The sequence below is a fragment of the Fulvimarina manganoxydans genome (assembly GCF_900176465.1).
GTDB lineage: Bacteria > Pseudomonadota > Alphaproteobacteria > Rhizobiales > Rhizobiaceae > Fulvimarina > Fulvimarina manganoxydans.
In genome coordinates this window covers 57210-111125 of the sequence record NZ_FWXR01000002.1, presented here as the reverse complement: position 1 = coordinate 111125, position 53916 = coordinate 57210, and the positions used below count along the sequence as shown (strand labels likewise).

The window sequence follows — 53916 nt, the reverse complement described above, 5'->3', positions numbered from 1 at the left end:
ATACCGCGCTGATATTCAGCTCGGCTCGTCTTCCAGTCTCCGGGCTCGGCTGAACTCTCGCTGGAAAGCTTCCGGTATTCGTCAGCCCATTCGCTTAGGGTGAGCGTTGGAGGCGGCGTCATCCGGCTCATCAAAAGAGCCGTCAGCGCCTTCTTCACCATCGCCCTCTGCCTCGTCCGCGAATGCAAATGCGGGGCCGCTGATTTCATTCAACGCCTCGTGGATCGCGTCGTCCACGATCTCTTTCGCTGTTGTGGCGTCCGTCTCCATCGCGAGGATCGGCGCAATCTTCGAACTGATGCCAAGCAAGCGAGCCCGGCAGGATTCCAATCCCTTGCCGACGACGCCCATGATGGTCGCGATCTCGGCAATCTCCCCGCGCTCCTTATCCAGCACGATTTCCGCCATGGCGGCCTCAGCGGCAAGCTTCCGCCTTTTCGCCTCGTCCATGTCCATTGCGGAGAGATCGCCAGAAGCTGCGAGAGCCGCCTGTTGCTCGCGCCAGCGGACGACATCCGCCACGAGGTATTCCGAAGGCTGGCCTCGTTTCCGTGACTTGACCTCCACCGGGCAGCCCTGCCGCTCCCATGCCCGGACAGTCTTCGGCGTGACGTCCAAAAGCTCTGCCAAGGCAATCTGACTGACGGTGCTTGGCATAGGGAGGGAAGCTCATTTCGAAAATTGAGAAACTAGCGATATCTCGGGCTGCCGCGCACCCGTCCGCCTTGCCCCCATAGGACGGTCCCTAAACCGAGGGTAGCATATCGCCATGGCATTTCGGATACGATCTAGCTGACCACGCCTTGAGTGATCTGCCTTAGCTCATGCTCGACGCGCTCACGAAGCTTCGGTCCATACTCGGTGAAGGCTGCGGCCGTCGCGCCTTGCACCATCTCTTTGGGGATGGAGGGGCCGTAGAGCTTTTCAATCGGCAAAGAGTTCTTCGACGTGCGTTTGAAGACGTGGCCGTCTGCGATTGCATTGCCGCTATCCCACCGGCCTGCGTAGATGAAAGCAGACGGAAATTGTTGCGAGCGCCCCCATGGCTTTGCACGAACGCCGTAGGAGAACTGCTTCGCGCTGAACTCCTTCAAAGGGATCGGGCTGCCGGACGTGCTGATCTTGTATTCGAGCGCCGAGTAGTTGGCTCGGGTCACGCGAAAACCGCCGAGTTCGACGAGCTTCTTTTGCGTGAGCCCCACCTGGGCAGCCAGCTCTCGCTTTACGCGGGTTCGGGCTTGATCGCCGATCTTGTTGATCGCCCTGCGATATGCCTTGTGGGCCACCGTCTCGTTGCCAAGCTCATCAAGAGCACGGTTCAGCTTCGGCAGCCCATCGCCTGTGATCTTGAGGATCAGCATCACTCAAACCTCTCCGTCCGCTCATCGTATGGGAGGATTTCGGAGGCGGCGGGGTTGGGGTCGGGCATCACAGCCCGCGCTTGAGCATTGCCCGGATGATCATCCTGGCGAACAAACGGTTCAGAAGCTTCATGATCTTGCTCCACGAAGCGGCTCTGCTTCGCGGTGAGCGCCATGACCGATCTCGTGATGTTTGGGAGAAACAAAAAAGGCCCCGCATCGGCGAGGCCATAAACATCCATCCATACCGCCAAGCTCAACGCTGGGGCTGGGTCCGAGCACTGACATGCATTCACGCAATGGCCGGGGTCGTCCTGAGCCCATCCATCTCACGCCGCCTCAAGCCAGTCAAGCCTCACCTCGACGCCATCCACCGCGCCGCCGAACAACGAGAGGCAAAGACGAGCCAATCCGCCTGTGATCTCAACCACCGGCACCGATAGCCCCTCGAACGGGCCATCCATAACGCGGACCACATCGCCCACGGAGAACTCGTGATGGGTCCGCATGAATTTCTGAGCCTCCGGCGCATTGATGCCAGTCGCCGTCTTTCTGACGAGCCGGGTCATGTCCTTCCTGACGATCGGCATGGGCCGCCCATCAATGCCGACCACGCCAGAGATGCATGGCAGCGAGAACAGATCGAACCAGAGAGGCCGCCCAGGGGTGAAGCCGGCAAACAGGTAGCGTGGTGCGAGTGGAAAGCAGAATTCCTGCTTCGGCTGCCGGGTTCGCTTCGCCTTCGCGCTGGCGTGCCGATATTCGCGGCGCAAGGGGACGAACGTGCGGAGCCCATATCGCCGCAGGATCTTCTGAGCGACGAACTCCTTCTGCGCCGGAACGGTCAAGGCGTACCAGTGCAAACGTGCCGCGATGTCGAGAATGTCGTGATCGACTTGCGTGTCGCTCATTCGCTCACGGAGCGATGGCGAACGGTCCTGTGACGTCGAAGCAGTCTCGGCTTTCTTCATGTCGGGCTTCCTCGGGGTGGCGGTGAGGGAGCCCGTGGCAGGCGTGGTGAGCAATTCGGATGATGGCAGAAACGAAGCCGGACGGGAAGATCGGCGGGTGTGGATAACGCCCCTTCGTCCTCCCTCTCGCCGGGGCGCTCCGAGGCGCCCGGCGGAACCCTTTAGGGTATAGCCAGACTTCCGCAGACCTCCGCAAATGATTTCAATGACTTACACATACAACCTCCGCACTTCCGCAACAAACTTCCGCATTGAAATAATTGGCTTTTTTCTTGGACCTCCGCAGACTTCCGCAAGCCACGAATGCTACCTTAAATCCATTCCCGAACACGAAGGCCGCGCTTCTTGGAATGGAAATCGACCATGTCGACGACGATGATTTCGCCATCGATCCACCCCTCCAGAAGCTTTTGAACCTTGCCCTGCGGGAGCTTGAACGTGGTCGCCAGATAGCGCGCCGCGTACCGCCCAGAGTGCTTGCTCTGGGGCGCCGTCGAGAGCGGATTGTTCGACGTCCAGCCGGCGTCGATCTCCTTCAGCATGGCCCGACACACTTCGATCGGCGGCGCGTCCTCGCCGCCCGTCGTCACCTTCTCGATGGGTTCGATGACGCATGTGGTGACGTTGTCTCCGTCCTGATCGATGCCGAGGAACACCGACTTGAGGCCGAAGACGAACTCCTCGCCGCCCTCGTAGTCGCGCTGCTTCGTGACCTTGGCGACCCGGTTTTCGAAATCGTCGACCGAGAGCTCGATCTCGGTGTCGGTTGCCGCGCGAAGCGACGAGTGGCCGCGCGCGCCCTTCGCCGCGTCCTTGCCGGTGTGGTGGACGATCATGATGTGCGCGCCGGTCTTCTGGCGGATCACGTCGATGTTCTTGATGAAGGCGGTCATGTCGGAAGCCGCGTTCTCATCGCCCCCGGCGATCACGCGCGACAGGGTGTCGATCACGATCACAGCCAACGGTTCGCGCCGCGCCACCTCCTCGGCGAGCGTGATGACGTAGTTCAGATCAGCCGTGGGCTTCAGGAGATCGAGGCCCGCACGTCTGAGCGCCAGGGGCACGTCGACAGAGCCGAAGACGCTCCGCAGGCCTGCAATGCGATTGGCGATGCCGTTTCCACCCTCTGCGGCAAGGTAGAGAACCGACCCGCCGTGAACGCGCCTGTCCCGCCACTGATTGCCGATCGCGATGTTGAAAACGAGATCGAGCGCGAAAAACGTCTTGCCGCTGTTCGATGGTCCGTAAACCACCGACATGGACCCATGATCGAGAAGCCCCTTCACGATGTACGGAACCTCGACCACCGGCCGAACGTCATCGAACCATTCGAGGTCCGATCTCGCCGCGACTCGCCGTTGACGCTCGACCTCCGCAACCTCTTCCGGCGCCGCATTACCGTCCTCGTCGAAGACGTTGCCGTCGTCGTCCTCGACATAGTGCCTGATCTGTCCGGCCCGCGGCGCCTTGATCGTCCGCGCGACCTGGCGCCCGTGCTCCACCATCGCCTTCCATTCGGGGTCCTCCGGCATGTGAGCGATGCGAATGGCTGACAGGTCCGCGCCATGCTGGCGGGCAAGCTCGGCGAGAGTTGCCCCGGTGATGCCGGTCGATCGGAACGATCCCCACTTCTTCGCCACCTCTCCCGGCTTGTATTTCGATCCCCGCCGGCTCCAGTTGTCGGCGATCTCGAGGCCGTCAGACGATCCACCCGTCGCCGCATGGACGGCCATGAGGGTCGAAACCCACTCCTCATAGGGGCTGTCCGGCGGCACGAAACTCAACAGGTGGTCGATCTCGCCAAGGCCTGTCGGCGAGTTGGCCGTGTATTCGCCGAGCCGGAAGGGCACGACGTCGCGCGCGTGCTCCGCACTGCCGATCAATTCGGCGGCCCTGGCCAGAAACTCGCCGATCTGATCCTCACTGACCGGCTGCAAATCCTCCGCTGGCCAATCCTCGAGCGGACGCTCCCAGCAAAGATCGGCGCCCGATGGATGCTTGCCATAGGCGACGAACTGCTGCCCCTTGCCCAGCACCTCGACCTTTCCAAGTGCGCCCTTAATCGATCGCTTGCCCGGTTCCCCATGGGCAGCGCGGTAGACCAGAAGCCGGCGGCCGCTGTTCTCGCGGAACCGCATGGGCGCTTGGCCGAGAAGAGAAAGAGAAAGCCGCATCAGTTGATCTGATACGGCTCCATCATCCACGTCGAGATCGACGACCCGATATCCATTGGCCATGACGCCGGTGTTCAGGGCGTCCCCGTCCGGTGGCCGCGCGACGCATCCTGGCGGGTCCAAGAGCGCTTCGCGCTGCCACGCGAACCCCTTCGGCTGCTTCCCGGGCGAATTGACCCGCGCGTCGATATTGTAGACCGGGACCGGGCGGTAGCCGGACTTCCACAGCGCCTCGCGCTGGGTTGCGATTGCCTCTGCCGCGCCCATCAGAACGGCGCCTCGTTCTTGAGCCGGCCCTTCATGGCCTCGTGATATTCGGCGAAGACGCTTTCCATCGCGCCCTCGAACTCGTCCTGGGTAAAATCGCGGAAATCGGTCTTGCCGATCCGGTCGCAATAGCGCTCTAGCGCATGGCCGGCGTCCTGGTGCGCCATCCGCTCGATCCGGTTGAAGTCGTCCTGGGGCATGGAATAGCTGTCCTTGGCGATCTGGATGCAATCTGGGTCGTCGCAGAGCCAGAGCGGGCGGAAGGGTTGCCTGGGCTCGGAATATCCGAGGCCGGTCCCGCGCCGCCCACAGACGGCACAGGTCGAGTGATCGGAGCTACGCGGCATTGGTGGTCTCCCGCCGGCGCTGAATGCCGTTCAGGATGGTGGTGTGATCCTTGCGGAACATGCGGCCGATGCGGGGAAGGCTCCACCCCTTCTTTTGCAGAAAGGCGTAGCAGTCAGCGCGCGCCTCAACGATGGCCCGCTTGCGGGATGGCCCGAACAGCTCATCCGACGTGATGCCGCGTCGCCGCATGATGGCGTCGAGCTCCGCGATCGTTCTCTCGAATGGCGTCACGACACCCTCCGATCGCCCCGCGATGATATCGGCGACCCTTTCGATATGGCTTCTGATGTCCTGCTGGCGCTCGGCAATCAGCGCCTCCCAAGCCGCGATAGCTTCCTGCTCCAGATGCCACTCTTCGATCCATTTCGGATCGATCACGCGCACCCTGACGCCGATCGCGTTCGGCATCCATTTTCTCGGCGCCGTCGCGAGAAGCTCTTTCGGAATGCCGGCGACTGAGCGCCGGTTTGGTGGCGGAGGGTTCATTATGCCGCCCTCCCCTGCGCGGCCGCAAAGGACCGGCCCACGATGTCGAAATAGCGAGGATTGTGCTTGGCCGGTCGAACGGTGATGGTGGCGGGCAAGGTGGCCTCGCCTCGCCGCTCCAATGCCTCGTCCGCATCTCTTGGCGGCGGCATGTCGCCCCCGTGCTCCGACCACCAGTTCGCCGCCTTCTCGCCGGCACGGCCGCCATGCTCGGGGCATACCCATTCGATATAGGTGTTGAGCCCGGCGACATAGGTGATGCGGACGCTGTCCGGCGACCCCTCCTTCTTCCACCGCTTCCAATCCCAGCGCAGGACCGGGATGGACTGCGGCGGCACCTTTTCTGACGACAGAATGCCCGTCGTCGCATCCGCCTCGGCCTCATGGCTGGGCTTCACCTCGATCTGCCACTCGTGGCCGCAGACCTTGCAGGTTCTCGCGTTCAGCGCCGCCAGGCTTTCGCAGTCCGGGCATTCCTTGGCCCGAACATCGTTGACCGTCACCTTCTCGGTCTCGCCCTTCGCACCTTTCTTTTTCGGCAGGACCGATACGGCGTCGACCGGCCCATGCATTCGGATCACGGACGCGAAGTCGAGGATCAACGCGTTCTCCTTGCCAGGCGCGCGGCGGAAGCCCCGGCCGACCTGCTGGACATACATGCCGGTCGATTTCGTGCCGCGCATCAGCGCCACCAGATCGACATGCGGGACGTTGAAGCCGATCGACAGGACGTTGACCGATGTCAGGCATCGGATCTCGCCTCGGCGGAACCGCTCGATGACCCCGTTGCGTTCGCCCTGCTTCATCGCACCATGGACGGTCTCAGCGGCAATGCCGTGAGCGCGGATCGCATCGCGAACGGCCGTCGCATGATCGACGCCGGAACAGAAGGCGAGCCATGCCCGCCGGTCCTGGCCATAGGCCACGAGCTCGGCAACGGCCCGTTCGACCAGACCGTCGGCCATAGCCGCGCGCTCCATGTCCGACGAAATGAAGTCGCCCGCCCTGGTGCCGATACCGTTGAGATCGATCTGAGCGGCCGACGCCTTGGAGATCAGCGGCGAGAGATATTCACCTTCGATCAGATCGCCGACATTGGCCTCATAGACGATTCGATCGAACATCGCGCCCGGCCCCTCGGCGAGAAGGCCGCTGTCCATTCGATAGGGTGTCGCCGTTAGTCCGCAGACGCGCATGTCGGCGGTGATTTCGGCCATGTTCGCGAAGAACTTGCCGTACATGGTCGAGCTGTCACGCGGGATAAGGTGAGCCTCATCCACGATGATCAGATCGCGCGGCCCGATCAGGTCCACCTTGTTGTAGACCGACTGGACGCCGCAGAAGAGGATGCGGGAATGCGTCTCTCGGCGGCCGACGCTGGCGCTATAAATGCCGGCGGGCGCCGCCGGCCACAGGCCGATCAGCTCCCGATAATTCTGAACGATCAGCTCCTTGGAATGGGTGACGATCGCCACCCGAAGATCAGGGAACTGCGCCAAGAGCTCTTCCACCATTTTGGCGATGACGAGCGACTTGCCGGCGCCGGTCGGAAGCACGATGAGAGGCGAACCGCGCTCGGTCTCCCAATAGCCATAGAGAGCATCAAGACTTTTGCGCTGGTATGGACGGAGGGTTAGGGTCATTGTGCCGTCTCCAGAACATGAGCGGCTTCCATCACGTAGATGCTCCGAGACCATCGAATGTAGGTTCCAGGCAGACCCGCGTTGATCGCTGGGCGGCTATCGATGATCGCTTGAAGCCTTTCGATTTCGGCTTTCGCCAAGGCGACATCATCCAGAAGGCAATCAACCATCGGGTCGCCCTCGTGGGGCGTGTGATCCCAAGCTGAAAGGCGATCGAGAACGCTTTGAGTGCTCATGCCGACACCTCGTCCGTTTCGAGGATGGCCGGCACCGGACGATCAGCTTGGTTCTGGTATTTTCCGTCGTAGCCCTCCGTCACGCGATCGACCCAATGGAACAGGATCTGCGCGATCGGCATTCCGGCTTCGATCTGCAACGGGCCATCGCCGTGATTGGTCAGCTCGAGGGTCAGGAAGCCTTGCCAGCCGCATTCAATCACGGTGTTCTGGCAAGCGAGCCCGCGCCTTGCCCACGTGCTTTTGTCGTGAACGATGCCGATCACATCGAGCGGCATGACGAAGCGCTCAATGGTCGATGCGAGGGCGAATCCGCCTCGCTCGAGCGTGATCGTTTCGCGGATCCTGATGTCATAGCCGGCGACCGAAAGACCTGCCGTCATGCCAGCCACCTTGAAGCTTTCAAGGAAGGGTTCGATCGGACGAACGTCGCGGATGGATTGTGCGGATAAGATCGTCATGCCCGGCCCTCCCTGATCAAGAGGATGGCGCCGGCCAGATAGTTGATCGCCCCAAGCAATTCAGCCTCGGCCGCCTTATCTTGGCCGCGACGGATCATGCCGAGCGCTTCCTGGGATTTCTTCATCGCTTGGAAGGCGGGCCCTCCGGCCCCGGTCATGCGACCGATCTCCATCATCGGCTGATCTGTGAAGGGCAAGCCATTGCCATGGCGATCCGATCCCTTGCCGTTGGCGGCTTGTTCCAGCGCGCTCATCAGCACGGAACGCAGGCCTGCATATGGTGGGGTGTCGCTCATGATTGGATCTCCCACTCTGGGTTCTTGAAGGCGTCGAGGTCTTTCCAGGATGCGACGGCGCCCTCTCGCGCCTGTCGCTTCTCCTTGATTCCGCGCGGCGTCTGTTCGCCCGTGCGGACGGCGACCTCGCGCCGGCATTGCGTGATGAGGGTGAAGTGCCGATCCGCATTGGTGCGGTGGCAATAGCCGGGCGCGGTCATTCGGCGGCCTCGATTACATCGAAGGCGTCAATCTGCCCGCCTTGGATGGCGCGACTTCCGCTGACGGCGTTTTCGAGATTTCGAACAGCCTGTCGGTAGTAGCTGGTTTTCAGCTCCGCCCCGATCCCGCGACGCCCCTTGGTGACAGCCGAATAGACCTCCGATCCGACGCCCATGAAGGGCGTCAGAACGGTCTCGCCGGGATTGCTGCGCATCTGGACGACGCGATCGATGACGTCGAGTTGGAGCGGATGGACGTGCTTTTCGTCATCCGCCTCCCTGCTTTCCTCATAGGGCAGGACGTTGCCCATGCGGATGTCGTCCCAAATCGAAGAGGCGTACCGTCGCCAGATCCAGTGCGAGAACTTGTTCTGCTTCTGATCTCCATCGAAGCCGCGTAGCCGCCGAACGTCGTTCGGCATTTTGCTGTCGTCGCCGGCATATTCGAGGAATCCGATGGGGTTCGCGACCGGGACCCGGTTCTCACCTCGCTTGCGAAAGATCAGAAGGTAGTCGGCCGAGGCCACACCGCATTGAACGCTGTCGTCCACGGCTGTCTTGTGGGCGAGGTTCTTTTGCATGGTCCGATTGCGGACCCACAGCGGCTCTTTCCAGATCGCGTGCCGCGCGATGAAGTGGAAACCCATCTTCTGGTGAAGCCGGATTATGTCACCGGGGAAATCGATATAGGCATCAGACCCGGTGTTGCCGGTCGGGACATCCATGCAATGGACGGCCGAGCAACGCCCCGGCAGCGTGACACGGGCAATCTGCTCGATCACGAACCGATAGTGGTCGAAAAACTGATCGTAGTCTCGACAGTTCGAAAGGTCTCGCTCGTCGGACGAGTAATTATAGAGGCCGCCGAACGGTGGGCTGTAGACCGAAAGATGCACCGACTTGTCGGGCAGTCCGGCCATAACCTCGATGCAATCGCCGTTGTAGATGGCGTAGTTGTCGCTAATGACCTGATCGATGACGTTTACCATGCTGGCACCTCCATTGGGCGATCGAATGCCTTCGCCGTCGAGACGGTCATGGCGTTGTTCATTTCAGAGATGAGATTGCCGAACATCACTTCGGCGGCGTCGGCTTTGCGGCGAAGGTTTTCCATCACCTTCCGCTCGCCTTCGGTCATGACGATATCGACCGTCACAGGGCGCTTTTGACCGAACCTCCAGCATCGCCGAACCGCTTGGTAGTACTGCTCGAAGGAGTGCGAGGGGGAATAGACGACGTGGGCGCAGTGCTGGAAATTGAGCCCGAGAGCGCCGATCTTCGGCTTCGTCACAAGGACACGTATGTCCCCATTGATGAAGTCCATGAACCGAGCTTCCTTCAACTCGTCCTTCTGCGATCCCGACACCTGCTTCGCGCCAGGGATGATGCTCTCGAGAAGGTCGGCCTCCTCGTTGAACTGGCACCACACTATGGCCGGCTCGCCGTGATCGACCAGTTGAGCGGCGCGCTCACACCGCTCCTTGATTGTTCGCTTCTTCTCGTCTCGCTGCTCGGGGAGCGTCGCGGCCGGAAGAGCAAAAAGCATTCCGTTTGCGAGGCTCTTGGCTTCGACCAGATGCGAGTTCTCGATCAGCGGCGGAAGCCGAAATGCGCCATCGTCAAAGCCGAGATCGGACGGCTTGCGCATCGCTCGTGACCACGAGCACACCCACTGCCAGAACGGCAGTTCGGCATGTCCCTTGAAGCGCCATTTCGTCGCCTCGCCGTACATGCGCCTGGTTGCGCTGTTGTTCTGGTCGTTTTTGAAGAACCGGTTCAGCATGTCCATGTAACCCATGTATCCAAGGGCTTCGGACGATGTGCCGAGTTCGATGTAGTCGTTGGGCGCGGCCGTCGCGGTCGCAAGAAGCCGGTACGGCACCTTGCGCATGAAATCCGTGATTTCAGCTTTGCGCGAGCCGTCGAAGCTTTTCAGGATTGAGCTCTCGTCGCAGACGACACCCGCGAAATCGGCCGGGTTGAACGCGCCGAGGCGTTCGTAATTGGTGACGACGATCTTCGTAGGGATTGACCCATCGGACGAACGAGACGCTTCAATGCCGAACTTTTCGGCTTCGCGGATCGTCTGCCCGGCCACCGCCAGCGGCGTGAGAATGAGAACCGGTCGATTGGTGAAACGAACGACGTTTTCCGCCCAGGCGAGAAACTGAAGCGTCTTTCCGAGCCCGCAGTCTTCGAAGACCGCAGCGCGCCCCTTCTCGACGGCGTAGCCGATCATCGCTTCCTGAAAATCGAAGGCGCTTTCTGGCATGAAGATTGGTTCGAAACCATGCTTCGCGCCTTCGTGCGTCTTGGCTTTGAGAAACTGCCCGTAATCTTGAACACCCATCACGCCGCCTCCATCATGGAAGGCACGCCGCGATTGACGGCTTGCATGGTCGCGGCGCCGAGGCGGTACGGCATGACGACCACCAGACGGCTGTCGTCACCGGGATCGATCAGGACGCCGGGCGAACTTCCGTCGCGAAGCTTGATCTCCACCTCGTCGCAATCGAGGCTTTGGAGCGAGAGCAAGATCACGTCCGATTTGAAGCCGATGAGCATGTCGGCGTCGCCGTCGACCTCCATCTCGTCTTCAGCCTCGCCCGTCGCGGCCGAAGCCGCGACAAGCCGAAGCGTGTCGGGCGTGACGATGAAGGCGATCTCACGCTCGCCGCCGCCGGCAAACGTCTCGACACGACGGATCGAAGCGATCAGCGCCTCTCGATCTGCCCTGACAACGAGCGGCTGGTCAGTCGGAACGACCCGCCGGAAGTCGGGATAGGTCGCATCCACTAGACGAGAAGTCAGCGAATAGCCGTCCGTGGCGAACTCGGCGAAGCTCTCGCCGATCGTCACGTCCACAGTCTGCGACTTCGTGAAGGGCGCGAGTGCGACGATCAGGGCATCCGGGAGAATGGACGGCGGCAGGTCGTGCGTGCCCTCCGGCATTGACTGACTGACCAGGGCGAGTTTGTACCCGTCCGTCGCCACTGCCGTCAGTTTGTCTCCCTCGCTCGTCAGATAAACGCCCTTGAGGTGAAAGCGGATTTCGCTCTTCTCCATCGCGAAGGCGCAGGCAGAGACGATCCGCTCGATGTCGGGGCCAGCCATTCGCATGACGCTTCCGCCGATCGCCTCTTTGCGAATGTCGGGGAAATCGACAGCCGGCAGCGTCGGCATCTTGATCTTGGACCGGCCGCACTTGAGCAGCGCCTCGCGATCGTCGACCGTGAACATCACGCTGTCGGCGCTGACGCGCTTGAGGGTTGTCGCCAGATGGACGGTCGAGACGCAGACAGCGCCGTGGCCGGTTTGGATCTCGGCTCGCGTCGTGGCAACGCCCTTGCGTTGCAAGTCGGTGGCGGTGATTGTCAGCGTGCCGTCCTCGCCAAGGGCGATCAGGCAATGAGACAGGATCGGCACCGTGGCCTTTGGTGGCGAGAGCTTTTCGATGCGCTCGACGGCAGCCAGGAAATCGGCGCGTGGGATGGTGAAATCGAACATCAGGCAAGGCTCCGCTGATGCTGCCGGTCGGCGACCAGGCGCTTGATGGTGGATGGGTAGAGGGTGTCCGGCGCGATCTCGCGCAGGAGGTCGAGCGCTTCGTCGGTCGCGCCCTCGGCAATCAGTTCGGCGAGGCGGTCAGCATTGCGCGGCTCAATCGCCGCCATGGCGCCAAACCGCGCCTCGTACTCATCGCGGATGACTTCGTCTTCGAACTCGTCGAGGCTCAACTCGACCGTGACCTGTTGTTCGATGAGCCGTCTTGGTCGCTTCGCCATCACGCAGCCCCTCCATTCAGGAGGGCGTCCAGCTTAGCTTCGATACGTGCGAGCCGGTCGTCTTCGCCGTTCAGCGCTGCCGCCACGATCGCAGAAACCTCTGCGTTCATTGATCGGCCATTCGCATCTGCACGAGCTTTCACTGCTTCGTGCATCCATGTTGGAAAGCGGAACTTGATCTGCGGGTCGCCTTGTTGCGCTGTAATTCGTTCCATCGGCGCGGCCTCCGGCTCGCTTATGGATTCGCCAAAGCTCGCCAGAAGGCGGGCCACGATCTCGCTGTTCATGCTGCGGTGGTTGGCTGCGGCTGCGTCCTTGAGACGGTCACGGAGGCCGTCAGGAAAGCGCAATTGATATTGGTCGGGTTTCGACTGGTTATCGCCCATCACGCAGCCTCCTGCGCAATGCCGTCCACCCACGTCGTGCCGTCCGGCATCTCGTAGGTGACGGACGAGCCGTCAGGCGCGACGTCAATTTGGCTGCCCGGGACCAGTTCAGGGATGAACAAATGCTCGCCGCAGCCAGCTTCCTGATCTTCGACGGTCAAAATCGTGCCGTGCTTTTCGCACCGCCATTCGGCGTCGCCGCCGAGGGCCGGAGTGCTATGCAGACATGATCGACAGGTCCGAGGCGCGAACGCCTCGCCGCCACAGACCGCTTTCGCTTTACAGAACCGACAGGCGAACGCGCTGCGGTCTTGTGAGATGGGCTCTGGCGGCCGGATGGCGTCCAGTACGCGCTTGGCCTTGACCATCAGTTTGATCGCCGCGACCTCGTCGTAGCGAATGCGGACATCGGCGCCGGAATAAAGCTCGTCGGTGTCCTTGTTGACGGCATAGTAGAAGAACCGATGGATGCCGGAGCAGTGCATTTCGCTCTGCGCCTGGGCGACGTGCTCGGGCTTCGAGACCGCGATGCCGACCTTCTTCAATTCCTTGAAGTTCTTGTCGTTCATCGTCTTGATGCCGACGATGTGCTCGGTCTTCGGCGCCTCGACGAAGCCGGTTCCTCGCCCATCGATCTTGACGACGAAGTGGCCGTCCAGTTCGGTGAAGGTCCATTGCTCGCCCGTCTCCGGGTCGATGTCGGACGCCTTTACGCCGATCAGGGCGAGTTCGCGAAAGACCCGCGGCTCGCGAAGATGGCCGGTCTCGAACAGCCGCAGCATCTGGCCGGAGAAGCGCTCCGGCTCATAGGCCCAGCGGAACTGAAACCAGATGGCCCGTTCGCACTCCTTGCCGATCATGGAGCCGGACAGCCGGCGCTGAAAGCGCGGCCGCTGGCGATCTGCCAGGGCGGCGTCAATTGCGGTGATGGTTTGCGAGATGAGATTGGGGGCGAGAGCGACCATTATGCCGCCTCCGCCTGAACGGTGGCAGCCGTCGCGAAGCTATCGGTCACGCCGACGACATCGAAGCGGTATCCGGGGTTTTCAGCCGCCAGCTTCTCCGCCTGGACGGCAGCATCCTCACGGCTCGCATATTCGAACGGCCACCATGATGGGCGGATGCGACGGGTGTCGTTGCCACGGCGGAAGACAAACCAGCCGCCACCGATCGTTTCGCCCTTGCGAGCGACCTTTGGGTTCTTGAGCCAGCCGGTTCGGCGAGGTCTCTTGCCCTTTTCAGGGCACACGTTTCCTGTCATCGCTGAAACTCCTTCGAGCGACGTTCAAATCGTTGGTTCGATGGGGTGCCGGGCGGGCTAGGACGCCAATCTCACGACCCGCCCGGCCGCTGACCTATCCAGCCCGGCGAGCCCAGCCGCCAGCGGCGGGAGGCGTCGACTGGCGAGCCTGCGGCGGCGGAGACGACTGTTGGCGCGGAGCGGCGTTGCCGTTCTGGCTCCAGGGCTTCACGCCCTTGATCTCGTTGCGCAGGGCGTACTTCTCGCCGGTCTCCGGGTTGACGTTCTGCTTCTGGAAGCCGACCGAGATTTCGCACGGGATGTTGTGGAGCTCGTCGGTGTTGTTCGGCGCGAGCCGGCCAACGGCGTGGCAGATCGAAGAGAGTTGACGAGCCGCGATCTCGCGCGTCTTGTCGCCCTTCTCGCCCTGCACATTGTAGCGATGGAGGATATCCTGAAAGACAATCCGCCCCTCGGCAGAGCCGGACAAAATCTTCCACTGAAGGGTCAGCTTCAAACCCTTTGATCCGCCTTGTCCGATGTCACGCTCTTCTGAGTTGACGATCTCGGCGTGGTATTTGCCTTCGGGCAAGACTTCATATTCCTGCGTTGGCTCGTAGTCGTTGGCGTTGAAGCCTGAAATATCAACCATGATTGGCGCTCCTTAAGCGGCGTTCTTGATGGGGGAGGCGTCGGCTGGCGCCGGCAGATACTGAGCCAGGGCGTCGTAGCCTCGGCCGCGCTCGAAGATGACGCTCTCGGGGATGCCGTAGCGGTTCTTCGCGACGAAGGCCGGCTTGCCGACGGCGTGGATCTTAATCGTCGAGGCGGCGCCCTCGGCGCGGGCGCGTTTCTGGTTGAAGCCCTTCCCGTCCTCGACCTTCATGTTGACCGGCTTCTTGAGAAGCAGGATCGCGTCGAGGTCGCGGGTGATCTGGCCGTTGAGTTGCTTGTGCAGGTCGATCTCATAGCGATCGTAAGCCTGCGTTTCGGGATCGTTGAACGTCGTCACGATCGAGTGGGCAATCAGAACCACGGCCATGCCTCGATCGCGGCGCAGTGCGTCGCAGCCGTCCTGAAACTCACGAAGAACAGGCTTGGAATTGGCGTAGCCCTTGCCGTAGCCGAAATCTTCAATCCGCGCTTTGGGGTTGCCGTGTTCGTCGCCGCGCCGGCAGACCTCGGCGAAGATCATCGCCTGCAGAGCCGTCACGCTGTCGAGAACGAGCGTCTGGAAGTCGTGCTCGCCATCGTAGAGCGCAGTCATGGCCTCCATGACGGCGTTGAAGTCGGGCAGGAAGCCGAACGACTGCAACTCGAGTTCGCCTGGCGTCCCCTCCTCGCATTGGAGGAAGACCGGGTTCGGAAACTCGCTGGCAAGCGTCGTCTTGCCGACGCCCTCGTTGCCGTAGATCAGAATGCGCGGAGGCCGATCGGCCCGGACGGTTCGAAGATCATTCAGCGAAATCGCCATGATCATCTCCTTCTGGTGATTGTGGTGCGGTGATGATCCACGCGCCGCTCGCACCATTCTGCGAGGCGTGAAAAGTGGCCGTCAGGTTCTGAACCGGCCAAATCTGAACGTGCGCCGCGCCGTTCGTCGGTGGCAGCTTGGAATAGAGGCCTCCAGGGATCAGGCTGTCGTCTTCGATGATCCCGATGCCGTGGCGCTTGCCGAGAAGGTCTTCCATGAGCTTGATGCGGTTCGACGCATCGGCGCGGTCGATGTCGATCTCGAAGGCCATGTTGACGATCACGCGCCCTGCGACCGGCTGGACGCCTTGCCGGCGGATCGCGGCAGCCGCGATCAAACGCCAGTCCTCGTAGGCTTTCGTCTTCGCCCGGCCGCGCTTCGTGTTCTTGAAAGCCGCGTTGACGCTTGGCGGCACGGGGCATGTGAAGGTGATCGGGGAGGGCCGGGAGGTGGAGCCCTCCCCGATCTGCTCACCACGGCCCGCCACGGACGCGGTGTGTTCGAATGAGGCTTGGACGTTCATGGGCGGCCGTCCTTATCGTCCCGCTCGGCGAAGCGCGGCCTTGCGCGCTTCCACAAGCTTCGCAACCAACGCCTCAGCCTCACGCTCAAGGTCTGCAAAATCATCGCCGGCACCTTTCGCGCGTTCCATTTCGAGTTCGTGCCGCAAGCACTCGATCTGCCTCTCGCACTCTTTGAGGTATGCCGACCGAACCATGGCGGCGAAGTCGTCTTTGATCGTCTTTGCTCTCGTTCGAGCATGTTCGAGCGACCAGAACGGGATCTGATGGCGACGTGCGAGGCGTTCGACTGCGTTCTTCTGATCGCCCCAGCCGGCACTCTCCCACGCGACCATGCGGTCAATGTATGTCTTGGTGGCGCTCGTCATTTCGCGCACCAGATGCTGAGTTTTTCCGCACCACATGCTGTCAGTTCTCCGCCATGTACTTGGACATGGAAGCGAACACGAAACAGGAGATGCGGATTGCCATCACAGACAGGCCCACCACGAACAAAGCTGACGGGCCGAGGCAGATCGGCGAGATCGTTGGAGCGATCATCGACGAAATCAGAAAGCGGAGAGCGGGAGGCGAAAGCCGACCCGCCTCGCCGCATGTCGCGAATTGCGAAGGCCGCGCAGATGGCGGCCGCGCATAATGGGAGGGCAGCGATCATGCGGCTGCCTCGTCGAGAACAATGAAGTCGCCCGGTTCGACATTAATCCCGCTGCGCCTCGCTTCGGCGATGAGCTTCGGAATATGCCAATGAGGGATAGCGCCTCCGGTGCCGCCCTTCGCCTTTGGCATACGCCAACGCATGACGGCGTTCGGCGTGGCCTCAACGACCTTGGCGACAGCGCTAAGGCCGCCGAACTTCTGGATCAGGGAATTTGCCGGTTCGCATCTCATAAAAGCAACTATGAGATTATCGCACAGTCTCTGTCAAGCACGAATATGCGATTTAATCACAGGACGCGGGCGCATAGACCGTGCAAAAAACGCACATGCGCGACGACCCCTACATCAAGTGGCTTGTGGACAACCTCGCAAAACCGGGGAAAAGTCAGTCTGGCCTTGCCCGGCACCTTGGGGTCGATCCTTCAAGCATTAACAAAGTCGTGAAGCGCAAACGGCTGCTAAAGTCCCATGAGGTGGTGGGAGCAGCCGAATATTTCGGCGAGGACGCGCCTTCTATCGAAGCGATGCCGAGCGCCACAGGTGGAACAGTCATCGCGTTTAGAGCTGGCGTTGTTGAGGCCGGCGCCTTCCGTGAAGTGGATGAATTCGCTGACAATCCGTTCGACGAGACCCGCCAAATTAGCGTCCCTCGAGATCCGCAATTTCCGAACGCTCGCGTGCTGTCATTCGACGTTGCCGGCGATTCCATGAACGACCTTAAGCCTCGCCCTATCCTCCCCGGAGATCAGGTGGTTGGCGTCGCATTTGAAGATGTCGCGGATCAAATCCGCATGCGCGACGGCATGGTGGTCGTCGTGGAGCGCGCCCGCGACGGCGGGCAGACGCGCGAATGGTCGGTCAAGCAAGTTGAGCTTTACGAGGATCGAACGGAATTTCATCCGCGATCGACGAACAAGCGCCACAGGCCGATCGTTATCGAGCGCGACATGCAGGCTGACGACGGAACGGCCGTCCAGGTCATTGCGGTTGTCCGGCGCATCATCAACGATATTCCTCTGTCTTAAGCTGCGTTCTGCTTGATCCCAACGATGGTGGCGATCGAGCTGTCGCATTGAGTGCACGCGAAGCGCTGGCCGGCTAGGTAGGCACTATCAAGTAGCTCGTCGATGTCGCTGGGCGCATCGTCTGCCTGAGGCACTTCAAGGCAGCGCTTAGTGTCGCGCAGACAATTTGCGCACCGAACGAATAGGGTGAAGCGAGCGGCGATGATGCGAGTGTCGTCGGACATCTAGTTCTCCTTTTGTTCTATAAGATTCCCGAACCAAAAGCTTTTGTCGAGTCGGGTGAGCGAACAGCTCGCCGAGACAATTTATGCGATTTTCTCACAGTTAGCGCTTGACAGAATATATGCGATAATCTCATAGTCTGCCCATCGAACAGCGCAACGCGCCAAACCGATGGAGACACCCCATGCCACAAACCAACCGCCATCCAGTCGACGAACTAGTCGACGTGAAGGCCCGCATTGCCGAGCTGACGAAGCGCGAAAAGGCGTTGAAGGAACAGGTCATCGAGATGATCGGCGATCGCGATGCGGTCGGAGGCGACGAGAATATTGCCACGGTCGCTCTGCAGAGCCGCAAGTCGCTCGACCGCAAAGGTCTCGAGAAGCGCTTCGGCAAGGACGTGATCGCCGGCTTCGATCGCGAGAGCGTGCCTTTCTACGTCGTCCGCACGACGCCCCGCGTCGCCGACGCTGCGTGAAGGTGGTTACCATGCCCAACGCACGCCCCACCATCTCCGACCTCATCATGGCCCTCGACTATGCCGACGGCCTGATCGACGAGCTTCATCGCGACAACGAGGCCTTCGCGGCCGCAGTCGATGCCAGCGACATTCCGGGCGTCGACCATCTCACCGATCTTCTGTCCGGCCTGCGCCGGATGGAGGGCGGCGCTCCTGCGTCCGATCAGATCGCAGCGTGAGGGAGGGGGAGATGGACACCGAGAAGGGCGCCAAGCTCACCCTGACCCTAAAAGCCGACAGCGGATACGAGAGCGTCGAGACGCACCGCATTTCGCCGGGACAGTGGGAGGCCATTGTCCGAGCGGCGAACGGAACGCCTGACCCCTGCGTCTCAGAGCTTGAGAGCGAGGTGGAGAGGCTGAGGCGAGAGCTGGAAGAAACCTCAGCAATTTCTGACGGGAATGCAGACGCTGGTTTTGCCTTCAAAGAGCGCGCCGAGGCCGCCGAGGCGGCGGTGGAGAGGCTGAGGGAGGCGCTGACTGAGATCAGCGAGCGGCACATTCCAGATCAGCCAGCGGCCTATGGCGGAGATGAACTGAGCTGGGCTCAGAGGCAGCACGGCGGTCTTCGCCAGATCGCCCGCTCCGCTCTCTCCCCCGATGCGAAGGGGGAGGCGTCATGAGCGAGACCCCTATCGTCAAGGAACTCAAGGGCAACGGGTTCGGGCGGCTCACCACAGCCGCAGATGTCGTCGCCTTTCTTCGTCGCCGGGCTGAGAGTGCCAACCGAGACGCTCAACAACTACTTGAAGAGTGGAAGAGGTTTCGGGCTGACCCGACCGCCAAGCCAAAGAAGGGGCGCAGTCCGTTCGAATGGCGAACTCGTCTCTTGAGAAGGGCTCACTTCTACCTCGAAGCCGCTGACGCAATCGAGGTTCGGATGGGCGATGGCAAAACCTCCAAAGCCGAGGGTCTGTCATGACCCGCGCCCTCATCACCCTCCCAATCCTCCTAGCCCTCTACGCCATCGGCCACGTCGCTGATGCTGCGATCGAGAGGCAGGACACCATCAACCAGGAAGCATTTTCCGCCGTGAGATCGGCGCATCTGGAGCAGGCACGATGAGAAAGACGATTGAGGTCACGATCCCCGAGGGCTGGGAAGACATCAAGGCGGCGCCAAAGGATGGAACGCGCATTTCGGTCGCGCACATTGCTGACCCATCCTCGTTTCGGCGGGGCTCGTCATTTCACGAGACGACGGCGAGATTTGTCGGCGATGCATGGTCGCCAAGCGCATATTTCGTCTGTGCGGACGGGATGGTTCGCTCTCAGCCGACGCACTGGTTCCCCGCCCGCCAGCCCAATGAGGCAGCGTCATGAGCGGGCGCCACACGAACACCGCCGGGCACATTGCCTCGATCGGCGTCATGATCACCAAGCGCGGCCGCGAGCTCGCCAATATGTCGCCGACGCCAAATCCGGCGGCCGACATGGAGATCACCAAACTTGTCGATGAGCTCAACGCGCTCCTCGAGCGCGGCCGGGCTGAGGGCCGGAGGGATGCAGCGTGAAGCAATATCTCGACCTCCTCAAGACAGTCCTTGAGACCGGCGTTGATCGCGGCGACCGGACCGGAACCGGGACGCGCTCGATCTTCGGTCATCAGATGCGCTTCGATCTGTCGGACGGGTTCCCTCTCCTGACGACCAAGAAGCTACATATCCGTTCGATCGTCCATGAACTGCTCTGGTTTCTGAAGGGTGAGACCAATATTGCCTATCTGAAGGCCAACGGCGTCAGGATTTGGGACGAGTGGGCCGACGAGCACGGTGATCTCGGCCCGGTCTACGGGGCGCAGTGGCGATCCTGGCCGGACTACGACGGCGGTCATGTGGACCAGATCGCGAAGGTGGTCGAAGCGATCCGCAAGACGCCGAATTCCCGCCGGCTGATCGTCTCGGCCTGGAACCCCGCGCTTGTCGACGAGATGGCGCTGCCGCCCTGCCACTGTCTGTTTCAGTTCTACGTTGCCGAGGGCCGGCTGTCCTGCCAGCTCTACCAGCGCTCGGGCGATATGTTCCTGGGCGTGCCCTTCAATATTGCGTCCTATGCCCTGCTGACGGCGATGGTCGCCCAGGTGACAGGGTTCAAGCCGGGCGTCTTCGTCCACACGTTGGGCGACGCGCATCTCTATCGCGATCACTTCGAGCAGGCTCAGCTACAGCTGACACGTACGCCAGGCCCTTTGCCGATGCTCAAGCTTGGTCCCGAGATCGACGATCTCTTCGCGTTCCGCTTCGAGGACATTGCGATCGAGAATTACGAGGCGGCGCCTCACATCCCAGCGAGGGTTTCCCGATGACCACCCCCAACCCAGGCCGCCCGACCGAGCAGACGAGAGTGCGCGTTGTGCCGCTTGAGCCAACGGACATCATGGTTGAAGCCGGAGTCGATTTCATGTCCGACGATATCGAAAACTGCGGCAGCAACGAGGAAGTAGTCACGGCCATCTATAGCCGCATGGTTGCCAACGCTCCTGCCCCCACGCCTGCCGAGGCGCCGGAGCCCACCCCCGCAAAGGCAGAGGCGGTGGACACGAAAAACGCAACGCCGGAAGTCAAGTTCCTCTGCGATCTGCATGAGCGATTCCTTCGGGAGTACGCCAATGCCGGGTGGTTGTCGCCTGACTATGCAAAAGGTGAAACTTGGGGATCGCTCGCATTTGATATTCTCAAGGTGGCGATACGCTTGGAGAAACTGGAGCGCGTTACACAGGCCGCCGAAAAGGCAGAGCCGGGAGAGGCGGTGAGCGACCTGGAAGACGTAGTCGATTGGGTGGCACGATACGGCGGCGACTGCCGAGATTGCGCCGATGAAAACGGTAAATGCCCAAACGATGGCTTGCCGTGCGATGACCGGGGAAAGCCTATCCGGTTTGTAGTCGAAGCCCTCAGATATGGGATCGCCAACGGCTACGTGAAGCCATTTTACGCCCGCCCCTCCGCCGACCTAGACCGGCTGCGGCAGGAGCGAGACGCCGCCCGCAAGGAGGCTGCGCACTGGAAGGCCAATTATGACGAGATGGTGCGGAGAAACGCCGTCTTGCGAGACAGGCCTGACCTTCCCGTCGATCGACTGCCAGCCTTGGCACGGCTGCGGGAGGAGAACGAGACTTGGCGCAGTCATGCCGCCACCTTGCTCGCCAATCTCGACTATCTCACGGAGGCAACGGGAGAAGGCCCGGAAGACGAAGACCGCGTCATGGTCGAGCACATCAGATCGGAGCTTGCCGCCCGCGCAGCCCGCACAGAGGGAGGCGAGTGATGCGATCGAACCATCCCGAATTCCCCGGTCTCTATCGCGCCTATCTCCTCATCGCCTTGGACAACGGCGGCATCAATAGGTGCCGCTCCGTCGAGGATCAGCGTCGCGACTTCGACCGCTGGGCTGATAAGCAACCGCTTCAAACTCTCTCTTCGTCGGACGCATGGCTTTCGAGTCTCAGCCAAGAACGATTGGAGCTTGTCGCTTCCGGTGGTCAGGATGAGCCCGACACGATCGCTGCCAAAGAAGGCGCGCCGGACGATCTCGACGACCTCCTGAACTCGTATTTCGACGAGGTATGCTGATGGCCGTCTATGTCGATGATATGCGCGCCCGGTATGGCCGTCTTGTGATGTGTCACATGCTGGCAGACACGACCGACGAATTGATCGCGATGGCCGATCGGATCGGCGTTGCGCGCAAGTGGCTCCAAAATGCCGGAACCGCTCACGAGCATTTCGACATTGCGCTCTCGAAGCGCGCTCTGGCTGTTGCAGCCGGCGCGCAGGAGATCACTTGGCGCGAGGCTGGCAAAATGATTCGGGAACGACGTATCGGCGATCGCACGAAAGGGTCCGACAATGGATAATCGCACAGAGACCGTCCGCAGGCTGGCCGCAGAGTGCGCGCGCCAAATCGGCACCGAATTAGCGACCGGGGGAATAGACCAGCGCAGCGCCGTGGAAAACATCATCGCCCGCGCAATCCAGTCCGGCAGAGACGCAGACCGGGCAGCGCGTGAGGCTGGGCTGGTGGAGGAGCTTGTCGCGAGGCTGACCGACTTCGTTGAGCGCGACGAAGAGATGATCCGATCGTATCCTGATGTGAAGCCATCGGATCGCTTCGCGCGTCTGGTGAAGGAAGGCCGCGCGCTTCTCGATCGCGCCGCCCTCTCCGCCCACGCCCCAGCCTCTGAGGACGTTGCCTCTCACGAAGCCCTGATCGGTGACACTCAAACCGGCTTGCCTGTAACGGGTGAGAGTCAAGATGGGTGGCATCCGATCGAGACCGCGCCGAAAGACGGAACGTGGATCGAAGCCTATAGGCCGCCCCTGGCAAAGGGACGCTGGCAAACCTTGGTGATCTGCCGTTGGTATGAGTGGCCCGATGGCGATCCTGATCCTGGCTGGTACTTCCCCGACGAACCGGAGCACGACTTCACGACCGCCGAAGGTATCAGGGTGGCGGAACATGTCATGTTCGGCGGCGATGCTGGATACAATCGTTCGAACCACTTCACCCACTGGCGCCATCTCCCCACCCCGCCATCACCGGCCAAGCGTGAGGAGGGATGAGGATGGGTGCGCGCAGTTCAACGCCGTCAAATTGGATGTTTGGCGTGATGTTCATCCTCCAGTGCATCGCTCACTTCCGCCCGGTCATAATGACCGCTGGTCGCCGGGATGAACTCCTTGGGTACGAGGATTACTGCAAGCGGAAGATCGCTGACATGGAGGCAGAGGCCGCAGCAAGAGACGACACGATCATCGTGCGCCGAACCTCTTCCCGCACGGAGGGCTCCGCCCATGACTGACACGTCCAAGCTCGTCGAAATGGTCGCTGAGGTGAACAAGAAGGCATGGGAGGATTTCCCTGGAGCCATCGACGCCAAGAACGTCCATGAGGCTCGCCTGTTTGCGGCTCGTCGGGTGATCGAAGCCCTCTCATCCGCCCAGGCAGACGCAGACCAGCGCGTTAAGGCGGCGGTGGAGGCGGAAAGGGAGAGGTGTGCTCTCGTCGTAGATGATTTTGGAAAGACTTGGGGTCTCGCTTACCGGAGCGGCACGAACGAGATCGCCGCAGCCATCCGCGCAGGGAAGGAGGACAGCCATGCGGCTGACTGATGCGGTCGAGGTCACGACACGCACGCCGTCCCGTCTACGAAGAGCGTGGTGCGAATTGACCGGAGGCCATGACAACGCGGTTCGGGTGGCTCGCAAGCAAGGCGCACCATGGGCGGTCTCTTTCAAATGCCGGCGCTGCGGGAAGACGACAGAATGGTACGATTTACGGGCGGAGACAGGCGATGTCGAACACCATTCTTGATCGCGCGATCTCGCCTGATGAAGCCGTGGCCCGATTCGCCGAGCGCGGCATTGATATTTCAAAACGGACGCTGATCGAGCGTGGTAAAAAGCTCGGGGCATTTCGGAAAATTGGTCAGGCGGTATTCTTTACGCCGGACGACCTCGAACGCATTGCGGAACCTGCCCCATGCTCAAACTCGTCAAACGCCCGAAAAGCCCGTTCTACTATGCGCGCGGCACGATCAACGGACAGCGCGTCGAAGAGAGCACCGGAACCGACAATCTCCGAGAGGCCCGGCGAAAGCTTCAAGACATCGAACGACGCATCCTTTCAGCCGATCCCGTTTCGGAGGAAGCCGAACTGACCTTTGCCGCCGCCCTGGCGATCTATCGCGAGACGAAGCCGAAAGCGCGGTTTCTGGATCCACTGCTGTCGCATTTCGGCGCCAGGGCGGTGTCCGAGATCAACAATGCGGCCATGCGCGAAGCGGCGAAGAAGCTCTATCCCGATGCATCCGATGAGACGATCCGCCGGCAACTTTACACCCCCGTCAAAGCGATCCTGAACCATGCGGCCGACGAAGAGCTTTGCGCCCCTCCCCGGCTCAAGATCAAGGTGCAAGCGAATCGCCGAACCGTGTTCTTCAAGCCAGAGGAAGTCGACGCGGTTCTTCTAAGCCTGAACGCGAACCCGAACGCTTATCTCGGCCCGCTGGTGACGTTCCTGATCGGCCAGGGCAGCCGAATGAAGGAGACGCTGACGCTTGATGGGCGGGACGTTCACCTCGACGACCGATTGGCGATCCTGCGGCTGACGAAGAATGGCGAGGAGCGGCGCGTGTCGCTGATTCCCCGTGTCGTCGCGGCGATGTCCAATCTGCCGACGATCGGCGAGCCAGGGCCGGTGTTCCGCCGGCTGGACGGCCACCCATTTAAGACGGACGAAGCTGCTGGCGGCCAGATCAAGAGCGCGTTCCGAACAGCTGTGAAAAGCGCTCATCTCGATGAGCGGCGATACACCCCGCACGTTTGCCGCCACACCTGGGCGACATGGTTCTATGCGCAAACAAACGATGTGCGCCGGCTGCAGGTGGAGGGCGGCTGGCTATCGAACGAATGGCAGCGCTACACCAAGATCGGCACGCCCGATCTCGGCCGCCGCGTGAAGCGTTTTGGTTGGGACTTCAGCCAGAAGCTGGGGGAAAACCTGGGGGAACGGAAAGCCGACGTTATATAAAACAATGACTTGCAATCAAAAATGCTCCCTTGGTAAGGGAGAGGTCGCGAGTTCAATCCTCGCCAGCAGCACCATTTGCTCGACGAGATGTGCCGTCAGCGCTTTTGCCGCATTCTCCAAGACATTTATTCAAAGCACGCTTCTGGCCCATTTGACTTTATGGGCTTGGATGACCGTGCGATACGCCGTGACGAGGGCTTTCAGGCATCAGCGACGATGCCCGAACCTGCATGGCTTCGGCTCGAATACGCTCCAAAGGAGTGGCCTGCCCATTCGGTCAGTTTCCGTGCTCATAGAAGCGCCGTCGGTCCGAACGGATGCTGTCGATCCTTAAATCTCCAGCATCAGCCCGAAAATCAATTCCGATACTCGGGCTGATGCCCTCATCACAAGCCGAATCAGCGCTGGACGACAACTCGCGTATTGCCCATGCCGACGCGCCGAACCAGATCATAGAAGGTCTTCGCATTGGCTGTATGCAGCCGCACGCAGCCATGGGATGCGGGACGGCCCAGGCGCGAGACCGCGCCGGTTCCATGGATCGCATATCCCCCATGATAGAAGACCGAATAGGGCATGGGCGACATATCATATTTCCGGGAGTACCACATGCGATGAACACGCTTGGGGCGCCACGTGCCGGTCGGGGTGACATAACCGCGTCTGGCCGTCGAAACCGGCCAGCGATAACGGACCTTGCCGTCCTGAATCACCGTCATGGTTTGGCTCGAAAGATCAACCTTCGCGACGAGACGCGCCTGTGCGCCCGTGAGCCCGAAGCCGAACACAGCAAAGAGGACGGTTAGAACCGCCAAATAGGATTTCATGGGAACACTCCAGCCTAGTTATTGCCTTATTTTCACCCAATGAAAGCCTAAATCTGGCGGATGTCCAGGGCAATTCTGCAGCCGACACCAAGGTGAACGGCCCGCCGAAAGGTGACTTCGCCGCAACCTGTTAAGATCACCTACTCGTGAAACCAAGAGCGATGACCAATTTTTGGCCTCTCGCTAGGGAATGTCCGCCGGTGAACATTTCAAACGATGACGGGAGCAGTCGATCAATTTCGGCTGATCGCGTTTGATTTTACGCCGTTGCTCGGCTGCCCTGCCAGAGCGAGCAATGTGCCATTCCCCTCGCCTGCGCTGCGCGATTGCTTTTCCGTGGAACGCGCATCCGGCGAATTCGGCCCATCCCGGAATGGGGTCGCCCCCTCCTTGGTAGGCTCGGGCCCAAACGGGTTGCGCCGTTTCACACCGTCAATGCGCTTTGTGTAGGATGCCGACTGGCGCCATCGCCAAAGACGTGCAGTGTTTCTTAACCTTGGCTTGCTAAGTCCTTTGATAGACAGGGGTGGACGCGAACTGTGCTCAAAGCGCTACGACAACATTGGGCCGTCATGGGAGGTGGGCTTGCGATCGCAGGCTTCGTCGTCGCAAGCGCCCTTCTTGTCGGCAACAAGGCCATCGGCGATATTGTGGAAACCGAGCTTCGCGGTCGCAGCGACAGCTTCGCAGATGTTCTTCTCACCGAGCCCGATGCGATCGACTCGCTTTTGACAGGCATCAGCCGAGAGGCCGAGACCGAAGCGAAGATCCGCCAAGTCTCCAACCTCGCCGGCATCGAGAGCTTCTCGATCTTCGATCGGAACGGCCAGGAAATCTACAAATCTCGTTCGGATCGCTATCAATGGATGATCCGAGACCGTCCGGGCGGCATTTCCACGGGTGACTCCTTATCTCCGCAGATGCTCGATCATACGGGGCAGTGGCAGATGGTGCTAGACGACGGCAACTCGCCGGTCTCCGTGCTTCAGCCTCTCTATCGCGATGGGGAGCGCATTGGCTTTCTGTCGGTGGTTGCCGACGTGACGGCCGATCGCAGCGCCTATAGCAACACGTTGGTTAAGGCTTCGGCGATTATTGCCGCCGTCCTACTGCTTGCCACTGGGGTTCCCTTCCTCTTGTTCTTGCGCCGCCGGAGGATCCTGGAAGAGGCCGACGCGCGCATCGAATTCCTCGCCAATCACGATAATCTCACCCGGCTCCTCAATCGCCGCCGCATGCAGGAGGAGACCGATCGCCACCTGCAGACAGCACGCGCGACGCGTGAGCGCATGGCCTATTTCTTCATCGATATCGACGAATTGGCCGAGATTAACGATCGGCTGGGCCAAGCCAATGGCGACGAGTTGCTCAGAGGGGTCGCGCGCCGTCTGCGCGCCGTCTGCGGGCCGGACGATCTCGCAGCACGGGTCGGACCGGACGATTTCACGATCCTGCGCCGCAGGATCATCTCGCCCGACGACGCCCACGCCTTTGCCAGACGTCTGACCTCGGTCGTCTGCGCGCCCCTCGAAATTGCTGGCGAGCCCATCGCGCCGCGGATTTCGGTCGGCTGCGCCCTGGCCCCGCTCGATGGCCGCAACCATACCGAGCTCGTCAAACATGCCGAGATCGCCCATCTGAGACATAAATCTTCGAAGCAGGACGATCTCGTTCTGTTCGAAGCCTGGATGGATGAAGAGGCCCATCGTCGCCGCCAGATCGAGGGCGTCGTTCGCCAGGCGGTCGAGAACAAGGGTTTCGAGCTCTTCTATCAGCCGCTCATCGACGGGCGCAGCCATCGCACGATCGGCTTCGAAGCCCTGCTTCGCCTTCGTGATGCCGATGGAAACTATATCTCGCCGACCGAATTCGTGCCCGTCGCGGAGGCGCGCGGCTATATCAAGCGGATCGGCACCTGGGTCATCCGGGAGGCCACCCGCCAGGTTGCGGAGTGGCCGGATCCGATCTTCGTCTCGGTCAATCTGAGCGCCGTGCAATTTGCCGATGGCGATCTGATCAAGATCGTGCAGACGGCGCTCGACAACGCCGGCGTCAGCGGCGAACGCCTGGAACTCGAAGTGGTCGAATCGCTCGTTCTCGACCGCTCGGACGACATTCTCGACCAGCTCCGCCGGCTGAAAGCCCTCGGCGCATCCCTGGCCATGGACGACTTCGGGACCGGCTATTCGTCGCTCAGCTATCTCTGGCGCTTCCCCTTCAACAAGCTGAAGATCGATCAGAGCTTCATGTTCGCTCTGGCGCGCGGTGAAAAGAGGGTCGAGCAGCTCGTCGGAACGATCATCTCCATGGCTCATCACATGGACATGAAGGTGACCACCGAGGGCGTCGAACTTCGCGAACAGGTCGAGATGCTCGATCGTTTTGGCTGCGACATCATTCAAGGTTTCTATTTCGGAAAGCCGATGTGCGCAGCCGATGCCAGTCAGCGCCTTCTCTCCGAAATGGGGCAGGGGCGCATCAAAGAGCAGACGCCGCAAAGGCCGCGCCGCCAGCGCTCTGTTTCGGCCGCCTGATCGCGCGCTCGGACGGTCAGCGAAGACCGGTCTCCCGGCATTTTGCGAGAAAGCCGAGAAAGGCGGCCGTAGCCTCGTCCAGAGCGCCGCCATTGTCGATTCGCCGAAGCGCTTCGAGACCGTCCGGCACAACGATAGACGCCTCGCGGGCAGCCCGCGCCTTTGCCTCGGGCCGCGTCTCCCGGCCGCGCGCGACGATCCGTTCGATCAGGACCGCCCGCGGCGCCGTGATCTCGGCGATGGCAAGGCGCGGAAAGGCCAGGGCGGCCGGACCGATCGCACGGCGCGACAGATTGGCAACGACAAGCCGGCCTCGTTCGATATGGGCGAGCAAATCCCGCTCGAGCCCGTAGCGCAGCCCATGCGCGCCCCAGGCGAGGCAGAAACGGCCGGCCGCCTCCCGCGCTTCGAAGGCCATAAGGTCAAGGCTTGCATGATCCTCGGCCTCAGGATCGGCTTCCCGCGTGACGATGCGACGAGCGAAGACGACGCCCGGATCGCCGCCGAGAGCCGCTGCGGCGCGTCGGATGAGCGTATCCTTTCCCGCCCCGCTTGGACCGACGACGGCAACGAATAGGCCGACGCCGCGTCCCGCGCCTCTCGGTCCGTCGGCCATGGCGGGCGAAAACGGTTCAGGCGACACGCCTCCCCTCCCGCATGACACTCCGCACAATGGGTGGGCGCCCCTTCATGCTCGCATCCACTCGAACGAGGTCGGCTCGCTTGTCGATCGCGATCTCCCCGCGATCGTCCAACCCCGCCGCTTGCGCCGGATGGGTGGCGACGAGGCGGACCGCCGCGGGCAAGTCCGCATCCTCGGTGTCAGTCAGGTGGAACGCCGCCTGAAGAAGCGAAAAGGGCACGTAATCGGAGGACAGAATGTCGAGATCGCCGGCCTTGAGGAGATCGAGCGCGGCGACATTGCCCGAATGGGATCCGCCGCGAACGATGTTCGGCGCGCCCATGAGGACGGACAGGCCGGCCTTGCGGGAGGCGCTGGCCGCGATGCTCGTCGTCGGAAATTCGGCGATCCGGGTTCCGAGCACGACGGCTTCCTCCACATGGGATTCGAATGCATCGTCATGGGAGGCGACGACGATCCCCTTCTCTCGGCAGAGATCGGCGATGCCCTTTCGCGAGCGGGCGCTGTTTTCGTCCGATTCGGCCCGCCGCCGCGCCATGAAGCGCTCGAACTCGTTGTCGGAAAGCCCGCGCTTCTTCTGATGATAGGCGCGATAGGTGTCGATATCGACGAATTGGCGCTGGCCCGGCGCGTGATCCATCAGCGAAGCGAGCCTGACACGCGGATTTCCCGAAAGCTGCGAGAAGCCCTCGACGGCGTCTGCGACCGAGACCTCGCAGCGCAGATGAATGAAGTGCTCGGCGCGAAGGCGGCCCGTCGCCTGTGCTTCGGCGATGGCGTCGGCCAGTTGCGCGGCGGTCTCGTGGTTGAGGGCGATCCCCTCCTCCGTGCCGACGCGGATCGCGTCGAAGACGGTGGTGATGCCGGAGCCGGCGATCTGGGCATCATGGGCCTGGAGCGCGGCATACGGGTTCCACACGACCTTCGGGCGCGGCAGATAATGGCCCTCGATATGGTCGGTGTGAAGCTCCACGAGGCCGGGAATGAGAAGATCGCCGCCTTGATCCTCGCCGCGCGCGGACCCGCTGCCGATCTCCGCGATCCGTCCGTCGCGCAGGACCAGATGGCCGTCGATCACCGTGTCCTTGAGAACGATGCGGGCGTTGGTGAGAACGGTTTCCTGCAACATGTCAGCCTTTCCGAGCGGCTTGCCCGAAGGGATGGATCGATCGAATGGTGAAATCGGCGCCCGCCGCAGGCTCGACGAAGAGCGCGAGCGCGTCGAGGCGATAAGGTCGATCGATAAACTCGGCGAAATGAGCCCGCGCCTTGTCCGAGACATCCCGGCGGACGATAGGCTCCAGGCTTTCGGTCAGCGTCATGTGGAAGCGAAAATCTTTCAGCACGTAAGGATAACCCCATTGCTCCAGATAATGGCGCTGGCGATCCGTTAGCTTTTGCGGGTTTCGCCGCGCGATCTCCGCCTCGCTGAGAGGGGCGCGGAAAGGCTCGGCGAGTTCGAGAATCTGCCTTTGAAGGAGTGCAAGCGCCTCGGGCTGCGGTTCGGCGACGAGCGCAAGAAACTGGCCGAGTTCGGCCAGTGCGAGACGCTCGAAAACGATCGGTGCGGCCTTCGCACAGAGATCCGACAGACGCTCTTCGAGCGCGCCGAGATCACATCCCTCGGCGAGCCGGAAGGGCGCCCGGATCGTCGCATGGAACCCATATCGGCGTGCCGATGCCGTCAATTCCGGCGCAATGGGCGAAACCTTCGGCGCACCGGTGAAGGCGCAGCGTCCGAGCCAATCGGCCGCCGCCTTGGTCAGCGGATGTTCGTAGGGCGGCGTGTGATAGATCGCAACGCGCATGATGCCGCCTCCTCGGTCAGAGAATCGGCCCTTGTCTATCCCCCTTGTGAGCGCCCTGCCAGAGCATCGCTTGCAAAGTTTTCATGAATCTATCGAGACGCCGCGAGAAGCCAAGCGGGTCACGATTTCAACCACGAGCCGCAGCGGTCGAGAACCCATCCCGCTCGTCGCCTTCGGCACGACCCTCTTCCAGGAAATCGCCGAAGAAACTGGAATCCTCAGCAATCCGGTTCGTTTCAATCTCCGCAAGCGAAAAGACTTGGCGGCGCAGCCAAGCCGTGAGCGCGACGGCGTCCTGGAAGGTCGCGACCGTCTCGAACGGAATCGACCGCCCGAGGGTCATGTCGATTGTCCCGCCGATCATGCGGGCCGCCTCATGAAAGAGCAGCGCATAGCGGAAGGATTGCGACACATGACTTGCAAGCTGGAATAGACGCGAATTCTGCCCACCCACATAGAGCGGTAGAACGGCAGCGCCGGAGCGCATGATCAGCCTTGCGCTCAGGGGTCCCCAGGGAAGCTCTTCGGCGGCCCGCGCCCAAGGGCGCGGCGTCGTCATCACGGCGCCAGCCGGGAAGACCACGAGACAGCCGCCGGATTTCAGATGGGCGAGCGCGGCCGTGCGGCTCTTGATGTTGCCCCGCTCGGCCTCCCGTGTGCCGCTGAAATCGATCGGAAACAGGCGCTCGGCGAGCTCCGGCACACGGGTGAGCGCCGAATGGGCGATGACCATCACATCGGGTCGTACGCGACCGAGGAGGCATCCGACGGCAATCCCGTCCATCGCGCCGAACGGATGATTGGCAACGACCGCGAGCGAGCCGGTCGCGGGTATGGCACCCTCCCCCCGCAGGCGGATCTCGACACCCATCCGCTCGATCGCCTCGATGAAGAAATCCTCGCCATGGGGCTCGGCGCAATAGCGCTCGTAAAGCCGTTCGAGCTTCGGCCGGCCGGTCAGCGCCTCGAGCGCCAGGCACAAGCGGCGCATCAACTTGTGCTCGATGGTCGCGGCATAGGACAGGCGAACGGCATCTTTGGCGAGACCAGTTCGAAGACCATGGTCAGGAGCGGCGGAGGAGGAGAGAGGATCGGTCGCGGACACGGAATCAATCGGTCTTTCGAAGACGGTGCCTCGGCCGCAGTCCCCGCTCACGCCGGAACGATGGACCGGCCGGGATCGGGCAACATCGGCCATTTCTTTGGGCCACTAACGATATCCCGCCCTTTTATCCGCAAAGGATGACGGTATCGTCTCGCCTTGATGACGGCTCCATGACGTCAATTTGCCTTACGACGCCTAGCCCTTGCATGCGCTTTCCCTCGGCCCGGCATGGCATTGAGCGGCCAGTAGCCCGAACGATGAAGCTTTCGTCGATGACGCCCTCCCTCCCCAACATCGGGTCTCGGAGCGGCATGTCATTCGGCCAAGGGTTTTTGCACCGCAAGCGCCTCGGCCGCGCGCGAGATGCCGCCCGCGAGAGGGAACAGTTCGGCCTGAAGCGCATGATAGATATCGGGCTTGCCGGCAAATTGGTCCATCGCTGGTCGGTCGTTCTCGCCAAGTTCCGGAAACCAGCCGCCTGTCTCATGGTCGATGAGGCACTGATCGGCAAAGCGCCAGAGCTTTCGGTACCAGACTTCGTCGCTCTCCTTGCGGTCGAGCTTGATCAGCGCTGCAACGACGCCGATTGCCTCCGTCACCGGCCACCAATAGCGGGCGTTGCGGGCAATGGTGCCATCGACGTTCAGCGTATAGGCGAAGCCGCCCCTCCTCTCGTCCCAGGCAAGAAGCGCCGTCTCGGCCAGACGCCGCGCCTTGGCGACACTGTCGTCGTCGGGCCGGCCGGCCAGATCCCAGGCCTGAAGGTGAAGCCGCGCCATCTCGAAGGAATGGCCCGGGGTCGTTCCGGCCGGACGGAACATCGGATTGCCCTCATAGGCGCGATCGATCCGCCAATCGTCCGTATAGTGTTCGGCGATCCGCCAGCCTTCCTGCGGCGCAATCCGATCGATGAAGAAGGCGAGAATTCGCCGGGCGCGCGTCAGAAAGATCGGCTCGCCGGTCGCCTCGAAGGCCGCGAGCAGGGCCTCGACGCCGTGCATATTGGCGTTCATGCCGCGATAGGTGGAAAAGGGCTGCCAATCGCGGGTGAACTCGTCGCGAAAAAGACCTACCGCCTCGTCCCAATAATGGCGGTCGAGAACGGCCACGATGTCGTCGAAAAGCCGATCGGCGTCAGGATGGCCGAGCTGCTTGGCGGTCGACGCCGCCAGAAGCACGAAGACATGGCCGTAGCCAAGCTTGATGCCGTCGACGACCTCTTCGCCATCCACCGCGTGAAGATAGCCGCCATGCTCCTTGTCGCGATGGCGCGTCCAAAGATCGTCCATGCCGCGATCGACAATGCCCGCCGCATCTGGACGCCCGGCGATCTGCGCGAGACCATAGGAATGGACGAGACGCGTCGTCGCAAAGAGCTCCTGAGGCCCTTTAAGGGGCTTGCCTTCATAGTCGAGCGAGACCAGACCGCCGTCTTGGCGAAGGCTGCGATCGAAAAAGGCGAGCTGGCGCCGCGCGTCCGCCGCCAGAAAGGCCCGATGTGTCGGATCGTCCAGCCAGAAGCCGGTTTCGGTCGAAGCGAGCGGCGGCGTCATGGGTGGGATCTCCTTGCGGGGCGGTTTGAGCCTCGATCGCTCAGAGGACCGAGAGCATGCCTCCATCTACATAGATCATCTGACCGTTGACATAGTTCGAGGCAGGCGAAGCCAAAAAGACCGCCGCGCCGACGAGTTCGTCCGGCTGACCCCAGCGACCGGCGGGCGTGCGGGACTTGACCCAGGCGTCGAACTTTTCGTCCGACAAAAGCGCCTCGTTCATGTCGGTGACCATATAGCCCGGACCGATCGCATTGGCCTGAATGCCGTGCTCGGCCCATTCGGCCGCCATGCCCTTGGTCAGAAGCCGGACGCCGCCTTTGGCGACCGTATAGGGAATGACGGTGCGCCGGGCGAGTTCGGAGGTGAGCGAGCCGATATTGATGACCTTGCCGTGGCCGCGCGCAATCATCCGCTTGGCCGCTTCGCGCCCCAGAAGGAAGGAGGCTGTCAGATTGGTGTCGATGACGCGCTGCCAGTCAGCGAGCTTCAATTCGACCATGGGTTGGCGATGCTGGATGCCGGCATTGTTGACCAGGATATCGATTTGGGTGCCCTCGGCATCGAACCTTTCGAAGGCCGCCTCGACCTCCTTCTCCAGTGCGACGTCGAACACTGCTTCCAGAACGTCATAGCCCTTGGCGCGCATCTCGTCCGCCGCCTGCTTCAACGTATCCGCTTTGCGCCCGTTGATGACGAGTTTCGCGCCCGCATCTCCGAGCCCTTCGGCGATCGCCCGTCCGAGCCCACGCGAGGAGCCGGTGACGAGCGCGGTCCGTCCGGTGAGGTCGAAAAGGGGATTGGGCTTGGTGGCGTGAGGCATCAGGAAAGCTCCGATTTGCGGATTGTGAGGTCGGACCGTTCGAAGACGGCGGGCAGAAGCTCGGTGCCGAGGCCCGGCCCCTGCATGGGCAGGACATGGCCGTTCTCGATCACCGGCAGTTCGGTGACGAGTTCCTTGTACCAGCCGGTATAGAAGGCCCGGACGGACTCCTGGATCATCGTGTTGGGCTGGGAAAGCGAGGAATGGACGGCGGCCACATAGGCGACCGGTCCGGTGCAGTCATGCGGGGCGTAGGGGCGGTGATAGGTGTCGGCGAGCGCCGCGATCTTGCGCCCTTCGGTGAGGCCGCCCGTCCAGACGAGGTCTGTCATGACGACGCCGATGGCGCCGGCTTCCAGCATGTCCTTGTAGGGGAAGCGGCTCCCCAGCGTCTCGGAGGCGCAGATCGGCACGCTCGTGGAAGCCGCCAGTTCCTTCAGCGCCGAGACCGAATTCATGCGGATCGGGTCTTCGTACCAGGTCGGATCGAAGGCTTCGAGTTCGCGGGCGATGCGTTTGATCGTCGGCAGATTCCACAGGCAGTGAAACTCCACCATGATCTGCATCTTATCGCCGACGCGCTTGCGGATCTTCTCGAAAGGCTCGATGGCGCGGCGCATGTCTTCGGCGGAGATGAAACGTCCGTCATTCGCGATGGCCGGCGGATCGAACGGCCAGATCTTCATGCCGGTGATGCCCTGTTCGAGCAGGCTATCGGCGACGGCACCGGCATCGGTCATGAAGCCCTGGAGGTCTTCGTAGGGGCCGTCCTTCTCGGCCCCGAAATTCCAGGTGTCGACCGGCTTGATCTTATTGGAGCGCACATAGCCGTAGCCGGCGCAGGTGTTATAGACGGGCACCTTATCGTGGCACAGGCCGCCCAGCATCTGATGCACGGGCTGGCCGCAGACCTTGCCGAAAATATCCCACAGAGCGAGGTCGATGGCGGAGGCCGCGCGGTATTCCGCCCCGGTCGAAGACTGCGCCATCGGCAGATTCACGAGTTCACGCGAATGGGCCTCGATGCGTAACGGATCCTTACCCAGGAGCCGGCCGGCGAGCGTGTCGTGGATATGCGCCTCGACGGCGCCCGCGCCATAAAAGGTCTCACCCAGCCCGATCGTGCCCTCATCGGTGTGAACGCGCACCCAGAGGACATTCGAGAATTCCTCGGTGCGCAGCGTTTCGAGCGCGGTGATCTTCAACGGTGTCCTCCACTAGCCTCTCGGCCTTCACGAGCCTGGTCCGACTGGTTCACGCGAACCGTGACGCAATTGACATGCCTTTGCATATCGTGAAATATCACAGTGGACGGATACGGGGATAGGGCCTGATTTGCAAGTTGCTTCGCCAGAACGGGATCGGAAAACGCTCACGACCAATGGCCACGAAGCGTCTGCGGCCGCATCGGGCGAGCCCGAAGCGGGCCGCGCTGCCGACCTGACGACGACGGCCTATGAGCGGATCGAGGAACTCTTCGTCTCGATGCAGCTTGCGCCCGGCGCATCCCTTCGTACCCAGGACATTCAGAGCCGAATCGGGCTGGGTCGCACCCCGGTCCATCAGGCGATCCGGCGCCTGGCCGCCGAAACCCTGTTCGAGATCCGGCCTCGCAACGGGCTGATGGTGGCGCCGATCGATCTGGCCCGCGAGCGCCATCTGGCAGTCCTGCGCCGCGACATGATCCGCTTCGTGACCGAAGCGGCGATGCGCAATATGACGGCGAACGAGCGGGCGCGGGTCCATTATCTGCGCAGGGAGCTGCTCTCCGGCGAGACGCCGATGAGCGTCGACCGCTTCAACGAGATCGACAAATCGTTCGATACGCTGTTGATCCAGGCCTCGGGCGAACGCTTTCTGGAACGGGCGCTGCGCCCGCTCCATGCCATTGCCCGGCGGACGGGTTACCTGCATTTGACGCAGATCAGCGGCGAGACCGGTCTTGCGCGGACAGTCGAGCGCCACATCGCCATCATGGATGCCGTTCTCTCCGGCAACGAGCGGGCGGCGCGGGACTCATGCGAGGCTTTGGTCGCCTGCGGCATCGACATGATCGACGAGTTGGAACGCCGGATCGATCCGCATTGGCTCGACATCCGCTATGCTCCGGTCAAAGGCAGCGAGGCGAAAAACCCCTCCGCCACCGTGACATAAGCGGCCGGCCCCTATAGCGAACGCTTCATCAGGGGAGCGTTCGCCGCCTTCAACCCCAAGACTTCATCCAAGGGAGGATTCTCATGAAAAACCAACTCGTTCGCGCAGGCGTTGCCGCCGTCGCGATACTCGCCATGGCCGGCTTCGCCAACGCTCAAGACTATTCGTTCCGCTTTCAGTCGTCCGATCCGGCCGGCAACCCGAATTTCGAATATCAGAAAGGCTGGACCGACCTCGTCAAGGAGCGCTCCAATGGCCAGGTTCAGATCGAGCTTCTGCCGGTGGGTTCGGTGGTCGAATATAACGAGACGCTCGACGCGGTCGCGGCCGGCATTCTCGACGGCCAGATCTGCGATAGCTCCTATTGGGCCGGCAAGGATCCCGCCTTCGGCCTGATCGCCAATCCGGTCGGTGCCTGGTCCGATCCGGCCCAGATGATCGATTTCGTCGAGAATGGCGGCGGCAAGGAGATCATGCAGGAGCTTCTGGGCTCTTACGGCCTCCATTTCATCGGCGTCTCGACGCCGGGTCTCGAAGCTTTCGTCTCGCGCGTTCCGCTCGATGGCGTGGACGATCTCAAGGGCTTGAAGATGCGCTCGCCGGAAGGCCCGATCGCCAATGTCTTCGCGGCCGCCGGCGCCTCGCCCGTGAACCTGCCTTCGGCGGAAGTCTACACCTCGCTCGACAAGGGCGTCGTCGATGCCGCCGATTATTCAGTGTTCTCGGTGAACCAGCAGCAGGGCCTTAACGACATCGCGCCCAACCCTGTCTATCCGGGCTTCCACTCGCTGCCTCTCGTCGAAGTCTCGATGAACCAGGCAAAGTGGGACGCGCTGCCAGACGACATCAAGACGATGCTGGAAGAGACCGTCAAGGAATTCCAGAAGACCCAGATCGAGGGCAACAAGGCCGCCGATCTCAAGGCAGTCGAGGAAGCCAAGGCGGGTGGCAAGATCACCATTCACGACTGGTCAGAGGAAGAGCGAGCCAAGTTCCGCAAGCTCGGCCAGGCCGAATGGCAGACCATCGCTCAGCAGTCGCCGATGGCCCAGAAGGTCTATGACACGCTGACCGCCTATTTGACGGAAAAGAACCTCCTTCAGTAAAGCGCTTGCAGGCGGCCGCTCCCTTCAAAGGTGCGGCCGCTTCGCCTTCCGGCCGTCCTTTCCTCTTTCCAGCGCGATCCCCATGAGTGACCCATCCCGCACCGATGACGACACCGATCTGGCCGCGACCAGCGAAGGCACCGGCCGCACCGCGCCCGAAGCCGGGCTGATGGGAAGGCTGGTCGACCGCGCCGGCTATATCTTCGCCGCCGGCATCGTCGTCGCGGCGGCCATCCTGCTTTACGAAGTCGTCATGCGCTACTTCTTCGACAGCCCGACGATTTGGGTGCATGAGACGAGCGTCTTCCTCTGCGGGCTCGCCTTCGTCTTCGGCGGTCTCTACTGCACCTCGCGCAACAGCCATATCCGCGTCGTGCTGCTCTATGACAGCTTCCCGCCCTGGCTGCGCCGTATCGCCGATATCGGCATTTCGATCGTCTCGGCGATCGCTTCTGGCTTCTTCGCCTATGCGGCCTGGCACATGGTCATGCGCGCCGTCGTCACGCCGGCCGGCACGATCCGGCTGGAGACCACGGGCAGCGCCTGGAGCCCGCCGACCCCGGCCCTCATCAAAATCTTCGTCTTCGTCGTCATGGTCCTTCTGGTGGTCCAGTTCCTCATTCTCGCCGTCAACTATGCGCGCGGCAGTCATCGGTCGGCCAAATGAGCCAGATTCTCGATATCTCCTTCAACCTTCAGTCTCTCGGCATCGGCTGGGGGACTTTGGTGATGTTCCTCATGCTGGTGGCGCTTCTGCTCACCGGCATGCCACTCGCCTTTGTCACGCTGCTCGTGGCGCTGATCTTCGCGCTTGGCTGGTTCGGCCCGATGTCGATCCCGCTGATCACCAGCCGCGTCTATTCTTTCGTGATGAACTTCGTCTTCGTCTCGGTGCCGATGTTCGTCCTGATGGCGGCGATCCTCGACCGATCGGGCATCGCGCGCGATCTCTTCGACGCCATGAAGCTCTTCGCCGGCCGAATTCGCGGCGGTGTCGCCGTCCAGACCGTCTTCGTCTCGGTCATCCTCGCGGCGATGAGCGGCATCATCGGCGGCGAGATCGTGCTTCTCGGCATGATCGCCCTGCCCCAGATGCTGCGGCTCGGCTATGACCGGAATCTCTCGATCGGCGTCGTCTGCGCAGGCGGCTCGCTCGGCACGATGATCCCGCCCTCAATCGTGCTCATCATTTACGGCCTGACCGCGAATGTCTCGATAGGCGAGCTCTTCACCGCAGCCTTCCTGCCCGGTTTCATGCTGGCGATGTTCTATGTCGCCTATATTCTCTTCCGCGCCTATGTCTCAACCGGCTATGTTCCGGAGCCCGAGCAGGAGCCGATCCCGACCGCCGAAAAGCTGCGGCTGCTCAAAGGTCTCGCCTTGCCGATCCTCGTGGTGGTGATCGTTCTCGGCTCGATCTATGGCGGCATCGCCTCGGTGACGGAGGCCTCCGCCATCGGCGTCGGCGGCGTCGTCTTGTCGACCATCCTGCGCGGCGAGTTTTCCTATGCCCTGATGCGCGATGCGGCGATGCAGACGCTCGCCACCGTCGGCATGATCGTCTGGATCGGCATCGGCGCGACCGCGATCGTCGGCGTCTACAACCTCATGGGCGGCGTCAACTTCGTCTCCGACATGATCACCGGCGTGTCGGACAATCCGACGGTCATCATCCTGTTGATGATGGCGATCCTCTTCGTCCTTGGCGCCTTTCTCGACTGGGTGGGCATCGCGCTTCTCACCATGCCGATCTTCGTGCCGATCGTCCGCGATCTTGGCATGGACCCGGTCTGGTTCGGCGTCCTGTTCTGCATGAACATGCAGATCTCGTTCCTGTCGCCGCCCTTCGGCCCCGCGGCCTTCTATCTGAAGTCCGTCACACCGCCAGAAATCTCGCTCGGCGACATCTTCAAGTCCCTGCTGCCCTTCATCTGCCTGCAAATGCTGGCGGTCGGTCTTCTCGTCGCCTTCCCGTGGATCACCGGGCGATAGACGCATGGTGCCGCAAAGCTTCAGGGCTTTTCGCACACCATCACACCGCCAAAGCAACGACGTCTGGGCGAAACAGCAAATCCGATTGAGCGCATTCCGCTCTCAACCAAAACGGCCTTCCTCATGATTGGCATGGGGAAGGCCGTTTGGCAGGATCATCCATTATAGTCGCCCCCCAAGGGGCAGCGGGAACAGGCCTACCAAGACGGCAGGCCCGCATGGCCTCACGCGGCCTTGGCTAGCGCCGCGATGCGCCCGCGAAGCCGGTCGGCTCCTGCCATGATCTGGTCGAGAACGGCGTCGACCGCCCAATGGCGCTCTTCGAGATCGTAAGCCACGACCCGCGTGTGCTCGCTGGCAAAAGTGCCGATGCGGCGGTGGTAGCGCTTGGCGAGCTTGGGATAGCCCATGGCCTCGCTCATGGCCGACAGCACCAGGAATTCGTCGACTTCGGCGGCGAGCAGCGGATGGGCCGTCCCGTGCGTGTAAAGCCAATTGTAGAGATCGGGGTGGAAATTGTTCATGACCCCGGAGAAGCCCTCGCCGCCCGCTTGCATAGCGGCATAGGCGATCGCGGCATTAGCGTTGTTGATGGCAAGCGGCGTGCCTTTGACGATCGCCAAACGGCGTTTGACCACATCGAGATCGCAGGAAACGTCCTTGAGAAAGGCAAAGCGCCCGCTCTCGGCGAACCAGCGTAATTCGTCCTCGCTCAGGAGCCGGCGATAGGGCGCCGGGCACTCATAGAGGCCAAAGCGCATATCGGAAGGCAAGGCGTCGATCAGCGCCTTGGCGTTGGTGAGAAGCGTTCCCGCCGGATCGTCTTTGCCGGCGAGCCTATTGGTGACGAGGACGACCGCATCGACCCCCGTCTCGGCGATCGCCGTCAATTCCGCCAACTGATCGTCCCGGCTGTCCGAGATATGACCGGATGCGACGACGGGAATGCGACCCTTGACGTGATCCATCGTGAAGCGGGCGAGAGCCACGCGCTCGTCGAGCGACAGGGCCTGCATCTCCGAGGATTGGCAGACCGCGAAGAGCCCTTGCGCGCCATTCTGGAGGTACCAGTCGAGGAGACGGCCATAGCCGTCGAAATCGATGCTGTCGTCGTCGTTGAAGGGGGTGATGACGACGGGAAAGATACCCGAGATCGCGGAGGCCATGGGTTTAAGTCCTTGGGAGAAACCGGTTGAGAGATGTCGGCCCGTCAGCCGGCATAGCCGAAGAGACGGGGCAGCCAGAGGGTGATCCCTGGAAAGAGGATGAGAAGGAGGAGCGCGAAGATCAGGACCGCAAGGAAAAGCCAGATTTCGCGGATGATCTCGACCAGCGGGATCCGCGTCACGGCATTGATGACGAAAAGCAGGATGCCATAGGGCGGCGTGATCAGGCCGATCATGCAATTGACGATGGCGACGACGCCGAAATGGACGAGATCGATGCCGAGTTCGCGGCAGGCCGGCAGGAAGAGCGGGATGATGACGAGAATGATCGTCGAGGCATCCAGAACGCAGCCGAGAAGCAGGATGAGGAGATTGACGAGAAGCAGGAAGGCGAGCGGCGAAATGTCGAGCCCGACAAGGGCTTCCGCGACACGGCCCGGCACGTTCTCCGAGGCGACGATGTAATTGAGGATCAGCGCTCCGCCGATGACGAGACCGACCGCGGCCGAGGAGCGGGCGCTGGTGACGAGGATGTTGTAGAACACCTTGAAGCTGAGGCTTCGATAGAAGACCGCCGCGAGGATGAGGGCGTAGAAGGCCGCGACCGCCGCCGCCTCGGTCGGCGTCGTGACCCCGCCATAGATGCCGTAAAGAAGAATGATGGGCATCATCAGCGCCGGGAAGGCGCGAAAGGTGGTGCGTGGCAGCTCTTTCAAGGGCACCGGCTCTTCGACGGCGAAATTGCGCCGATAGGACAGCCAGAGATTCATCGCCATCAGGACGAGGCCCATCAAGAGCCCAGGGAAGATGCCGGCGAGGAAGAGAAAGCCGATCGAGGAATTGGAGACCAGGGCATAGAGCACCATCGGGATCGATGGGGGAATGATCGGCCCGATGGTGGCGGAAGCAGCCGTGATCGCGGCGGCATAACCGCGCGTATAATGGCCGGACTTCGTCATCATCTCGATGATGATCTTGCCGATACCAGCCGCGTCCGCCACCGCCGAGCCCGACATGCCGGAAAAGACGAGCGAGGCCATGACGTTCACATGGCCGAGACCGCCGCGAAATCGCCCGACGACGGCAACGCAGAAGCGCAGGAGCCGGTCCGACACCGTACCGGCATTCATGATGTTCGCCGCCACGATAAAAAGTGGCACGGCGAGCAGGATGAAGCTTTGATAGAGCCCGTCCATCAGGACCTTGCCGGCGATACCGATGCTCTGTCCGGCGGCATAGAGATAGACGAAGGATGCGATGATGATCGCATAGGCAACGGGCGCGCCGAGGGCCGCGATGATGAGGAGGACGAGGATGCAGAGGAGGAAGGCGAGGCTCATCGTCCGCCCTCCCCGCCCGGCAGGTCATCAGGATCATTCATCGAATGGCGGAAAGCGCGCCAGACGGCGAAGAGATAGCGCGCCGACACGGCAACGAGAAAGACAATGTAGATCGCATAGACGTCGCGCATGCGGATCCAGTCGCCGAAGAGATCGCCGAGGGTCGCGGTCTGCTTCAGCCTCAAAATGGCGAAGCGATCCCAGGTCGGCGCGATGGACAGAAGCAGCCCGCCGGCAATGGCAAGGCCCGTGACGATGATGAAGATGCGTCGGACCGGCCAGGAGACGCTCGCCGACAGGATGTCGAAGGTGACGTGATCGGTGTCGCGTACGACGAAGGCATTGCCCCAGAAGATCAGCCAGACCCAGAGGGCCAGGCAGAATTCAAGCGTCCAGCCGAAATGGGTCGGGTCGAAAAAGGGGAAGGCCGCGACGAAGCCGTCGAGCCGCGCGCCATAGCGGATGGCGACCTGCAGGATGAAGGTCGCGAACATCAGAAACATGAAGAGCGCGGCGACCGCCTCGGCCGCGCTGCGAAGCGTCGCGACTGTTCTCGACATGGCAGGATCCGGTTGAACTGGAGGATGCGGAAAGTGCGGCTAGGGGGACCGAGGCCGAGACCGCAAGCGCGCCAGGGTCTCGGCCGTCTTGGAGCCGGCCTCGCGCCCATCATCGCGACAGGACGAGCGAGGCCGGCGCCGCAGGATCACTTCGCGAGAGCGTTGATCTTCTCCAAGACGCCTTCCGGCCAGGATTGGGCGAATTCCGAACCCTGATAGGCCGCTTGGACATGCTCGCGGAAGGCGGCAAGATCCGGCTCGTAAACGTCGAGCCCCTGCTCGCGCAGGAAGCCGACCAGTTCCTCTTCCTTGGCGATCTGCGCCTCACGCGCCGATGCGGCGGCATCGTCAGCCGCCTTTTGCACGGTCTCTTGCTGTTCCGGAGTCAGCTCGTCCCAAACCGCCTTCGAGAAAGCGATATAGTTGAGATCGACCAGATGCTGGGTCAGCGCGACCTGCTTGGTCACCTCGTAGAACTTCGCGTCGACCACGGTCGGCAGCGGGTTGTCCTGCCCGTCGACCGAGCCGGTCTGAAGCGCGGTGTAGATTTCCGTGAAGGCCATCGGCGTCGGATTGGCGCCGAGCGCACGGCCGAGGAACTGCCAGGCATCGCTGCCGGGCATGCGCAGATTGACGCCCGAAAGATCGTCCGGTGTCTGAATGTTCCGCTCGGATTTCGGAAAGCGCAGATTCACATGGCGCTTGCCGAGATACATGACCGAGAGGAGCTTCACGCCGAGTTCGTCTTCGACCTTCTGCTTGAACGGATCCATCAACGGATCATTGAAGACGGCGACCTGATGCTCGGCGCTCTGATGGACATAGCCAGCCGTGAAGATCGAGAATTCGGGGAAGAAGGTGGCGAGTTCCTGAGCCGAGGCGATCGACATTTCGAGGTCGCCGGAGGCGATGGCTTCGAGCTCAGAGCCCTGCGCGACGAGGGACGCGTTGTAATGGGGCTCATAAGCGGCGAAGCCCTCGACCGCCGGTCCGAAGACCTCGGCGAGCGCGATCGTGCGCTGGTCCGTCTCGGAAGCCGGCGTCGACATCCGGATCGTGACCTTGTCCTGAGCGAAAGCGAGGCTGGAGCCAAGGGCCGTTGCGCCGGCAAACGCGAAACCGCAGGCCAGAAGCAGGCGACGAGTGATGGGCATGAAATGGTCCTCCCGAGACGATTGGCAGTGATGGCGTGCCCTCCCGGCAGTCGTCGCCATCTGGACTTCCAACTAACATGTTAGTAAGATGTCATCAATCGGAAAAGCGGAGACCCGATGTCGAACCCGACGTCCGAAGCGCTTTCAGCATCGGAGCAAGAAGCCCACGGAAAGTCCGGGATGGGCTCGCTGCGGCGCTATGCCTATGGGAAAATCGAGGATCTTCTGAATTCCGGCCAGTTGAGGCCGGGCCAATTGGTCTCCCAGCGTGAACTCGTCGAGGCGACGGGGGCAACGCTCGGCTCGGTGCGAGAGGCCATTCCCCGCTTCGAAGCCGAGGGGCTTCTGGTCACCGTGCCGAAAAAGGGGCTGATGGTCCCAAGCCTCGACGTGGCCTTCGTGCGAGAAGCCTATCAATTGCGCCGAATGATCGAATTGTCCGCCCTCCGAGAAGCAGCGCGGCGCATTCCGCGCGAACAGATCGAAGAATGGCGAGTTTGGCATGAGGCAAAGGAGATCGCGGTTCAGGAATCCGCCGGCGGAATCGCTCGAAGTCTGATCGATCAGGTCCAACGTTATGACTGGGCCATGCATGCCGAGATCGTCGCCGCTCTCGGCAACCGATTGGTCGACAATGTCTATCGCGTCACGGCGATCAAGATCCGCATGGCAGTCCAGTCGCGCCTGCAAGTGACGGGCGACAACGCCGCGCGGATCCTGAAAGAACATCGAGCGATCCTCGACCCTCTTGCAGAAGGTCATGTCGAAGCCGCAACCCGCGCCTTGGAGCGCCACATCGACAACTCCATGACAATCGCTCTGGGCGGGACGGTCACTTGAGAGACCCGTTCGGGTGTCGGCTCGCGCGCTGCTGGCCCCATATGCGCGAGGCGCGGCGAATCATCCGCTTGGTCTGTTTAGCGAAATCGGCGAAATTGTTGGTGGGAAGCGTCGGGCTTGGCAACCCGCTTCCCTCAAATCCAATGCGGGAGCGAGGCGTCGTCGATGGATCACTGGTATGGGCTGATCGAACTCGGGATCCTGGTCCTGATCATGGCGATCGCCTGGTACACGCAGATATATAAAGGCCCGCTCGCCGTCGAGAAGCGCGAGAGGCGTCGGCGCGAAAAGCGGGAGGCTGAGCACAGGTCTGGGGAACGGAAGGGCTGACGTCCACATTCTGCGTCATAGTCCGGCTTGTTGGAGCCCGTCGCCGCCTGGAACGAGGCGATTATCCGTGCGCGGGATGTTCCCAATCCGGCACCACCACATGGGTCGAGCCACGATAGGCCGCGTGATGGATTTCATAATCCACGCCCGCGAATAGAACACCGGCCAACAGGAAGCTGATGACCATTCCGATAAGGATATCCGAAAACATCCGTCGTCTCGCTTTCTAAAGCATGAGGGGCGCGCGCAGCACGACGTCCCTGATACCACCATGCATCAAAACAAGGTCTGAGAACGGCTTGGCGACGCAAATCCGTCGCAGCCCGCTCCAAGGCGCCTTTCCAACGGGAAAGAAAACGCAAAAGCCGATACACCCGGACGGCGTGCCGCCGCAAGCCATTCGGCATTTGCGCCCGCCGAATGGTTTATCGGGCAAAAGCTTATGCGCTACCGCACCTCGATCGCCTCCGATCGAGATCGAGCAAGGCCCCGAGCCCTTTTCTCCCGTACCAATCGCCGTTACGAGCAGGCAAGCGCGCTACTCATACTCTTCGGGCGCATCGGCGGGACCGTCAGGAAAGTTGGCACAATGGACTCTTTGAAGTTTGGAACCAGTGGCCTGCGCGGCCTCGTCACCGATCTCGACACCCCTGCGGCCTATGCCTGGACGCGGGCCTTTGTCGACCATCTCGAAGCCTCGGGCCAGGCGGGAAGTCGGACGGTTTTTATCGGCGAAGATCTGCGGGCCTCGAGCCCGGCGATTGCCCGGCGCGTCGCGGCTGCGATCCAGGACGCGGGAATGACGCCGGTCGCCTGCGGCGCCCTGCCGACGCCGGCGCTCGCCATGGCCGCGATGGCGCGAGCTGGCGCGGCCGTCATGATCACCGGCAGCCACATTCCCGACGATCGCAACGGCCTGAAATTCTACGTGCCAACGGGCGAAGTTTCGAAAAGCGACGAAGCCGGCATCAGGGCGGCCCATGAGGCCTTGCCGGCCGATGTCAGACAGGTCGAGACCACTCTCGATCTGTCAAGCGTCGAACAGGCGGGAACGGCGGCGCTGAAGGCCTATGCCGAGCGCTATATAGCGTTCTTCGGCAACGAGGCCCTCAAAGGCCTGACCGTCGGCCTTTACGAACAGAGCTCTGTCGCTCGCGACAGTCTCGGCGACATTCTTAGAGGCCTCGGCGCCGATGTGGTGTCTCTCGCCCGCGCCGACCGCTTCATCCCGGTCGATACCGAAGCGCATCGGCCGGAGGATATCGCGCTCGTTGAAGGCTGGGCCGGCGAAGGGCGGTTCGACGCGATCGTGTCGACCGATGGCGACGCGGACCGGCCGATGGTCGCCGATTCGAAGGGTGCGATCCTGAGAGGCGATGTCCTCGGGCTCATCGTCGCCCGCCACCTGAAGCTTCAGACGATCGTCACCCCAGTGACCTCCTCTTCCGCGATCGAGGCGACGGGTATCGCCTCGACGGTCAAGCGAACCAAGGTCGGCTCCCCCTTCGTCATCGCCGGGATCGAGGAGGCTCGGACAGCAGGCCTTTCCGGAATCGTCGGCTTCGAAGCGAATGGCGGCGTGCTTCTCGGCAGCGATGTGGAGCGCGATAGCAAAAGACTGCCGGCGCTCGCCACCCGCGATGCGGTCCTGCCGATCCTGTGCGCGCTTCTGGAGGCCAAGGCCGCCGGCACGAGCGGCCTGTCAGGCGTCGTCGCCTCGCTCAATGCAGGATGCACCGCCGCCAATCGCCTGAAGGAGATTTCGGCCGATCGCTCGGGCCCTTTCCTCCAGCGGCTTGCGGAGGACGAAGCCTATCGGTCCAAGCTCATGGCCGATATCGCGCCGATCCAGGGCGTCGACGCTCTCGACGGGGTTCGCATGGTCCTCGCCGGCGGCCGGTCGATCCACTACCGAGCTTCGGGCAACGCCCCCGAACTACGCTGCTATGTGGAAGCACCGACTGAGGACGAGGCGAACAAGCTCCTGGTGAAAGGCCTCGCGCTCGCGGAAGCCGAGCTGGCGGCGTCCTGAAAACGATTTCGCGCATCCAACAAGCCAGGCCTGTCCGCTCGCATTTTTACTTTCCGGCCTGAACGATGGCCGCGTCAGCAAACTTCGAAATGCGCGAATGCGCCCCCGACGCTTCGTCATCCTCGCCCTCGAAGAGGGCGGGGACCATGCTGTCCCCTTCGATGCGGCATTCCGGCGGAGGAAGAACGCGGCGCATACCGCGAAGGTGAGCAGGCGTGATGAGCGCTGAGGCATGGATCCTAAGGCCCTGAATGTCCAAGGATTACTACGGTACGGGACGGACTGAGAAAGCCGCAACTGTCCGTAGCTGGCACTGTCGATCCGGAGGGCTGACGAAGGGAGCAGGCTCAACGCCAAAAGGTCCTCTCTTGCTCCCATTTTCGCCCCCTCAGTCTCTCCCCGTCTGATCGTCCTCAACGCCAACCAAGCGCGCGGGCCGCGGCGCCGGACCGCTCGTCGGTTTCGGCCAGCCTTCGCGCTGGCGGCCGCGAATGCCGTCGATCTCTTCGCTTTGGTCGTGGAAGAGCAGCACCTTGGTGTCGAAGGGCATGTCGATGCCGGCCGCGTCGAGCGCCGTCTTGATGCGCTCCAAAGCGGCGGCCTGGGCATGGACCACATCGGTGCGCTTCGAACTCGTCCACCACCGCGCCCTGAGCGTTACCCAGGAGGCGGCGAGATCCATGACGAGAACTTCCGGCTTGGGTTCGGCCTCGACGCCCGGCGTCTCGCCGAGCGCCTTCAGGATCACGGCGCGCGCTTGCTCCATGACGTCGCCATAGCCGATGCCGATATCATATTGAGAGCGCCGCACCGCATGGGCCGTGTTGACGGTGACGGCGTTGGAATAAACGTCGGCATTCGGGATGATCACCCGTCGGCGGTCATAGGTCGTGATGATCGTCGCCCGGGTCTCGATCCAGTCGACGGTGCCCTCATAGCCGTTGACGACGATCTGATCGCCCACCTGGAAAGGCTGGCGGATAAGGAGAAGCAGCCCGGCCAGCCAGTTCTGCAGAATGTCCTTGAAGGCGAAACCGATGGCGACGGAGCCGATGCCGAGACCCGCGAGCAGGTCAGCCGGGTTGAGCGAGGGAATGACGATCGTCAAACCGATAAGCGTGCCGAAGAGAATGATGAGCCATTTGACGAAGGCACCCAGCACCTCGCCGAGATTGTCGCGGGAATGACGACGCGCCCAGCGGTTGAAGGCCCGGTCGAACAGCCATCCGACCATCCAGAAGATCGCAATGACAACGAGGCCGACGACGATGTTGGGCAGTAGCTTCTGGAAACCGATGACCCAGTCTTCGATCTTGCCGAGCGCGAAAGCGGGCTCGAGAGTGACCGCCTGATCCAAGGTTTGAGGTTGCCCACTGGCGGCGTCGGCCAGGTTTTGCGTCTGCGTCTGCGCCCAAGCCTGCATATGATCTCCGCGTCTTTAAGGGTCTGCGGAGCCGCTGCCCGCGCGTTAAAAACGACGCGTGGGGAGAAAACGTTGCGAGGTAGAATGCAACAAGAGCGCCGCACGCTCGACAGCGCGCCGCCCTCTGTGCTTTGGCGCAAAGGGTTCGAGCCGCGCCAAGACACCACGAACCATGCATCTTGTCTTGCGGCGGTCAGGCGACCTTTGCAGGCTCGCTCCGGCTCGAAAGCGTATCCTCCTCGGCCTCCGGTCGCCGGCCGGCGCGCGCGGCGATGAAGCTGACGATCAATAGCTGGAAGAAGTGGAACAGCATGATGGGCAGGATGATCAGCCCCACATCGCTGCGTCCCGCGAAAATGACGGGGGCAAGCGGCACGCCGGCGGCCAGCGATTTCTTCGAGCCGCAAAAGGCGACCGCGATCACGTCCTCCTCCGACATAGCGAGAAGCTTGGAGACCAGAACGGTCGCGGCATAAATCACGAAGAAAAGCACGATCGCTGCCACGGCGATTTCGGCAACGACCAGCGGATCGTGGCGCAGCCAGACGCCGTCGGCCACCGAATTGGAAAAGGCCCCGTAGACGACCGCAAGGATGATGCCACGATCGGCGAGCTTGATGACGGCTTTGTGCCGCTCAGCCCAGCCGCCGAGCCAGTGCCGGGCTACCTGCCCGACGATGATCGGCAGAAGGACCAGAAGCACCACCTTGAAGATCGTCGGTAGAAGCGGCACCGGCGCTCCGCTCGATTGCAGATACCAGGCCATCAAGGCCGGCGTCAGAACGACGCCGAGCAGGCTCGACAGGGTCGCGTTGAAGATGGCGACCGGCACGTTGCCGCGCGCGAGCGAAACCATGGCGACCGAGGAGGAGACGGTCGAGGGGAGAGCCGCGACATAGAAGAAGCCGATTTCCGCCGCCTCCGGCAAGGCGCCCGGAAACAGCGTCACCGCCAGCAGGACCACGGCCGGAAACAAGCCGAAGGTCGTCAACACGACGACGATATGCGCCTTCCAGCGCGTCAGCCCATGCTTCATCCGCTCGGGCGCGAGCGTCAGACCGTAAAGGAAGAAGACCGCGCAGACGCCGTAAGTGGTGACATAATCCCAATGGAGCAGTCCGCCAGTCCGGCCCGGTTCGGGAAAGAGGATCGCAAGGATCACGGCCGCCGCCAGCGCGAGCACGAACTTGTCGATTTTCGGAAGCCGCATGGACATTCCCTTCCTTGTCTTGTCTCGGTCCGGCCTTGGCAGATGAAATCCGTTTGATCGCTCCGCGAACCGTACTTTTTTAAAGGCGCTCAAACGCCGTGCGGGCTTTGATACGGAGCCCGACTGAACCAGTCGGACACCGTATCAGGCCTGGCGCCCGGCGCGTCTGGCTTTCTCGGCCGCATCCGCCTTTTGCGTCTTGGCATCCCCGATACGGGCGTTGAGCGAGGCAATATAAGTCTGCGCCGAGCGGATCAGATGGAGACGAAGGCGACGCTCGGCCGTGATCGCGTCGCGCTCGACGATCGCTTCGACAATGGCCTCGTGTTCGGCATTCGATTGCTCGGCCCGCTCGCGATTGAGAAGCTGGGAGCGCCGGAAGGGAGCGAGCTTGACGCGCATGCCATGGGCGATGTCGATCAGATCGCTATTATGGGTGCCGAGATGGATCATCTCGTGGAGCTCGCCATTCGCCCGCTCATAGTCTTCGAAGCGCCCGGCGGCCGCGAGTTCGCACATGGATCCGTGAAGCTTCGACAGCGCCGCCCGTTCGCTCGGGCTCATCCGACCCGCTGCCAGACGACCGCACAGGCCTTCGATCTCACCCATCGCCTCGAACATCTCCTCGATGCGCTCGGGCGAGAGATCGCAGACGACGACGCCGCGATAGGGCACGCGCTCGGCGAGCGAACGGGACACGAGGATGAGAAAGGCTTCGCGGACCGGCGTGCGCGAAACGCCGAAACGTTCGGCGATCGCCGTCTCGTCGAGCTTGGCACCGGCGGATAGCGTGCCATCGACGATCTCCGTCTCAAGGCATTCGGCGATGAGATCGCTATGGACCGCGCGCTGCCCCTGGGCTTGCGCCTTTCCCTTCGCCTCACCACTCATGCCCGCTCGCCCCGATGGATTGTCCGCCCGCCGATCTACCAGCCGAGCGAGCGGCCTGCCACCCTTCTCCGCACCCTTCGCCCGCCTCGCGCTCCCAGCCGGATCCCGCTCGCGCCCATCGCGTCGATCAAAGCCCATTCGCCCCTCCCTTCGACGATCAGAACGCGGCCGCGCCGCCATCGGCCCGCGGATCGCTGGCGCCCTCGATGACGCCGGAGGGGTGACGCACGACGGCGCCGGCATGACCGGCAAGATCGGAGAAAGGCGCGATCATCTCGATCTCGTGCCCACAAGCCTCGAGTTCGGCGACAAGCGACGGCGAGAAGCGATCCTCTAATTTCAGCGACGTCGTCACCTCGCCCCAGGTGCGACCGAGAAGCCAGCGCGGCGCGGTGACGGCCTGCTGCAGCCCCTGGCCGAACATCGCATAGCGCGAGAAGATCGCGGCCTGGGTCTGGGGCTGTCCTTCCCCGCCCATGGTGCCATAGGCCATGATCCGTCCGTCCTTCAGATGGGCAAGCGCCGGATTGAGCGTGTGGAACGGCCGGCGACCGGGGCCGAGCTGGTTGGGGCCGGCTTTCAGGGAAAAGCCCGCGCCGCGATTTTGAAAGACGACGCCGGTGTCGGGGCAAGTCAGGCCGGACCCGAACTCCCAGAAGACGCTCTGGATGAAGCTGACGACGCGGCCTTCACTGTCGGCTGCGCCCATCCAGATCGTGTCGCCATCTTTCGCTTCGTGCGGCCAAGGCAGTGCGCGCTTTCGATCGATCCTGGCATGGAGCGCATCGAGGTCTTCGGAGCGCAGCCATTCGCTTGCGGCCCTCTCCATAAAATCCGGGTCGCCGAGGCCTTGGTTTCTCAAGATGAAGGCCTGTTTCGTGGCCTCCACCAGCCCATGGACATGATCGAACCCTTCGCCGAGCGCGACCTTCAGCCGGTCGAACAGAGCAAGGATCATCAGCGACGAGACCCCTTGCGTCGGCGGCGGCATGTTGAACACCGTTCCAACCGACAGTTCTGTCGACAAAGGCTCGACGATCTCGGCCTCGAACCGCTCGAAATCGCCGAACCGCAGGGGCGAGCCTTCGGCCTCCAGAAAAGCCGCATGGGTCTGTGCGAGACTGCCGCGATAGGCACTCTCCAGTCCCTCGCGAGCGAGAGTCGCGAAGGTCTCGGCCAACGCCGGCTGCTTCAGGATGCTGCGCTCTTCGGGCGGTTCGCCGCCGGGCAGATAGATCTCGGCAAAGCCCGGAACGTCCTTCAGCCCGCTGAGCTTGGCGCGGGTGCAGTCGCTCTGATTGCCGGTGACGACGATCCCGTCCCGGGCATAGGCTTCGGCGGCAGCGAGAAGATCGCCGAGCGGCAGGCGCCGGTCTTCGGGCACCATGTCCAAGGCCTTCGCCCAGCCGGAGATCGTGCCCGGCACGGTCAAGGCCGCCAGGCTGCCGCGCGCCGGGATGGTGTCGTGATGGCCATGACTTGCGTAGAATTCAGGCGTTGCGAGCGCCGCCGCGCGGCCACAGGCGGAAATGCCCACCGGCGCCTTGCCCGGCTCCTGGACGATCCAGAATCCGTCGCCGCCGATCGAGTTCATATGCGGATAGACCACGGCGATGGTGGCCGCCGCCGCGACCATCGCCTCGATCGCAGTCCCGCCCTTGGCAAGGACGTCGCGACCGGCAAGGGCGGCGGACAGATGCGGGGCGCTGACGCAGCCATTGAGCCCCGATGCGGAATGCAGCATGGCGAAAAGCCTCCTTTACCAGCCGATCGCGTCGGGCAGCCAGAGCGCCATCGACGGGAAGAGATAGACAAGAACCAGCCCGAAGAGCTGAAGGACGATGAAGGGAATGACACCACGATAGATGTCGGAGGTCTTCAGCTCCGGCGGGGCGACACCCTTCAGGAAGAACAGGGCCCAGCCGAAGGGCGGTGTCAGGAACGAGGTCTGAAGATTGACCGCGACGAGGATCGCGACCCATGCGAGGTCCACGCCCGACTGGTGCAGCACCGGCAGAAAAAGCGGCAGAGCGATATAGGAGATCTCGATCCATTCCAGGAAGAAGCCGAGAACGAAGAGGAGCAGCATCAGGAAGAGAAGCTGTCCGTCGATGCCACCAGGCACGAAGGCGAAGGCATCCTGAACCAAGCGCTCGCCTCCAAGACCACGAAAGGCCAGCGAGAAGACCTGCGCGAAGATCAGAATGAAGAAGACCATGGCGCTGGTAACGAAAGCGCCCCGCACCACCTCGGTCATGACCTTGAGACTGAGACGTCCTGAAACGAGGGCGAGCAGGATCGAGCCGAAAGCGCCCATGGCGGCGGCTTCCGTCGGCGCCGCGATCCCGCCAATGATCGAACCGAGCACCAGAAAGATCAGGGCGAGCGGCGGCACCACGACTTTCAGGACCCGAATGAAAAGATCGCGTCCAGACACGGCCTGCCGCTCTTCGAGCGGGATCGGGGGAACCTTGTCCGGCAGGACGAAACCCAAGATGAGAATATAGGCGACGAAGAGCCCGGCCAGCATCAGACCTGGGATCAGCGCGGCGGCAAAGAGCGTGCCGACCGACTCGCCCATGATGTCGGCCAGAAGGATCAGGACGAGGCTTGGCGGGATGATCTGCCCGAGGGTTCCCGAGGCGCAGATGACGCCGGCTGCGACGCCCTTGTCGTAGCCGCGCCGGATCAGCGGATTGAGCGCGATCAGACCGACCGTGACGACGGTCGCGCCGACGACGCCGGAAGCCGCGCCCATCAGGACGCCGACGAGCACGATGGCGAGCGCCATGCCGCCGCGCAGCCGCCCCATGGCCAGACCGATGACATCGAGGAGATCCTCGGCCATCTTGGACCGCTCCAGCATGATGCCCATGAAGATGAACAGCGGAAGCGCCAGCAGCGTGTAGTTGGTGACGACGCCGAAGATGCGGGCCGGCAGCAGGCCGAACAGCATGTCGCCGAAACCGATATAGCCGAAGACGAAGCCGGTGACGGCCAGGCAGATCGGCACCGGCAATCCGACGAGAAGCAGAAGGAAGAACGCGCCGATCATCGCCAGCGCGAGAATTTCATTGAAGGGCATGTCCATCAGCTCTCCGAAGGCACGGGCGCGGCCATGGCGTCTTCTCCGCGCAGGAGAACCGCAAGATCGCGCAGAAAGGCGACGAGGGCCTGGAGGGCGAGAAGGGCGAAGGCGATAGGAATTGCGGCCTTCAAGGCCCAGCGGGCCGGAAGCCCGCCGGGATCGGCCGACCCCTCACCCAAGGCATAGGACTGGGAGACGAAGCGCAGCGCCAGATAGGCGATGGCGAGAGCCGAAAGCGCGAGGAGGAAAGCGCCGACCGCGTTGACGATCCGCTTCGTCCGCGCCGAGAAGTTCCCGTAGAGAACGTCGACCCGGACCTCCTCGCCCCGATTGAGCCCGTAGGACATGCCGAACAGGGCGCCGACGGCCATGAGATGCCATTCGGTCTCCTGCAGGGCCACGGCTCCGAAGGAGAACAGATACCGGGCGCAGACATTGAAGGCGATGACGAGGACCATGGCGAGACCCGTCCAGGCCATGATCTCGCCGACGAGGCGAACGAAGCGATCCGCTCCGTTCGCCAGACGCAAAAGGC

Annotated in this window: 67 protein-coding genes (2 of these 67 running past the window's edge); 21 read left to right on the top strand and 46 right to left on the bottom strand. The window is 62.2% G+C overall.

Features of this window, described 5'->3' with window-relative positions:
- The 25 genes from B9A15_RS03160 to B9A15_RS23740 all read right to left on the bottom strand — a co-directional run.
- Nucleotides 1-161, bottom strand: partial view of a phage terminase large subunit family protein gene (locus B9A15_RS03160; RefSeq protein WP_170923151.1) — the start only. The gene continues 1759 nt to the left of window position 1, outside the view; only the first 161 of its 1920 coding nucleotides appear in the window; its start codon is at nt 159-161; its stop codon lies beyond the left edge, outside the window.
- Entirely contained in the window at nt 82-657 is a 576-nt protein-coding gene (locus tag B9A15_RS03155; RefSeq protein WP_084408585.1) for a MerR family transcriptional regulator, read from the bottom strand. The genes B9A15_RS03160 and B9A15_RS03155 overlap by 80 nt, the downstream gene beginning before the upstream one ends.
- Before the next feature lie 131 nt (nt 658-788).
- Complete coding sequence (locus tag B9A15_RS03150; RefSeq protein WP_084408584.1) at nt 789-1361, bottom strand: phage tail protein; 573 nt, start codon at nt 1359-1361, stop codon at nt 789-791.
- The gene (locus tag B9A15_RS03145; RefSeq protein WP_139798175.1) at nt 1361-1603 is read right to left on the bottom strand and encodes a hypothetical protein; all 243 of its coding nucleotides are present in this window, start codon (nt 1601-1603) and stop codon (nt 1361-1363) included. Before B9A15_RS03145 ends, B9A15_RS03150 begins: the two co-directional genes overlap by 1 nt.
- A gap of 87 nt (nt 1604-1690) precedes the next feature.
- Complete coding sequence (gene nusG / locus B9A15_RS03140; RefSeq protein WP_170923150.1) at nt 1691-2272, bottom strand: transcription termination/antitermination protein NusG; 582 nt, start codon at nt 2270-2272, stop codon at nt 1691-1693.
- Nucleotides 2273-2643: 371 nt separating this feature from the next.
- Nucleotides 2644-4773 carry an AAA family ATPase gene (locus tag B9A15_RS03135; RefSeq protein ID WP_084408581.1) on the bottom strand — a complete coding sequence of 710 codons (2130 nt, stop codon included), beginning with the start codon at nt 4771-4773 and terminating at the stop codon, nt 2644-2646.
- Nucleotides 4773-5120, bottom strand: a complete 348-nt coding sequence (locus tag B9A15_RS03130; RefSeq protein ID WP_084408580.1) for a DUF6511 domain-containing protein — start codon at nt 5118-5120, stop codon at nt 4773-4775. The genes B9A15_RS03135 and B9A15_RS03130 overlap by 1 nt, the downstream gene beginning before the upstream one ends.
- On the bottom strand, nt 5110-5607 hold the full coding sequence (locus B9A15_RS03125; RefSeq protein WP_084408579.1) for a helix-turn-helix domain-containing protein: 498 nt from the start codon (nt 5605-5607) through the stop codon (nt 5110-5112). The genes B9A15_RS03130 and B9A15_RS03125 overlap by 11 nt, the downstream gene beginning before the upstream one ends.
- A complete protein-coding gene (locus tag B9A15_RS03120) occupies nt 5607-7250 on the bottom strand; it encodes a DEAD/DEAH box helicase (RefSeq protein ID WP_084408578.1) in 1644 nt (547 codons plus the stop codon). The genes B9A15_RS03125 and B9A15_RS03120 overlap by 1 nt, the downstream gene beginning before the upstream one ends.
- Nucleotides 7251-7482: 232 nt before the next feature.
- Complete coding sequence (locus B9A15_RS03110) at nt 7483-7947, bottom strand: dCTP deaminase (RefSeq protein WP_084408576.1); 465 nt, start codon at nt 7945-7947, stop codon at nt 7483-7485.
- Nucleotides 7944-8243 carry a hypothetical protein gene (locus B9A15_RS03105; RefSeq protein ID WP_084408575.1) on the bottom strand — a complete coding sequence of 100 codons (300 nt, stop codon included), beginning with the start codon at nt 8241-8243 and terminating at the stop codon, nt 7944-7946. The genes B9A15_RS03110 and B9A15_RS03105 overlap by 4 nt, the downstream gene beginning before the upstream one ends.
- On the bottom strand, nt 8240-8443 hold the full coding sequence (locus B9A15_RS03100; protein ID WP_084408574.1) for a hypothetical protein: 204 nt from the start codon (nt 8441-8443) through the stop codon (nt 8240-8242). The genes B9A15_RS03105 and B9A15_RS03100 overlap by 4 nt, the downstream gene beginning before the upstream one ends.
- A complete protein-coding gene (locus tag B9A15_RS03095; protein ID WP_084408573.1) occupies nt 8440-9432 on the bottom strand; it encodes a DNA-methyltransferase in 993 nt (330 codons plus the stop codon). The genes B9A15_RS03100 and B9A15_RS03095 overlap by 4 nt, the downstream gene beginning before the upstream one ends.
- The gene (locus B9A15_RS03090) at nt 9426-10793 is read right to left on the bottom strand and encodes a helicase-related protein (protein ID WP_084408572.1); all 1368 of its coding nucleotides are present in this window, start codon (nt 10791-10793) and stop codon (nt 9426-9428) included. Before B9A15_RS03090 ends, B9A15_RS03095 begins: the two co-directional genes overlap by 7 nt.
- Entirely contained in the window at nt 10793-11950 is a 1158-nt protein-coding gene (gene dnaN / locus B9A15_RS03085) for a DNA polymerase III subunit beta (protein ID WP_084408571.1), read from the bottom strand. The genes B9A15_RS03090 and dnaN overlap by 1 nt, the downstream gene beginning before the upstream one ends.
- Nucleotides 11950-12180, bottom strand: coding sequence for a hypothetical protein (locus tag B9A15_RS03080; RefSeq protein WP_139798174.1), 231 nt, complete (start codon nt 12178-12180; stop codon nt 11950-11952). Before B9A15_RS03080 ends, dnaN begins: the two co-directional genes overlap by 1 nt.
- 47 nt (nt 12181-12227) lie before the next feature.
- The gene (locus tag B9A15_RS22830) at nt 12228-12614 is read right to left on the bottom strand and encodes an Arc family DNA-binding protein (protein WP_170923149.1); all 387 of its coding nucleotides are present in this window, start codon (nt 12612-12614) and stop codon (nt 12228-12230) included.
- Nucleotides 12614-13579, bottom strand: a complete 966-nt coding sequence (locus B9A15_RS03070) for a hypothetical protein (RefSeq protein WP_084408569.1) — start codon at nt 13577-13579, stop codon at nt 12614-12616. The genes B9A15_RS22830 and B9A15_RS03070 overlap by 1 nt, the downstream gene beginning before the upstream one ends.
- Complete coding sequence (locus B9A15_RS03065; RefSeq protein ID WP_084408568.1) at nt 13579-13875, bottom strand: hypothetical protein; 297 nt, start codon at nt 13873-13875, stop codon at nt 13579-13581. Before B9A15_RS03065 ends, B9A15_RS03070 begins: the two co-directional genes overlap by 1 nt.
- Before the next feature lie 94 nt (nt 13876-13969).
- Nucleotides 13970-14506 carry a DUF669 domain-containing protein gene (locus B9A15_RS03060; RefSeq protein ID WP_084408567.1) on the bottom strand — a complete coding sequence of 179 codons (537 nt, stop codon included), beginning with the start codon at nt 14504-14506 and terminating at the stop codon, nt 13970-13972.
- A gap of 12 nt (nt 14507-14518) precedes the next feature.
- Nucleotides 14519-15328 carry an ATP-binding protein gene (locus B9A15_RS03055; protein WP_170923148.1) on the bottom strand — a complete coding sequence of 270 codons (810 nt, stop codon included), beginning with the start codon at nt 15326-15328 and terminating at the stop codon, nt 14519-14521.
- Entirely contained in the window at nt 15309-15851 is a 543-nt protein-coding gene (locus B9A15_RS22395) for a RusA family crossover junction endodeoxyribonuclease (RefSeq protein WP_139798173.1), read from the bottom strand. Before B9A15_RS22395 ends, B9A15_RS03055 begins: the two co-directional genes overlap by 20 nt.
- Nucleotides 15852-15863: 12 nt before the next feature.
- Nucleotides 15864-16217 carry a hypothetical protein gene (locus B9A15_RS03045; protein ID WP_084408564.1) on the bottom strand — a complete coding sequence of 118 codons (354 nt, stop codon included), beginning with the start codon at nt 16215-16217 and terminating at the stop codon, nt 15864-15866.
- Nucleotides 16214-16504 carry a hypothetical protein gene (locus B9A15_RS22390; RefSeq protein ID WP_139798172.1) on the bottom strand — a complete coding sequence of 97 codons (291 nt, stop codon included), beginning with the start codon at nt 16502-16504 and terminating at the stop codon, nt 16214-16216. The genes B9A15_RS03045 and B9A15_RS22390 overlap by 4 nt, the downstream gene beginning before the upstream one ends.
- Nucleotides 16501-16737, bottom strand: coding sequence for a carph-isopro domain-containing protein (locus tag B9A15_RS23740; protein ID WP_084408562.1), 237 nt, complete (start codon nt 16735-16737; stop codon nt 16501-16503). Before B9A15_RS23740 ends, B9A15_RS22390 begins: the two co-directional genes overlap by 4 nt.
- Nucleotides 16738-16832: 95 nt before the next feature.
- Between B9A15_RS23740 and B9A15_RS03030 the strand changes: the two genes are divergently transcribed.
- Nucleotides 16833-17531, top strand: coding sequence for a LexA family protein (locus tag B9A15_RS03030; RefSeq protein ID WP_084408561.1), 699 nt, complete (start codon nt 16833-16835; stop codon nt 17529-17531).
- Here the strand turns inward: B9A15_RS03030 and B9A15_RS03025 are convergent.
- Nucleotides 17528-17755 carry a hypothetical protein gene (locus tag B9A15_RS03025; protein ID WP_084408560.1) on the bottom strand — a complete coding sequence of 76 codons (228 nt, stop codon included), beginning with the start codon at nt 17753-17755 and terminating at the stop codon, nt 17528-17530. The two genes, B9A15_RS03030 and B9A15_RS03025, sit on opposite strands and share 4 nt — an antisense overlap.
- A gap of 182 nt (nt 17756-17937) precedes the next feature.
- Between B9A15_RS03025 and B9A15_RS03020 the strand changes: the two genes are divergently transcribed.
- From B9A15_RS03020 to B9A15_RS02985, 8 genes are all read left to right on the top strand, one after another.
- Nucleotides 17938-18231 (top strand): hypothetical protein, encoded by a 294-nt coding sequence (locus tag B9A15_RS03020; protein ID WP_084408559.1) that lies wholly within the window; start codon nt 17938-17940, stop codon nt 18229-18231.
- A gap of 11 nt (nt 18232-18242) precedes the next feature.
- Complete coding sequence (locus B9A15_RS03015) at nt 18243-18452, top strand: hypothetical protein (RefSeq protein ID WP_084408558.1); 210 nt, start codon at nt 18243-18245, stop codon at nt 18450-18452.
- Nucleotides 18453-18463: 11 nt separating this feature from the next.
- Nucleotides 18464-18895 (top strand): hypothetical protein, encoded by a 432-nt coding sequence (locus B9A15_RS03010; RefSeq protein WP_139798171.1) that lies wholly within the window; start codon nt 18464-18466, stop codon nt 18893-18895.
- On the top strand, nt 18892-19194 hold the full coding sequence (locus B9A15_RS03005; protein ID WP_084408556.1) for a hypothetical protein: 303 nt from the start codon (nt 18892-18894) through the stop codon (nt 19192-19194). Before B9A15_RS03010 ends, B9A15_RS03005 begins: the two co-directional genes overlap by 4 nt.
- Nucleotides 19191-19337, top strand: coding sequence for a hypothetical protein (locus tag B9A15_RS22825; protein ID WP_170923147.1), 147 nt, complete (start codon nt 19191-19193; stop codon nt 19335-19337). The genes B9A15_RS03005 and B9A15_RS22825 overlap by 4 nt, the downstream gene beginning before the upstream one ends.
- Before the next feature lie 253 nt (nt 19338-19590).
- Entirely contained in the window at nt 19591-19785 is a 195-nt protein-coding gene (locus tag B9A15_RS02995; protein ID WP_084408554.1) for a hypothetical protein, read from the top strand.
- Nucleotides 19782-20576: a thymidylate synthase gene (locus tag B9A15_RS02990; RefSeq protein WP_084408553.1), complete on the top strand. Its 795-nt coding sequence runs from the start codon at nt 19782-19784 to the stop codon at nt 20574-20576. Before B9A15_RS02995 ends, B9A15_RS02990 begins: the two co-directional genes overlap by 4 nt.
- Nucleotides 20573-21538, top strand: a complete 966-nt coding sequence (locus tag B9A15_RS02985) for a hypothetical protein (RefSeq protein ID WP_084408552.1) — start codon at nt 20573-20575, stop codon at nt 21536-21538. Before B9A15_RS02990 ends, B9A15_RS02985 begins: the two co-directional genes overlap by 4 nt.
- Nucleotides 21539-21752: 214 nt before the next feature.
- On the opposite strand, the gene B9A15_RS23735 is transcribed toward B9A15_RS02985, so the two are convergent.
- Nucleotides 21753-22232 carry a hypothetical protein gene (locus B9A15_RS23735; RefSeq protein ID WP_425292944.1) on the bottom strand — a complete coding sequence of 160 codons (480 nt, stop codon included), beginning with the start codon at nt 22230-22232 and terminating at the stop codon, nt 21753-21755.
- Between B9A15_RS23735 and B9A15_RS02970 the strand changes: the two genes are divergently transcribed.
- The 4 genes from B9A15_RS02970 to B9A15_RS02955 all read left to right on the top strand — a co-directional run bounded on the left by B9A15_RS02970 (nt 22219) and on the right by B9A15_RS02955 (nt 24802).
- A complete protein-coding gene (locus B9A15_RS02970; RefSeq protein ID WP_139798170.1) occupies nt 22219-22833 on the top strand; it encodes a hypothetical protein in 615 nt (204 codons plus the stop codon). The two genes, B9A15_RS23735 and B9A15_RS02970, sit on opposite strands and share 14 nt — an antisense overlap.
- 231 nt (nt 22834-23064) lie before the next feature.
- The gene (locus B9A15_RS02960; RefSeq protein WP_084408548.1) at nt 23065-23382 is read left to right on the top strand and encodes a hypothetical protein; all 318 of its coding nucleotides are present in this window, start codon (nt 23065-23067) and stop codon (nt 23380-23382) included.
- Nucleotides 23383-23564: 182 nt separating this feature from the next.
- On the top strand, nt 23565-23930 hold the full coding sequence (locus B9A15_RS22820; RefSeq protein WP_170923146.1) for a hypothetical protein: 366 nt from the start codon (nt 23565-23567) through the stop codon (nt 23928-23930).
- 89 nt (nt 23931-24019) lie between these two features.
- Entirely contained in the window at nt 24020-24802 is a 783-nt protein-coding gene (locus B9A15_RS02955) for a tyrosine-type recombinase/integrase (RefSeq protein ID WP_170923145.1), read from the top strand.
- A 398-nt stretch (nt 24803-25200) separates the two neighbouring features.
- On the opposite strand, the gene B9A15_RS02950 is transcribed toward B9A15_RS02955, so the two are convergent.
- Entirely contained in the window at nt 25201-25629 is a 429-nt protein-coding gene (locus tag B9A15_RS02950; protein WP_084408546.1) for a L,D-transpeptidase, read from the bottom strand.
- A 539-nt stretch (nt 25630-26168) separates the two neighbouring features.
- Between B9A15_RS02950 and B9A15_RS02945 the strand changes: the two genes are divergently transcribed.
- Nucleotides 26169-28163 carry a putative bifunctional diguanylate cyclase/phosphodiesterase gene (locus B9A15_RS02945; protein WP_244556771.1) on the top strand — a complete coding sequence of 665 codons (1995 nt, stop codon included), beginning with the start codon at nt 26169-26171 and terminating at the stop codon, nt 28161-28163.
- Between the two features lie 16 nt (nt 28164-28179).
- Here B9A15_RS02945 and phnN read toward each other — a convergent pair whose 3' ends face one another.
- The 7 genes from phnN to B9A15_RS02905 all read right to left on the bottom strand — a co-directional run bounded on the left by phnN (nt 28180) and on the right by B9A15_RS02905 (nt 35300).
- Nucleotides 28180-28806, bottom strand: coding sequence for a phosphonate metabolism protein/1,5-bisphosphokinase (PRPP-forming) PhnN (gene phnN, locus B9A15_RS02940; RefSeq protein WP_139798169.1), 627 nt, complete (start codon nt 28804-28806; stop codon nt 28180-28182).
- Nucleotides 28796-29935 carry an alpha-D-ribose 1-methylphosphonate 5-triphosphate diphosphatase gene (locus B9A15_RS02935; protein WP_084408543.1) on the bottom strand — a complete coding sequence of 380 codons (1140 nt, stop codon included), beginning with the start codon at nt 29933-29935 and terminating at the stop codon, nt 28796-28798. Before B9A15_RS02935 ends, phnN begins: the two co-directional genes overlap by 11 nt.
- 1 nt (nt 29936) lies before the next feature.
- On the bottom strand, nt 29937-30614 hold the full coding sequence (locus B9A15_RS02930) for a DUF1045 domain-containing protein (RefSeq protein ID WP_084408542.1): 678 nt from the start codon (nt 30612-30614) through the stop codon (nt 29937-29939).
- A 127-nt stretch (nt 30615-30741) separates the two neighbouring features.
- Entirely contained in the window at nt 30742-31719 is a 978-nt protein-coding gene (locus tag B9A15_RS02925; RefSeq protein ID WP_170923144.1) for a lysophospholipid acyltransferase family protein, read from the bottom strand.
- A 314-nt stretch (nt 31720-32033) separates the two neighbouring features.
- A complete protein-coding gene (locus B9A15_RS02915) occupies nt 32034-33272 on the bottom strand; it encodes an AGE family epimerase/isomerase (protein WP_084408539.1) in 1239 nt (412 codons plus the stop codon).
- Between the two features lie 40 nt (nt 33273-33312).
- The gene (locus B9A15_RS02910) at nt 33313-34095 is read right to left on the bottom strand and encodes an SDR family oxidoreductase (protein WP_084408538.1); all 783 of its coding nucleotides are present in this window, start codon (nt 34093-34095) and stop codon (nt 33313-33315) included.
- Entirely contained in the window at nt 34095-35300 is a 1206-nt protein-coding gene (locus B9A15_RS02905) for a mandelate racemase/muconate lactonizing enzyme family protein (protein ID WP_084408537.1), read from the bottom strand. Before B9A15_RS02905 ends, B9A15_RS02910 begins: the two co-directional genes overlap by 1 nt.
- Nucleotides 35301-35430: 130 nt before the next feature.
- On the opposite strand from B9A15_RS02905, the gene B9A15_RS02900 reads away from it, so the two are divergent.
- The 4 genes from B9A15_RS02900 to B9A15_RS02885 all read left to right on the top strand — a co-directional run bounded on the left by B9A15_RS02900 (nt 35431) and on the right by B9A15_RS02885 (nt 39347).
- Complete coding sequence (locus tag B9A15_RS02900; protein WP_210190469.1) at nt 35431-36249, top strand: GntR family transcriptional regulator; 819 nt, start codon at nt 35431-35433, stop codon at nt 36247-36249.
- A gap of 83 nt (nt 36250-36332) precedes the next feature.
- Nucleotides 36333-37355, top strand: a complete 1023-nt coding sequence (locus B9A15_RS02895; protein ID WP_084408536.1) for a TRAP transporter substrate-binding protein — start codon at nt 36333-36335, stop codon at nt 37353-37355.
- A gap of 82 nt (nt 37356-37437) precedes the next feature.
- Nucleotides 37438-38022: a TRAP transporter small permease subunit gene (locus tag B9A15_RS02890; RefSeq protein ID WP_084408535.1), complete on the top strand. Its 585-nt coding sequence runs from the start codon at nt 37438-37440 to the stop codon at nt 38020-38022.
- Complete coding sequence (locus B9A15_RS02885) at nt 38019-39347, top strand: TRAP transporter large permease (protein ID WP_084408534.1); 1329 nt, start codon at nt 38019-38021, stop codon at nt 39345-39347. Before B9A15_RS02890 ends, B9A15_RS02885 begins: the two co-directional genes overlap by 4 nt.
- A 224-nt stretch (nt 39348-39571) precedes the next feature.
- Here B9A15_RS02885 and B9A15_RS02880 read toward each other — a convergent pair whose 3' ends face one another.
- The 4 genes from B9A15_RS02880 to dctP all read right to left on the bottom strand — a co-directional run bounded on the left by B9A15_RS02880 (nt 39572) and on the right by dctP (nt 43567).
- Nucleotides 39572-40513: a dihydrodipicolinate synthase family protein gene (locus tag B9A15_RS02880; RefSeq protein ID WP_084408533.1), complete on the bottom strand. Its 942-nt coding sequence runs from the start codon at nt 40511-40513 to the stop codon at nt 39572-39574.
- 44 nt (nt 40514-40557) lie between these two features.
- Nucleotides 40558-41853 (bottom strand): TRAP transporter large permease, encoded by a 1296-nt coding sequence (locus B9A15_RS02875; RefSeq protein ID WP_084408532.1) that lies wholly within the window; start codon nt 41851-41853, stop codon nt 40558-40560.
- Nucleotides 41850-42413, bottom strand: coding sequence for a TRAP transporter small permease (locus tag B9A15_RS02870; RefSeq protein WP_084408531.1), 564 nt, complete (start codon nt 42411-42413; stop codon nt 41850-41852). Before B9A15_RS02870 ends, B9A15_RS02875 begins: the two co-directional genes overlap by 4 nt.
- Nucleotides 42414-42559: 146 nt before the next feature.
- Nucleotides 42560-43567: a TRAP transporter substrate-binding protein DctP gene (gene dctP / locus B9A15_RS02865; protein WP_084408530.1), complete on the bottom strand. Its 1008-nt coding sequence runs from the start codon at nt 43565-43567 to the stop codon at nt 42560-42562.
- Nucleotides 43568-43747: 180 nt separating this feature from the next.
- On the opposite strand from dctP, the gene B9A15_RS02860 reads away from it, so the two are divergent.
- Nucleotides 43748-44407, top strand: coding sequence for a GntR family transcriptional regulator (locus B9A15_RS02860; protein ID WP_244556770.1), 660 nt, complete (start codon nt 43748-43750; stop codon nt 44405-44407).
- A gap of 117 nt (nt 44408-44524) precedes the next feature.
- Nucleotides 44525-44737, top strand: a complete 213-nt coding sequence (locus tag B9A15_RS22815) for a hypothetical protein (RefSeq protein WP_210190468.1) — start codon at nt 44525-44527, stop codon at nt 44735-44737.
- Between the two features lie 61 nt (nt 44738-44798).
- Here the strand turns inward: B9A15_RS22815 and B9A15_RS22810 are convergent, their stop codons facing one another.
- Nucleotides 44799-44948 (bottom strand): hypothetical protein, encoded by a 150-nt coding sequence (locus B9A15_RS22810; protein ID WP_170923142.1) that lies wholly within the window; start codon nt 44946-44948, stop codon nt 44799-44801.
- A gap of 378 nt (nt 44949-45326) precedes the next feature.
- On the opposite strand from B9A15_RS22810, the gene B9A15_RS02855 reads away from it, so the two are divergent.
- Complete coding sequence (locus tag B9A15_RS02855) at nt 45327-46769, top strand: phosphohexomutase domain-containing protein (RefSeq protein ID WP_084408528.1); 1443 nt, start codon at nt 45327-45329, stop codon at nt 46767-46769.
- A gap of 388 nt (nt 46770-47157) precedes the next feature.
- On the opposite strand, the gene B9A15_RS02850 is transcribed toward B9A15_RS02855, so the two are convergent.
- From B9A15_RS02850 to B9A15_RS02825, 6 genes are all read right to left on the bottom strand, one after another.
- On the bottom strand, nt 47158-48126 hold the full coding sequence (locus B9A15_RS02850; RefSeq protein ID WP_244556769.1) for a mechanosensitive ion channel family protein: 969 nt from the start codon (nt 48124-48126) through the stop codon (nt 47158-47160).
- A gap of 259 nt (nt 48127-48385) precedes the next feature.
- Nucleotides 48386-49402: a bile acid:sodium symporter family protein gene (locus B9A15_RS02845; protein ID WP_244556768.1), complete on the bottom strand. Its 1017-nt coding sequence runs from the start codon at nt 49400-49402 to the stop codon at nt 48386-48388.
- Between the two features lie 144 nt (nt 49403-49546).
- On the bottom strand, nt 49547-50431 hold the full coding sequence (locus B9A15_RS02840) for a GntR family transcriptional regulator (RefSeq protein WP_244556767.1): 885 nt from the start codon (nt 50429-50431) through the stop codon (nt 49547-49549).
- Nucleotides 50432-50450: 19 nt separating this feature from the next.
- Nucleotides 50451-52037: a gamma-glutamyltransferase family protein gene (locus B9A15_RS02835; protein ID WP_084408525.1), complete on the bottom strand. Its 1587-nt coding sequence runs from the start codon at nt 52035-52037 to the stop codon at nt 50451-50453.
- A 15-nt stretch (nt 52038-52052) separates the two neighbouring features.
- On the bottom strand, nt 52053-53378 hold the full coding sequence (locus tag B9A15_RS02830; protein ID WP_084408816.1) for a TRAP transporter large permease: 1326 nt from the start codon (nt 53376-53378) through the stop codon (nt 52053-52055).
- Between the two features lie 5 nt (nt 53379-53383).
- Nucleotides 53384-53916, bottom strand: partial view of a TRAP transporter small permease subunit gene (locus B9A15_RS02825; protein WP_084408524.1) — the 3' portion only. Its footprint extends 10 nt past the window's final position; the window shows 533 of its 543 coding nt (coding positions 11-543); the start codon falls outside the window, past its right edge; it ends in the stop codon at nt 53384-53386.

Coding starts and splice junctions, on each gene's coding strand:
- B9A15_RS03155 (WP_084408585.1), bottom strand. CDS start 657: ATGCCAAGCACCGTCAGTCAGATTGCCTTGGCAGAGCTTTTGGACGTC.
- B9A15_RS03150 (WP_084408584.1), bottom strand. CDS start 1,361: ATGCTGATCCTCAAGATCACAGGCGATGGGCTGCCGAAGCTGAACCGT.
- B9A15_RS03145 (WP_139798175.1), bottom strand. CDS start 1,603: ATGGATGTTTATGGCCTCGCCGATGCGGGGCCTTTTTTGTTTCTCCCA.
- nusG (WP_170923150.1), bottom strand. CDS start 2,272: ATGAGCGACACGCAAGTCGATCACGACATTCTCGACATCGCGGCACGT.
- B9A15_RS03135 (WP_084408581.1), bottom strand. CDS start 4,773: ATGGGCGCGGCAGAGGCAATCGCAACCCAGCGCGAGGCGCTGTGGAAG.
- B9A15_RS03130 (WP_084408580.1), bottom strand. CDS start 5,120: ATGCCGCGTAGCTCCGATCACTCGACCTGTGCCGTCTGTGGGCGGCGC.
- B9A15_RS03125 (WP_084408579.1), bottom strand. CDS start 5,607: ATGAACCCTCCGCCACCAAACCGGCGCTCAGTCGCCGGCATTCCGAAA.
- B9A15_RS03120 (WP_084408578.1), bottom strand. CDS start 7,250: ATGACCCTAACCCTCCGTCCATACCAGCGCAAAAGTCTTGATGCTCTC.
- B9A15_RS03110 (WP_084408576.1), bottom strand. CDS start 7,947: ATGACGATCTTATCCGCACAATCCATCCGCGACGTTCGTCCGATCGAA.
- B9A15_RS03105 (WP_084408575.1), bottom strand. CDS start 8,243: ATGAGCGACACCCCACCATATGCAGGCCTGCGTTCCGTGCTGATGAGC.
- B9A15_RS03100 (WP_084408574.1), bottom strand. CDS start 8,443: ATGACCGCGCCCGGCTATTGCCACCGCACCAATGCGGATCGGCACTTC.
- B9A15_RS03095 (WP_084408573.1), bottom strand. CDS start 9,432: ATGGTAAACGTCATCGATCAGGTCATTAGCGACAACTACGCCATCTAC.
- B9A15_RS03090 (WP_084408572.1), bottom strand. CDS start 10,793: ATGGGTGTTCAAGATTACGGGCAGTTTCTCAAAGCCAAGACGCACGAA.
- dnaN (WP_084408571.1), bottom strand. CDS start 11,950: ATGTTCGATTTCACCATCCCACGCGCCGATTTCCTGGCTGCCGTCGAG.
- B9A15_RS22830 (WP_170923149.1), bottom strand. CDS start 12,614: ATGGGCGATAACCAGTCGAAACCCGACCAATATCAATTGCGCTTTCCT.
- B9A15_RS03070 (WP_084408569.1), bottom strand. CDS start 13,579: ATGGTCGCTCTCGCCCCCAATCTCATCTCGCAAACCATCACCGCAATT.
- B9A15_RS03065 (WP_084408568.1), bottom strand. CDS start 13,875: ATGACAGGAAACGTGTGCCCTGAAAAGGGCAAGAGACCTCGCCGAACC.
- B9A15_RS03060 (WP_084408567.1), bottom strand. CDS start 14,506: ATGGTTGATATTTCAGGCTTCAACGCCAACGACTACGAGCCAACGCAG.
- B9A15_RS03055 (WP_170923148.1), bottom strand. CDS start 15,328: ATGGCGATTTCGCTGAATGATCTTCGAACCGTCCGGGCCGATCGGCCT.
- B9A15_RS22395 (WP_139798173.1), bottom strand. CDS start 15,851: ATGAACGTCCAAGCCTCATTCGAACACACCGCGTCCGTGGCGGGCCGT.
- B9A15_RS03045 (WP_084408564.1), bottom strand. CDS start 16,217: ATGACGAGCGCCACCAAGACATACATTGACCGCATGGTCGCGTGGGAG.
- B9A15_RS22390 (WP_139798172.1), bottom strand. CDS start 16,504: ATGATCGCTGCCCTCCCATTATGCGCGGCCGCCATCTGCGCGGCCTTC.
- B9A15_RS23740 (WP_084408562.1), bottom strand. CDS start 16,737: ATGAGATGCGAACCGGCAAATTCCCTGATCCAGAAGTTCGGCGGCCTT.
- B9A15_RS03030 (WP_084408561.1), top strand. CDS start 16,833: ATGCGCGACGACCCCTACATCAAGTGGCTTGTGGACAACCTCGCAAAA.
- B9A15_RS03025 (WP_084408560.1), bottom strand. CDS start 17,755: ATGTCCGACGACACTCGCATCATCGCCGCTCGCTTCACCCTATTCGTT.
- B9A15_RS03020 (WP_084408559.1), top strand. CDS start 17,938: ATGCCACAAACCAACCGCCATCCAGTCGACGAACTAGTCGACGTGAAG.
- B9A15_RS03015 (WP_084408558.1), top strand. CDS start 18,243: ATGCCCAACGCACGCCCCACCATCTCCGACCTCATCATGGCCCTCGAC.
- B9A15_RS03010 (WP_139798171.1), top strand. CDS start 18,464: ATGGACACCGAGAAGGGCGCCAAGCTCACCCTGACCCTAAAAGCCGAC.
- B9A15_RS03005 (WP_084408556.1), top strand. CDS start 18,892: ATGAGCGAGACCCCTATCGTCAAGGAACTCAAGGGCAACGGGTTCGGG.
- B9A15_RS22825 (WP_170923147.1), top strand. CDS start 19,191: ATGACCCGCGCCCTCATCACCCTCCCAATCCTCCTAGCCCTCTACGCC.
- B9A15_RS02995 (WP_084408554.1), top strand. CDS start 19,591: ATGAGCGGGCGCCACACGAACACCGCCGGGCACATTGCCTCGATCGGC.
- B9A15_RS02985 (WP_084408552.1), top strand. CDS start 20,573: ATGACCACCCCCAACCCAGGCCGCCCGACCGAGCAGACGAGAGTGCGC.
- B9A15_RS23735 (WP_425292944.1), bottom strand. CDS start 22,232: ATGATGTTTTCCACGGCGCTGCGCTGGTCTATTCCCCCGGTCGCTAAT.
- B9A15_RS02960 (WP_084408548.1), top strand. CDS start 23,065: ATGACTGACACGTCCAAGCTCGTCGAAATGGTCGCTGAGGTGAACAAG.
- B9A15_RS22820 (WP_170923146.1), top strand. CDS start 23,565: ATGTCGAACACCATTCTTGATCGCGCGATCTCGCCTGATGAAGCCGTG.
- B9A15_RS02950 (WP_084408546.1), bottom strand. CDS start 25,629: ATGAAATCCTATTTGGCGGTTCTAACCGTCCTCTTTGCTGTGTTCGGC.
- B9A15_RS02935 (WP_084408543.1), bottom strand. CDS start 29,935: ATGTTGCAGGAAACCGTTCTCACCAACGCCCGCATCGTTCTCAAGGAC.
- B9A15_RS02930 (WP_084408542.1), bottom strand. CDS start 30,614: ATGCGCGTTGCGATCTATCACACGCCGCCCTACGAACATCCGCTGACC.
- B9A15_RS02915 (WP_084408539.1), bottom strand. CDS start 33,272: ATGACGCCGCCGCTCGCTTCGACCGAAACCGGCTTCTGGCTGGACGAT.
- B9A15_RS02910 (WP_084408538.1), bottom strand. CDS start 34,095: ATGCCTCACGCCACCAAGCCCAATCCCCTTTTCGACCTCACCGGACGG.
- B9A15_RS02895 (WP_084408536.1), top strand. CDS start 36,333: ATGAAAAACCAACTCGTTCGCGCAGGCGTTGCCGCCGTCGCGATACTC.
- B9A15_RS02890 (WP_084408535.1), top strand. CDS start 37,438: ATGAGTGACCCATCCCGCACCGATGACGACACCGATCTGGCCGCGACC.
- B9A15_RS02885 (WP_084408534.1), top strand. CDS start 38,019: ATGAGCCAGATTCTCGATATCTCCTTCAACCTTCAGTCTCTCGGCATC.
- B9A15_RS02880 (WP_084408533.1), bottom strand. CDS start 40,513: ATGGCCTCCGCGATCTCGGGTATCTTTCCCGTCGTCATCACCCCCTTC.
- B9A15_RS02875 (WP_084408532.1), bottom strand. CDS start 41,853: ATGAGCCTCGCCTTCCTCCTCTGCATCCTCGTCCTCCTCATCATCGCG.
- B9A15_RS02870 (WP_084408531.1), bottom strand. CDS start 42,413: ATGTCGAGAACAGTCGCGACGCTTCGCAGCGCGGCCGAGGCGGTCGCC.
- dctP (WP_084408530.1), bottom strand. CDS start 43,567: ATGCCCATCACTCGTCGCCTGCTTCTGGCCTGCGGTTTCGCGTTTGCC.
- B9A15_RS02860 (WP_244556770.1), top strand. CDS start 43,748: ATGGGCTCGCTGCGGCGCTATGCCTATGGGAAAATCGAGGATCTTCTG.
- B9A15_RS22810 (WP_170923142.1), bottom strand. CDS start 44,948: ATGTTTTCGGATATCCTTATCGGAATGGTCATCAGCTTCCTGTTGGCC.
- B9A15_RS02855 (WP_084408528.1), top strand. CDS start 45,327: ATGGACTCTTTGAAGTTTGGAACCAGTGGCCTGCGCGGCCTCGTCACC.
- B9A15_RS02845 (WP_244556768.1), bottom strand. CDS start 49,402: ATGCGGCTTCCGAAAATCGACAAGTTCGTGCTCGCGCTGGCGGCGGCC.
- B9A15_RS02840 (WP_244556767.1), bottom strand. CDS start 50,431: ATGGGCTTTGATCGACGCGATGGGCGCGAGCGGGATCCGGCTGGGAGC.
- B9A15_RS02835 (WP_084408525.1), bottom strand. CDS start 52,037: ATGCTGCATTCCGCATCGGGGCTCAATGGCTGCGTCAGCGCCCCGCAT.
- B9A15_RS02830 (WP_084408816.1), bottom strand. CDS start 53,378: ATGCCCTTCAATGAAATTCTCGCGCTGGCGATGATCGGCGCGTTCTTC.